This is a genomic window from Ralstonia flaminis (genome assembly GCF_958415495.1).
Classification (GTDB): domain Bacteria; phylum Pseudomonadota; class Gammaproteobacteria; order Burkholderiales; family Burkholderiaceae; genus Ralstonia; species Ralstonia flaminis.
Genome location: NZ_CATZLL010000021.1, coordinates 1 through 56188 on the forward strand (window position 1 = coordinate 1; position 56188 = coordinate 56188).

54 protein-coding genes are annotated in these 56188 nt (G+C 63.4%); 31 read left to right on the forward strand and 23 right to left on the reverse strand.

All coding sequences use genetic code 11. The features are described from left to right. Positions 1-1357, reverse strand: a 1357-nt coding sequence (locus tag R2N11_RS24430) for a putative Ig domain-containing protein (protein ID WP_316682699.1), incomplete at its 3' end; no start/stop codon positions are given. A gap of 486 nt (positions 1358-1843) precedes the next feature. Between R2N11_RS24430 and R2N11_RS24435 the strand changes: the two genes are divergently transcribed. The 5 genes from R2N11_RS24435 to R2N11_RS24455 all read left to right on the forward strand — a co-directional run bounded on the left by R2N11_RS24435 (position 1844) and on the right by R2N11_RS24455 (position 4378). Next, positions 1844-2392, forward strand: coding sequence for a phage tail protein (locus tag R2N11_RS24435; protein ID WP_316682700.1), 549 nt, complete (start codon positions 1844-1846; stop codon positions 2390-2392). A 10-nt stretch (positions 2393-2402) separates the two neighbouring features. After that, on the forward strand, positions 2403-2939 hold the full coding sequence (locus R2N11_RS24440) for a phage tail protein (protein ID WP_199026846.1): 537 nt from the start codon (positions 2403-2405) through the stop codon (positions 2937-2939). 14 nt (positions 2940-2953) lie between these two features. Further along, positions 2954-3469, forward strand: a complete 516-nt coding sequence (locus R2N11_RS24445; protein ID WP_199026849.1) for a phage tail protein — start codon at positions 2954-2956, stop codon at positions 3467-3469. An 88-nt stretch (positions 3470-3557) separates the two neighbouring features. After that, positions 3558-3860 carry a DUF6916 family protein gene (locus tag R2N11_RS24450; RefSeq protein WP_199026852.1) on the forward strand — a complete coding sequence of 101 codons (303 nt, stop codon included), beginning with the start codon at positions 3558-3560 and terminating at the stop codon, positions 3858-3860. Positions 3861-3868: 8 nt separating this feature from the next. Beyond that, the gene (locus R2N11_RS24455; protein WP_316682701.1) at positions 3869-4378 is read left to right on the forward strand and encodes a GNAT family N-acetyltransferase; all 510 of its coding nucleotides are present in this window, start codon (positions 3869-3871) and stop codon (positions 4376-4378) included. A 119-nt stretch (positions 4379-4497) separates the two neighbouring features. Here the strand turns inward: R2N11_RS24455 and R2N11_RS24460 are convergent, their stop codons facing one another. After that, the gene (locus R2N11_RS24460) at positions 4498-5457 is read right to left on the reverse strand and encodes a GlxA family transcriptional regulator (protein WP_316682702.1); all 960 of its coding nucleotides are present in this window, start codon (positions 5455-5457) and stop codon (positions 4498-4500) included. Positions 5458-5566: 109 nt separating this feature from the next. On the opposite strand from R2N11_RS24460, the gene R2N11_RS24465 reads away from it, so the two are divergent. Then, entirely contained in the window at positions 5567-5875 is a 309-nt protein-coding gene (locus R2N11_RS24465; RefSeq protein WP_316682703.1) for a putative quinol monooxygenase, read from the forward strand. Between the two features lie 77 nt (positions 5876-5952). On the opposite strand, the gene prpF is transcribed toward R2N11_RS24465, so the two are convergent. The 4 genes from prpF to prpB form a co-directional block, all read right to left on the reverse strand. Beyond that, a complete protein-coding gene (gene prpF, locus R2N11_RS24470) occupies positions 5953-7137 on the reverse strand; it encodes a 2-methylaconitate cis-trans isomerase PrpF (protein WP_316682704.1) in 1185 nt (394 codons plus the stop codon). Further along, positions 7134-9731 (reverse strand): Fe/S-dependent 2-methylisocitrate dehydratase AcnD, encoded by a 2598-nt coding sequence (gene acnD, locus R2N11_RS24475; protein WP_316682705.1) that lies wholly within the window; start codon positions 9729-9731, stop codon positions 7134-7136. Before acnD ends, prpF begins: the two co-directional genes overlap by 4 nt. Positions 9732-10004: 273 nt before the next feature. Continuing rightward, positions 10005-11174, reverse strand: a complete 1170-nt coding sequence (gene prpC / locus R2N11_RS24480) for a bifunctional 2-methylcitrate synthase/citrate synthase (protein ID WP_199026871.1) — start codon at positions 11172-11174, stop codon at positions 10005-10007. A gap of 37 nt (positions 11175-11211) precedes the next feature. Then, positions 11212-12108 (reverse strand): methylisocitrate lyase, encoded by an 897-nt coding sequence (gene prpB / locus R2N11_RS24485; RefSeq protein WP_199026874.1) that lies wholly within the window; start codon positions 12106-12108, stop codon positions 11212-11214. A gap of 194 nt (positions 12109-12302) precedes the next feature. Here prpB and prpR point away from each other — a divergent pair, with 194 nt between their 5' ends. After that, entirely contained in the window at positions 12303-14255 is a 1953-nt protein-coding gene (gene prpR, locus R2N11_RS24490) for a propionate catabolism operon regulatory protein PrpR (protein ID WP_316682706.1), read from the forward strand. A 26-nt stretch (positions 14256-14281) separates the two neighbouring features. On the opposite strand, the gene R2N11_RS24495 is transcribed toward prpR, so the two are convergent. Continuing rightward, the gene (locus R2N11_RS24495; protein ID WP_316682707.1) at positions 14282-14851 is read right to left on the reverse strand and encodes a cysteine hydrolase family protein; all 570 of its coding nucleotides are present in this window, start codon (positions 14849-14851) and stop codon (positions 14282-14284) included. Positions 14852-15080: 229 nt separating this feature from the next. Between R2N11_RS24495 and R2N11_RS24500 the strand changes: the two genes are divergently transcribed. The 6 genes from R2N11_RS24500 to R2N11_RS24525 all read left to right on the forward strand — a co-directional run bounded on the left by R2N11_RS24500 (position 15081) and on the right by R2N11_RS24525 (position 21084). Further along, positions 15081-15512, forward strand: coding sequence for a hypothetical protein (locus R2N11_RS24500; RefSeq protein WP_199026883.1), 432 nt, complete (start codon positions 15081-15083; stop codon positions 15510-15512). Between the two features lie 264 nt (positions 15513-15776). Beyond that, positions 15777-17309 (forward strand): FAD-dependent monooxygenase, encoded by a 1533-nt coding sequence (locus R2N11_RS24505; protein WP_316682708.1) that lies wholly within the window; start codon positions 15777-15779, stop codon positions 17307-17309. Positions 17310-17591: 282 nt separating this feature from the next. Next, positions 17592-18254: a response regulator gene (locus R2N11_RS24510; RefSeq protein ID WP_199026889.1), complete on the forward strand. Its 663-nt coding sequence runs from the start codon at positions 17592-17594 to the stop codon at positions 18252-18254. Next, the gene (locus tag R2N11_RS24515) at positions 18251-19636 is read left to right on the forward strand and encodes an ATP-binding protein (RefSeq protein ID WP_316682709.1); all 1386 of its coding nucleotides are present in this window, start codon (positions 18251-18253) and stop codon (positions 19634-19636) included. The genes R2N11_RS24510 and R2N11_RS24515 overlap by 4 nt, the downstream gene beginning before the upstream one ends. Before the next feature lie 101 nt (positions 19637-19737). Then, entirely contained in the window at positions 19738-20442 is a 705-nt protein-coding gene (locus tag R2N11_RS24520; protein WP_316682710.1) for a hypothetical protein, read from the forward strand. Positions 20443-20484: 42 nt separating this feature from the next. Continuing rightward, entirely contained in the window at positions 20485-21084 is a 600-nt protein-coding gene (locus R2N11_RS24525; RefSeq protein WP_316682711.1) for a GNAT family N-acetyltransferase, read from the forward strand. A 150-nt stretch (positions 21085-21234) separates the two neighbouring features. Here R2N11_RS24525 and R2N11_RS24530 read toward each other — a convergent pair whose 3' ends face one another. From R2N11_RS24530 to R2N11_RS24550, 5 genes are all read right to left on the reverse strand, one after another. Further along, positions 21235-22131 carry a DUF2242 domain-containing protein gene (locus tag R2N11_RS24530; protein WP_316682712.1) on the reverse strand — a complete coding sequence of 299 codons (897 nt, stop codon included), beginning with the start codon at positions 22129-22131 and terminating at the stop codon, positions 21235-21237. A gap of 272 nt (positions 22132-22403) precedes the next feature. Then, a complete protein-coding gene (locus R2N11_RS24535; RefSeq protein ID WP_316682713.1) occupies positions 22404-23456 on the reverse strand; it encodes a surface-adhesin E family protein in 1053 nt (350 codons plus the stop codon). A 447-nt stretch (positions 23457-23903) separates the two neighbouring features. Beyond that, a complete protein-coding gene (locus tag R2N11_RS24540) occupies positions 23904-24722 on the reverse strand; it encodes a hypothetical protein (RefSeq protein ID WP_316682714.1) in 819 nt (272 codons plus the stop codon). Between the two features lie 16 nt (positions 24723-24738). Then, positions 24739-25149: a hypothetical protein gene (locus tag R2N11_RS24545; RefSeq protein ID WP_316682715.1), complete on the reverse strand. Its 411-nt coding sequence runs from the start codon at positions 25147-25149 to the stop codon at positions 24739-24741. Further along, a complete protein-coding gene (locus tag R2N11_RS24550; protein ID WP_316682716.1) occupies positions 25150-25578 on the reverse strand; it encodes an Imm63 family immunity protein in 429 nt (142 codons plus the stop codon). A gap of 344 nt (positions 25579-25922) precedes the next feature. On the opposite strand from R2N11_RS24550, the gene R2N11_RS24555 reads away from it, so the two are divergent. From R2N11_RS24555 to R2N11_RS24565, 3 genes are all read left to right on the forward strand, one after another. Beyond that, on the forward strand, positions 25923-26846 hold the full coding sequence (locus R2N11_RS24555) for a restriction endonuclease (protein ID WP_430715473.1): 924 nt from the start codon (positions 25923-25925) through the stop codon (positions 26844-26846). A 79-nt stretch (positions 26847-26925) separates the two neighbouring features. After that, positions 26926-28131 (forward strand): hypothetical protein, encoded by a 1206-nt coding sequence (locus R2N11_RS24560; protein ID WP_316682718.1) that lies wholly within the window; start codon positions 26926-26928, stop codon positions 28129-28131. Positions 28132-28689: 558 nt separating this feature from the next. Next, complete coding sequence (locus R2N11_RS24565; protein ID WP_169341309.1) at positions 28690-28968, forward strand: hypothetical protein; 279 nt, start codon at positions 28690-28692, stop codon at positions 28966-28968. Between the two features lie 228 nt (positions 28969-29196). On the opposite strand, the gene R2N11_RS24570 is transcribed toward R2N11_RS24565, so the two are convergent. From R2N11_RS24570 to R2N11_RS24585, 4 genes are all read right to left on the reverse strand, one after another. Then, a complete protein-coding gene (locus R2N11_RS24570) occupies positions 29197-29961 on the reverse strand; it encodes an SDR family oxidoreductase (RefSeq protein ID WP_316682719.1) in 765 nt (254 codons plus the stop codon). 548 nt (positions 29962-30509) lie between these two features. Then, positions 30510-31067 carry a hypothetical protein gene (locus R2N11_RS24575; RefSeq protein ID WP_316682720.1) on the reverse strand — a complete coding sequence of 186 codons (558 nt, stop codon included), beginning with the start codon at positions 31065-31067 and terminating at the stop codon, positions 30510-30512. 80 nt (positions 31068-31147) lie between these two features. Next, the gene (locus tag R2N11_RS24580) at positions 31148-32155 is read right to left on the reverse strand and encodes a serine hydrolase domain-containing protein (protein WP_316682721.1); all 1008 of its coding nucleotides are present in this window, start codon (positions 32153-32155) and stop codon (positions 31148-31150) included. Positions 32156-32196: 41 nt separating this feature from the next. Further along, complete coding sequence (locus tag R2N11_RS24585; protein ID WP_316682722.1) at positions 32197-32958, reverse strand: alpha/beta hydrolase family protein; 762 nt, start codon at positions 32956-32958, stop codon at positions 32197-32199. 307 nt (positions 32959-33265) lie between these two features. Between R2N11_RS24585 and R2N11_RS24590 the strand changes: the two genes are divergently transcribed. The 4 genes from R2N11_RS24590 to R2N11_RS24605 are packed head-to-tail and all read left to right on the forward strand — an operon-like array spanning position 33266 to position 36844. After that, positions 33266-33868 carry a tetratricopeptide repeat protein gene (locus tag R2N11_RS24590; RefSeq protein ID WP_316682723.1) on the forward strand — a complete coding sequence of 201 codons (603 nt, stop codon included), beginning with the start codon at positions 33266-33268 and terminating at the stop codon, positions 33866-33868. Positions 33869-33904: 36 nt separating this feature from the next. Further along, complete coding sequence (locus R2N11_RS24595) at positions 33905-34753, forward strand: hypothetical protein (RefSeq protein ID WP_316682724.1); 849 nt, start codon at positions 33905-33907, stop codon at positions 34751-34753. A 55-nt stretch (positions 34754-34808) separates the two neighbouring features. Beyond that, on the forward strand, positions 34809-36359 hold the full coding sequence (locus tag R2N11_RS24600; RefSeq protein ID WP_316682725.1) for a tetratricopeptide repeat protein: 1551 nt from the start codon (positions 34809-34811) through the stop codon (positions 36357-36359). 8 nt (positions 36360-36367) lie between these two features. After that, entirely contained in the window at positions 36368-36844 is a 477-nt protein-coding gene (locus tag R2N11_RS24605) for a hypothetical protein (RefSeq protein ID WP_316682726.1), read from the forward strand. A 48-nt stretch (positions 36845-36892) separates the two neighbouring features. Here the strand turns inward: R2N11_RS24605 and R2N11_RS24610 are convergent, their stop codons facing one another. Next, complete coding sequence (locus R2N11_RS24610; protein WP_316682727.1) at positions 36893-38296, reverse strand: sensor domain-containing diguanylate cyclase; 1404 nt, start codon at positions 38294-38296, stop codon at positions 36893-36895. A gap of 272 nt (positions 38297-38568) precedes the next feature. Here R2N11_RS24610 and R2N11_RS24615 point away from each other — a divergent pair, with 272 nt between their 5' ends. The 3 genes from R2N11_RS24615 (at position 38569) to R2N11_RS24625 (ending at position 41491) form a co-directional block, all read left to right on the forward strand. Then, positions 38569-39471 (forward strand): DMT family transporter, encoded by a 903-nt coding sequence (locus tag R2N11_RS24615; RefSeq protein ID WP_316682728.1) that lies wholly within the window; start codon positions 38569-38571, stop codon positions 39469-39471. 185 nt (positions 39472-39656) lie between these two features. After that, a complete protein-coding gene (locus R2N11_RS24620; RefSeq protein ID WP_233176737.1) occupies positions 39657-40508 on the forward strand; it encodes an amino acid ABC transporter substrate-binding protein in 852 nt (283 codons plus the stop codon). Between the two features lie 5 nt (positions 40509-40513). Further along, complete coding sequence (locus R2N11_RS24625; RefSeq protein ID WP_430715474.1) at positions 40514-41491, forward strand: pyridoxal-phosphate dependent enzyme; 978 nt, start codon at positions 40514-40516, stop codon at positions 41489-41491. Positions 41492-41505: 14 nt separating this feature from the next. On the opposite strand, the gene R2N11_RS24630 is transcribed toward R2N11_RS24625, so the two are convergent. Continuing rightward, positions 41506-43329: a bifunctional helix-turn-helix transcriptional regulator/alpha/beta hydrolase gene (locus R2N11_RS24630; RefSeq protein WP_316682730.1), complete on the reverse strand. Its 1824-nt coding sequence runs from the start codon at positions 43327-43329 to the stop codon at positions 41506-41508. 170 nt (positions 43330-43499) lie between these two features. Between R2N11_RS24630 and R2N11_RS24635 the strand changes: the two genes are divergently transcribed. Then, the gene (locus tag R2N11_RS24635) at positions 43500-44162 is read left to right on the forward strand and encodes a helix-turn-helix transcriptional regulator (protein WP_316682731.1); all 663 of its coding nucleotides are present in this window, start codon (positions 43500-43502) and stop codon (positions 44160-44162) included. Positions 44163-44185: 23 nt separating this feature from the next. On the opposite strand, the gene R2N11_RS24640 is transcribed toward R2N11_RS24635, so the two are convergent. Next, positions 44186-45418: a GGDEF domain-containing protein gene (locus R2N11_RS24640; protein WP_199026938.1), complete on the reverse strand. Its 1233-nt coding sequence runs from the start codon at positions 45416-45418 to the stop codon at positions 44186-44188. A gap of 199 nt (positions 45419-45617) precedes the next feature. After that, positions 45618-46553: a GlxA family transcriptional regulator gene (locus R2N11_RS24645; RefSeq protein ID WP_199026941.1), complete on the reverse strand. Its 936-nt coding sequence runs from the start codon at positions 46551-46553 to the stop codon at positions 45618-45620. Positions 46554-46663: 110 nt separating this feature from the next. On the opposite strand from R2N11_RS24645, the gene R2N11_RS24650 reads away from it, so the two are divergent. Together R2N11_RS24650 and R2N11_RS24655 are read left to right on the forward strand one after the other, a co-directional pair. Then, complete coding sequence (locus R2N11_RS24650) at positions 46664-47350, forward strand: DJ-1/PfpI family protein (RefSeq protein ID WP_199026944.1); 687 nt, start codon at positions 46664-46666, stop codon at positions 47348-47350. 88 nt (positions 47351-47438) lie between these two features. After that, a complete protein-coding gene (locus R2N11_RS24655) occupies positions 47439-48242 on the forward strand; it encodes a 5'-methylthioadenosine/adenosylhomocysteine nucleosidase (RefSeq protein ID WP_316682732.1) in 804 nt (267 codons plus the stop codon). Here R2N11_RS24655 and R2N11_RS24660 read toward each other — a convergent pair whose 3' ends face one another. Then, a complete protein-coding gene (locus R2N11_RS24660; RefSeq protein ID WP_316682733.1) occupies positions 48243-48845 on the reverse strand; it encodes a DJ-1/PfpI family protein in 603 nt (200 codons plus the stop codon). It lies immediately after the preceding gene. A gap of 119 nt (positions 48846-48964) precedes the next feature. Between R2N11_RS24660 and R2N11_RS24665 the strand changes: the two genes are divergently transcribed. Both R2N11_RS24665 and R2N11_RS24670 read left to right on the forward strand, forming a co-directional pair. Continuing rightward, positions 48965-50302, forward strand: coding sequence for an aminotransferase-like domain-containing protein (locus tag R2N11_RS24665; protein WP_316682734.1), 1338 nt, complete (start codon positions 48965-48967; stop codon positions 50300-50302). Positions 50303-50386: 84 nt separating this feature from the next. After that, a complete protein-coding gene (locus R2N11_RS24670; protein WP_199026956.1) occupies positions 50387-51238 on the forward strand; it encodes a c-type cytochrome in 852 nt (283 codons plus the stop codon). A gap of 12 nt (positions 51239-51250) precedes the next feature. Here the strand turns inward: R2N11_RS24670 and R2N11_RS24675 are convergent, their stop codons facing one another. After that, positions 51251-52252, reverse strand: a complete 1002-nt coding sequence (locus tag R2N11_RS24675) for a GlxA family transcriptional regulator (protein WP_316682735.1) — start codon at positions 52250-52252, stop codon at positions 51251-51253. A gap of 200 nt (positions 52253-52452) precedes the next feature. Between R2N11_RS24675 and R2N11_RS24680 the strand changes: the two genes are divergently transcribed. Both R2N11_RS24680 and R2N11_RS24685 read left to right on the forward strand, forming a co-directional pair. Beyond that, the gene (locus tag R2N11_RS24680) at positions 52453-53589 is read left to right on the forward strand and encodes a DJ-1/PfpI family protein (protein ID WP_316682736.1); all 1137 of its coding nucleotides are present in this window, start codon (positions 52453-52455) and stop codon (positions 53587-53589) included. 245 nt (positions 53590-53834) lie between these two features. Further along, positions 53835-54968: a helix-turn-helix transcriptional regulator gene (locus R2N11_RS24685; protein WP_199026961.1), complete on the forward strand. Its 1134-nt coding sequence runs from the start codon at positions 53835-53837 to the stop codon at positions 54966-54968. A gap of 1 nt (position 54969) precedes the next feature. Here the strand turns inward: R2N11_RS24685 and R2N11_RS24690 are convergent, their stop codons facing one another. After that, positions 54970-55479, reverse strand: a complete 510-nt coding sequence (locus R2N11_RS24690; RefSeq protein ID WP_199026964.1) for a DUF1697 domain-containing protein — start codon at positions 55477-55479, stop codon at positions 54970-54972. Positions 55480-55682: 203 nt separating this feature from the next. On the opposite strand from R2N11_RS24690, the gene R2N11_RS24695 reads away from it, so the two are divergent. Continuing rightward, positions 55683-56111 carry a hypothetical protein gene (locus R2N11_RS24695; protein WP_199026967.1) on the forward strand — a complete coding sequence of 143 codons (429 nt, stop codon included), beginning with the start codon at positions 55683-55685 and terminating at the stop codon, positions 56109-56111. The last annotated feature ends 77 nt before the right edge of the window (positions 56112-56188 follow it).

The following is a 56188-nucleotide window of genomic DNA, read 5'->3' on the forward strand; positions in this document are numbered from 1 at the left end:
ACACGCTGATCGTGGGCGCATTGATGGTCAGCGTGAGTGGGCCGCTGGTGGCCGAGAACGGACCGGTGCCGGTGCTGCTGTCGGTGGCGGTCACGGTGAAGTTAAAGCTGCCACCAGTGGTGGGGGTGCCAGATAAGGTGCCATTACTGGCGAGCGACAGACCCGACGGCAAGCTACCGGACGCCAGCGTGTAGGTATAGGGCGCGGTGCCACCGTTGGCGCTGGCCAGCGACTGGCTATAGGCCGTGCCCACCGTGCCGGCGGCGGGCGACGACGGTGCATAGGTAACCGTCGCATTCGATACGGTGACAGTGATCGTGGCCGGCGACGACGTGCCGCCCGCGTTGGTGGCCGTATAGGCAAACGTATCGGTGCCCGAAAACGATGGGTTGGGCGTGTAGGTGAGGCTCAAGCCCGATGCGGTGGCCGTGCCGTGGGTTGCTGGTGTAGAGACAGTCACGCTGGTCGGCGCGCCGCCGGTAATGCTCAGCGGAATCGCGTTGTTGGTACTGCCGTGCGCCACGGTGGCGCTGGTTGCACCAGTAATTGGCGGGGCAACGTAGGTGAACTGGTCGGCCGCGCTGGTAGCGCTGGTGCCACCAGTGGCGGTCACGGTCACGTCGACAACGCCGGCCGAGCCAGCGGGCGACGTCGCCGTGATCGATGTAGCGCTGTTGACGGTGAAGCCGGTGGCGTTGGTTGCGCCGAACTTGACGGACGTGACGCCCGTGAAGTTGGTGCCGGTGATGGTGACGGAGGTGCTGCCTGCGGTTGGGCCGGTGGTGGGCGAAATGCCGGTCACAGTGGGAGATTGCTGAGGCAGCGAGACGTTGATTGTCACGTTGCTCGTATAGGGGCCGATACACCCAGGTTGCGCGGCAGGGCACCCATAGAACGGGAACGTCCATGGCCCGGTCTTGCCGGCTGCCTGGATGAACACCAGAATGTCCTTCGGATAGTTGTTCAAGTTGACCGACATCGACGAGCCGTCTGCTGCGTTAACCTGACCCGTGTTACCACCCGAGTCTGAGTAGATACCGGCCTTCCCCGAGTCACAGCTAGCGTATTCGGCAGGAGTCAGTTCCCGCGTGTAGGTGTTACCCGACTGTTCCGACGCCTGCACAGTCCAGTTGATGGTGCAATCAGCCCATGCGGCAGATGCGACCGTCCACAGCACCATCGCCAGCATCAGTGCACGCAGCCAGCGCCACCAAGCAAGACGGTGCGAGTGGCCATGCTGCCGACTGGATTCACTGGCACTCAGCCATGCGCTCCCGTCTGCCCCCAGACGCTGGGCCATCGACCATCCGGCGACCCCATGCCGGCCATACGGGCTGCTTTGTGTCAGCACGCGCATTCTCCCTCGTCCCGCCCGCTGTATTGCAGGCTTTTCTCTTTAGCGTTCTGGGTAATCAGGCCTGACTGCCATCAGGCACCCTTCGTAATGGGGGAATGGCGTGCGAATTCAAATATCTACAACCAATTGCATAATGCATAACTATGCAAATGATTAGGCATTAACCCTTAGAAATTCCCCGCGGATCAGCGAGGCCTTTTCTTTAATTTGACAGCCACACCGATGCCGACGCGATGCTAGGAAAAATCTCCCGTGCCGTCAATACCAACTTTCGGCTTAATCGTTATCCGACAATGGTTTGGGCGGACTCATCTGCCTTGACATGGGAGCTTCATCGTATCGTTTGAAAATACTTTGCGGCATGTCTTGTTAGTACAACATACCCGTGTCGTAAATCAAATTGCAGTGTCGAGCCGGACAATGATAAAAATACCGGCCATCAAAAATTCAAAATCGTGGCAGTGCCACATCACGAGGGAGGGGGTTGTGGATCAATTTCTTGGCGAGATTCGCCTCTGCGCATTTTCTTTTCCACCAAGAGGATGGGCGCTCTGTAGCGGCGCGCTATTGCCGGTACAGCAGAACACTGCACTGTTCTCGCTGCTCGGCACCATGTACGGCGGTGATGGCATCCGCACCTTCGCACTACCGGACCTGCGCGGCCGTACCCCGCTGCACCGCGACCTTCAGAGCTACGTGCAGGGCGAGGAAGCCGGCTCGGAAACGGTCACGCTGAATGGGCAGCAACTGCCGGTGCACAACCACCAGTTCGTCGTATCGGCTACATCAGCCACGTCGGTCAATGTCAGCTCGACGCAGGATCACTTGCTCGCCGCCAGCAACCTCTACAGCGCGACCGACCCGAATATCAAAGGCCCCGGCACGGTGCTGTACGGCACCCCCGGCACCCTGACCGCAATGTCGGGCGAAGCCTGCGGCTCCATCGGCGGCTCGCAGTCGCACGAAAACATGCAGCCCTCGCTGGTGCTGAACTACATCATCGCGCTGACCGGCATCTACCCGTCGCGCAGCTAGGAGTCCATTCATGGCAACACCATACATTGGCGAAATCCGTCTGTTCGCCGGCAACTTCGCGCCGGCAGGCTGGCTGCTGTGTCAGGGGCAGATCATCAGCATTGCTGACAACGAAACACTGTTCATGCTGCTGGGCACGACCTACGGCGGCAACGGCCAGACCACCTTCGGCCTGCCCAACATGCAGGGTAGGCTACCGATTGGCCAGGGTCAGGGCCCCAATCTGACCAACCGTGTGATCGGCCAGTCGATCGGCGTCGACAGCGTAACGTTGACGATCAACCAGATTCCTGCCCACACCCACACCATCAGCGCCACCAGCGCGGCGGCTTCGACCGTCACGCCGGGTCCCGGCGTGCTTCTTGCGACGACACCCGACACGAAGGCCTTCTACGACGACGGCACGCCCAATCCGCCAGGCAAGGCCGCAATGGCCCCGCAAACGATCGGCACCGCAGGCAACAGCCAGCCGCACGCGAACCACATGCCGACAGCGTCCATCAACTACATCATCGCCACGGTGGGTATCTACCCGTCGCAGAGCTAAGCAAGGGGCACTCCATGTCTGATGCATTTACTGGCGAAATTCGCGTCTTCGGCTTCAACTTCCCACCCGCGAATTGGGCCGCCTGCGATGGCACGATCCTCCCGATTTCGCAGAACCCCAACCTGTTCTCGATCCTGGGTGCCACCTATGGTGGTGACGGCAGAACTACGTTCGCCTTGCCCGATCTGCGTGGTCGTGCCGCGATGGGGCCGGTTGGCGGAGCGTTAAACGCCCCACAGGGCTTCCCCACGGTGACACTGACGACCGCTGAAATGCCCATGCATACGCACACAGCGTATGCCGATGGCGGCCGCCCAGCCTCAACCACGGCGGCGGGCCATTTGGCCGCCCGTTTCCTGGTCGCCAACAATCAGGCGTACATCGTGAACAACCCGCTGCCAACGCTCACAATGCTGGCACCGCAAGCCGTCGGTTCCGCCGGTGGCAGTCTGCCGCACGACAACATGCAGCCGTACCTAGTGGCCAACTACTGCATCTGCCTGTCCGGCGTGTATCCGCCGCGCCCGTAAGCCGCGCTGCAATTGCGGACCGGCAGCGCACACCGTGCCGGTCCGTTTTTAGGTTCCCGATTTCCGCCTCTGTTTCTTCGCAGCCTCCATGACGATTTCCGCCGAGCTGTTCCAGCCGCATGTCGGCACCGCGTTCTCCGTGCTCCAGGAGCCGGGTCAAACGCCCAACCCCCAATTCACGCTGCGCCTGGACGAAGTGACCGCCGCACCCGCGGCGCGCCCCGGCCAGCAAGCGTTCTCCCTGTTCTTCGCGGGCGATAGCTCGTTCACGCTGCAGCAGGGCACGTACTTCCTGCAGCACGACTCGCTGCCCGAACAGGCCATCTTCCTGGTGCCTATCGAGCGCAACGCGGAAGGCTTCCGCTACCAGGCTTGCTTCAACCTCGGCTGAGCCACCGCATGCCCGTCTTCCCTATCGAACGGCCCGGCACCACGCTGCGCCCGCTGACCAACGCAGACCAACCCTTCCTGCTGCACCTGTACGGCACCACGCGCGAAGCGGAACTGCAGGCGACCGGCTGGACGGATGCGCAAAAAGCGCACTTCGTGCAGATGCAGTTCGATGCGCAGCAACGCGCGTACTTTGCTTACCCCGATGCGGAGTTCTTCGTGATCGAGCAGGACGGCGCACTTGTGGGGCGCCTCTACCTGCAGCAGCGGGAAGAGGCGTTGCTGATCATCGATATTTCACTGGTGCCCCAACGCTGCGGTTTGGGGATCGGTAGCGCGGTGCTTTCTGCCGTGTTTGCGCAGGCACTTGCCGTGGGCAAACGGGTGCAGTTGCACGTGGAGCGCTTCAACCCTGCGTTGCGGCTGTATCAGCGGATGGGGTTTCGGCCGGTGGAGGACAAGGGCGTGTACCTGTTTCTGGAGTGGGGCGGGGCAACCGCTCCAGCAACGCCTGTATAGAATTCCCTTGTAAATGAACTGTTGTTCCGGATGTTCCGCTATCAGATGCAGTGCATCTGCACAGGACCGAGCCCACACGCAGATTGCAGGGCGCAGAGGCACCGGCCGTGCTGAGACCCTTACGCCGCACGCAGCTCGCGAATGCCTTTGCCCAAGCGCTTGCGCAACAGCGTGCGCAACGTCACGCCATCGGCATAGCCGACCTGCTCGGCAATCTGGTCGACGCTGTGCTTGCTGGTCTTGAGCAGATGCACCGCGCGCTCGACGCGCAAATCCTGGATGTAGGCGATGGGCGTCTTGCCGAGCACCTCGTTCAGCCGCCGCGATAGCGTGCGCTTGCTGGTGGCCAGCGCATCCGCCGCCGCGTCGAGCGTGATGGCGGTGTCGAGCCGCTCGCGCACCCAGCGGTCAAAGCGCTCGACCAGCGGATCAGCATGCGTGAGGTGGTCGGCAATCACATAGGCTGATTGCGATGGCCGCGTGTCGAACACGAGGTAGCGCGCGACCAGCGCGGCCAGCTCCGGGCTGCTCTGGCGGATCACCCACAACGCCATGTCGATATGACTGAGTGCGGCGCCGGCCGTCAGCATCGTGCCGCTGGGCACGATGATGCGATGCGCGTCGAGCCGCACCTGCGGATAGCGCTGGCGGAACAGCGGCGTGAGCCACCATGTGGTGGTGGCGTCATGGCCGTCCAGCAGGCCGCTTTCTGCCAGCACGAATGTGCCAATGCATGCAGCCGCCATGCGCGCACCGCCCGCCGACCACGCGCGCAAAACGGGCAGCGCGTTCGTCACATCTTCACGGCCCAGCGCAGGCACCAGCACTTCGGGCATCTTGGCGCTGATGGCCGGCACGATCACCCAGTTTGGGGTGGCCGCATCGCCCACGCTGCACACGGGCACCTGCAGGCCCAGTCCGCTATGCACCTGCGGCCGCATGCCGACCACCGCAACCTCAAACGCAGGCACATCAATGCCGGCCACCCGCGCCAGTTCATTGGCCGTGGCAAAGGCATCGAGCACCGTGGCCAGCCCCGTATCGAACACACCTTCCAGCGCGAGCACCGCGATCCGCATGGCAGTATCGATATCAAAGTTGTCAATCGGGACAGTATTTTCCGTCACGACGGCTTTGTAAAGTCGGTCTGTCCGTGCAGACCCCCTGCGCGGCATCTGGAGACCCAAGATGATCAAGTACGCGTTGTTCGCCCGGCTGACTGCCAAGCCGGGCAAGGAGCAGGCTTTGGCTGACTTTCTGCAGGCCGGCCTGGAGATGGCCAATCAGGAAGCCACCACCCCGATCTGGTTTGCGTTGCGCATTGCGCCCAACGTGTTCGGTATTTTCGATGCCTTTACCAGCGAGCAGAACCGCCAGGCCCACCTGGACGGCCCGATTGCCAAGGCGCTCATGGCCAACGCAGCCGAGCTGCTGGCCTCGCCGCCCGAGATTGCACCGATTGAAGTGCTGGGCATGAAGAACACCGGCGCAAACTGAACGCCAGAAACGACAAAACCGCCGCTGCCGGTTTGTGCCCGGATGCGGCGGTTTGGGTTCGCGAAGCGTACGTACCCTTAGCCCGGCACGCGCACCCAGCCTTCCATCAACACGCGCGCGCTGCGGCTCATGATGGCCTTGGTGACGGTCCATTCGCCGTCGACCAGCTTGGCCTCGGCGCCTACGCGCAGCGTGCCGGACGGATGCCCGAAGCGCACCGCACCACGTTCGCCGCCACCGGCTGCCAGGTTGACCAGCGTGCCCGGAATGGCCGCAGCCGTGCCGATGGCCACTGCAGCCGTACCCATCATGGCGTGGTGCAGCTTGCCCATCGACATGGCACGCACCAGCAGGTCCACATCGCCCGTACCGACCTTCTTGCCGCTCGACGCCACGTAGTCCTTCGGCGGCGCCACAAACGCCACCTTGGGCGTGTGCTGGCGCGTGGCCGCCTCGTCGATGCGCTTGATGAGGCCCATGCGCATTGCGCCGTGCGCGCGGATGGTCTCGAACATCGCCAGCGCCTTTGCGTCGCTGTTGATGGCGTCCTGCAGCTCGGTGCCGGTGTAGCCGATGGACTCGGCGTTCACGAAGATGGTCGGGATACCGGCGTTGATCATCGTCGCCTTGAGCGTGCCCACGCCGGGCACGTCCAGGTCGTCGACGAGGTTGCCGGTGGGGAACATCGCGCCGCCGCCGTCGGCGTCTTCATCTGCTGCGGGGTCGAGGAATTCGAGCTGCACTTCCGCGGCCGGGAAGGTCACGCCATCCAGTTCAAAGTCGCCCGTCTCCTGCACCGCGCCGTTGGTGATGGGCACGTGCGCAATGATGGTCTTGCCGATGTTGGCCTGCCAGATGCGCACGATGGCGGTGCCGTTCTGCGGCACACGGCTCGCGTCGACCAGGCCGTTGCTGATGGCGAACGGGCCGACAGCGGCGGACAGGTTGCCGCAGTTGCCCGACCAGTCCACAAACGGCTTGTCGATGGAGACCTGACCGAACAGGTAATCCACGTCATGGTCCGGCCGCGTGCTTTTGGCGAGGATCACCGTCTTGCTGGTGCTCGACGTGGCGCCGCCCATGCCGTCGATCTGCTTGCCGTACGGATCGGGGCTGCCGATCACGCGCATCAGCAGGGCATCGCGCGCCGGGCCGGGCTCCTGCGCGGCCAGCGGCAGGTCTTGCAGACGGAAGAACACGCCCTTGCTGGTGCCGCCACGCATATACGTGGCGGGAATCTTCACTTGGGCTGGATGGCTCATGCTGCCTCCTTGTTCGATTCCAGGAAGTCCTGCGCAAAGCGCTGCAGCACACCGCCGGCTTCGTAGATCGAGACTTCCTCATCGCTGTCCAGGCGGCACGTGACGGGCACTTCCACGCGTTCGCCGTTCTTGCGGTGGATCACGAGCGTGAGATCCGCACGCGGCTGGCGCGCCCCGATCACGTCAAAGGTTTCGGTGCCGTCGATGCTCAGCGTCAGGCGCGTGGTACCCGGCTTGAACTCCAACGGCAGCACGCCCATGCCGATCAGGTTGGTGCGGTGAATGCGCTCGAAGCCCTCGGCCACAATGGCCTCCACGCCGGCCAGTCGCACGCCTTTGGCGGCCCAGTCGCGCGAACTGCCCTGGCCGTAGTCGGCGCCGGCAATCACAATCAGCGGCTGCTTGCGGTCCATGTAGGTCTCGATCGCTTCCCACATGCGCGTGACCTTGCCTTCGGGCTCGATGCGCGCCAGCGACCCCTTCTTCACCGCGCCGTCCACCACAGCCATCTCGTTGATGAGCGTGGGGTTGGCAAACGTGGCGCGCTGCGCGGTCAGGTGGTCGCCGCGGTGCGTGGCGTACGAGTTGAAGTCTTCTTCCGGCAGCCCCATCTTGGCGAGGTATTCGCCGGCGGCGCTGCTCGCCAGAATGGCGTTGGACGGCGACAGGTGGTCGGTCGTGATGTTGTCGCCCAGAACAGCCAATGGGCGCAGGCTCTTGAGCGTGCGCTCGCCCGCCAGCGCGCCTTCCCAATAGGGAGGACGGCGGATGTAGGTGCTCTGTGCGCGCCAGTCGTACAGCGGGCTCACCTTGGTGGTGTTTTCGCTGCGCTGTTCGAACATCGGGATGTACACCTGGCGGAACTGCTCCGGCTTGACCGAGGCACGCACGATGGCGTCGATCTCTTCATCGCTCGGCCACAGGTCTTTCAGCAGGATGGGCTTGCCGTTGGCATCCGTGCCGAAGCTGTCGCGCTCAATGTCAAAGCGCACCGTGCCGGCAATCGCATAGGCCACCACCAGCGGCGGCGAGGCGAGAAACGCCTGCTTGGCATACGGGTGGATACGGCCGTCAAAGTTGCGGTTGCCCGAGAGCACGGCGGTGGCGTACAGGTCGCGGTCGATGATCTCTTGCTGGATCTTCGGGTCCAGCGCGCCGCTCATGCCGTTGCACGTGGTGCAGGCAAACGCGACGATGCCGAAGCCGAGTTTCTCCAGCTCGGCCTTCAGCCCAGCCTCGTCCAGGTACAGCTCAACCGCCTTGGAGCCGGGCGCGAGCGAGCTTTTCACCCACGGCTTGCGCGTTAGGCCCAGGCGGTTGGCATTGCGCGCCAGCAGCGCGGCGGCAATCACGTTGCGCGGGTTGCTGGTGTTGGTGCAGCTCGTGATGGCGGCGATGATGACCGCGCCATCCGGCATCTGGCCTGGGGTTTCTTCCCACTTGCCGGCGATGCCCTTGGCGGCCAGGTCGGTCGTGGCCACACGTGCGTGCGGGTTGGACGGGCCGGCCATGTTGCGCACCACGCTCGACAGGTCAAAGCGCAGCACGCGTTCGTATTCAGCATGCTTGAGCGTGTCGGACCACAGGCCTGCCGTCTTGGCGTAGGTCTCGACCAGTTTGATTTGCTCGTCGGTGCGGCCGGTCAGGCGCAGGTAGTCGAGCGTGTTCTCGTCGATCGAGAACATCGCGGCCGTGGCGCCATACTCAGGGGCCATGTTGGAGATGGTGGCGCGGTCGCCCAGTGTCAGGCGGGAAGCGCCTTCCCCGTAGAACTCCAGATACGCGCCCACCACCTTCTGCTTGCGCAGGAACTCAGTGAGGGCCAGCACGATGTCGGTGGCGGTGATGCCGGGCTGGCGTTGGCCCGTCAGCTCCACGCCGACGATGTCCGGCAGGCGCATCCACGACGCACGGCCGAGCATCACGTTCTCGGCTTCCAGGCCGCCCACGCCGATGGCGATCACGCCCAGCGCATCCACGTGCGGCGTGTGGCTGTCGGTGCCCACGCAGGTGTCAGGGTAGGCCACGCCGTCGTGTGCCTGGATGACGGGTGACATTTTCTCCAGATTGATCTGGTGCATGATGCCGTTGCCCGCCGGGATCACGTCGACATTCTTGAACGCGAGCTTGGTCCAGTCGATGAAGTGAAAGCGGTCTTCGTTGCGGCGGTCTTCAATGGCGCGGTTCTTGGCGAAGGCGTCGGGGTCGAAACCGCCGCATTCCACGGCCAGCGAGTGGTCGACGATCAGCTGCACCGGCACGACCGGGTTGACCTTGGCGGGGTCGCCGCCCTGGTCGGCAATGGCGTCGCGCAGGCCGGCGAGGTCCACCAGTGCAGTCTGGCCCAGGATGTCGTGGCAGACCACGCGAGCGGGGAACCACGGGAAGTCCAGGTCGCGCTTGCGTTCGATCAGTTGCTTGAGGGAATCGGTGAGCGTGGCCGGGTCGCAGCGGCGAACCAGATTCTCGGCCAGCACGCGGGAGGTGTAGGGGAGCTTGTCGTAGGCGCCCGGTTGAATGGCTTCTACGGCTTCTCTAGCGTCGAAGTAGTCGAGCTTTGTGCCGGGGAGGGGCTTTCGGTGTTCTGTATTCATGGTGTGGGTGCATCCCTTGTTTCATCCCCTGCCGGGGCTGACTCACTTTCTTTGTCTTGCCAAAGAAAGTAAGCAAAGAAAGGCGCGCCCGAGATGGCGAAAGCCTCCTTGAATTTTCATAACCGAGCGGAGACGGGGAAAACTCGCTTCGCTCAGACAGTTCCCCGTCTTGTTTCCGCTCGCTTACAAAAATTCAAGGCGCCATCTAGGGCAGGAACGTCAACGGCCAAACCGTCTTGGGGGCTGGCGTTGACGCTCCTTTCGCAGGCGCGTTTACGGGCGCTTGCTGATCGGCACGAACTTCAGGTCGTCCGGGCCGGTGTAGTTGGCGCTCGGGCGGATGATCTTGTTGTCGATGCGTTGCTCGATGATGTGCGCTGCCCAGCCCGACGTACGTGCGATCACGAACAGCGGTGTGAACATGGCCGTCGGCACGCCCATCATGTGATACGACACGGCGCTGAACCAGTCCAGGTTCGGGAACATCTTCTTGATGTCCCACATGACCGTTTCCAGGCGTTCGGCAATGTCGAACATCTTGGTGTTGGACGCTTCCTTCGACAGCTTGCGCGCGACTTCCTTGATGACCTTGTTGCGCGGGTCGGACACGGTGTACACCGGGTGGCCGAAGCCGATCACCACTTCCTTGGCTTCCACGCGGCGGCGGATGTCGGCTTCGGCTTCGTCCGGGGTGTCGTAGCGTTTCTGGATCTCGAAGGCGACTTCATTGGCGCCACCATGCTTCGGGCCACGCAGCGCACCGATGGCGCCGGTGATGGCCGAGTAGATGTCCGAGCCCGTGCCGGCAATCACGCGGCCGGTGAAGGTGGAGGCGTTGAATTCGTGCTCCGCATACAGGTTGAGCGACACGTGCATCGCGTCGACCCACGACTTGGACGGCTCCACGCCGTGCAGCAGATGGAGGAAGTGGCCGCCGATGGAGTCATCATCGGTTTCGACTTCAATGCGCTTGCCGTTGTGGCTGTAGTGGTACCAGTACAGCAGCATCGAGCCGAGACTCGCCATCAGGCGGTCGGCGATGTCGCGTGCACCGGGGGTGTTGTGGTCGTCCTTCTCGGGCAGCACGGTGCCGAGCACCGACACGCCGGTGCGCATCACGTCCATCGGGTGAGCGGAGGCGGGCACCCATTCCAGAGCAGCCTTCACGTTGGCGGGCAGGCCGCGCAGGGCCTTCAGCTTGGCCTTGTACGCAGCCAGTTCGGCCTTGTTGGGCAGCTTGCCGTGCACCAGCAGGTGCGCGACTTCTTCAAACTCGCACGCGCCGGCCAGGTCGAGGATGTCGTAGCCACGGTAGTGCAGGTCATTGCCGGTGCGGCCGACGGTACATAGCGCGGTGTTGCCGGCGGTCACGCCCGACAGGGCCACGGATTTCTTCGGCTTGAAGGCGCCAGCGTTCGGGGTGCTGTTGTCTGCTTCGCTCATGGTGAGGTCTCCTTGGATGCGTTGAATCTTGTGGGCGTTACTTTTGGGCGGCAAACAGCGCGTCGAGCTTGTCTTCGTACGCGTGATAGCCGAGATATTGGTACAGGTCGGCGCGCGATTGCATGGTCTCCACCGCCGCCTTTTGCGTGCCGTCGCGCAGCACGGTTTGATAGAAGTTGAGTGCCGCGGCGTTCATGGCGCGGTACGCGCCGCAGCAGTAGAGCGCGATGTCCACGTTGGCGCTGCGCAACTCGTCGAGGGTGAACAGCGGCGTGCTGCCGAATTCGGTCAGGTTGGCCAGGATGGGCACCTTGACGGCGGCCTTGAAGCGGCGGTAGTCGTCCAGCGTCTTCATCGCCTCGGGGAAGATCATGTCCGCGCCGGCTTCGACGTACGCCACGGCGCGCTCGATGGCAGCGTCCACACCCTCGGAGGCAGCCGCATCCGTGCGGGCCATGATGACGAAGTTGTCGTCGGTGCGCGCATCCACGGCGGCCTTCACGCGGTCGACCATCTCTTCGGTGGGCACGACCTCTTTGCCGGGGCGATGGCCGCAGCGTTTCTGGCCGACCTGGTCTTCCATGTGCACGGCCGCCACGCCTGCCTTGATGAACGAGCGAACGGTGCGAGCGATGTTGAAGGCACCGCCCCAGCCGGTGTCGATGTCGACCATCAGCGGCACCTGCACGGCATCGGTAATGCGGCGGGCGTCGATCAGCACGTCTTCCATCGTGCTGATGCCCAGGTCCGGAATGCCGAGCGAGTTGGCGGCGACGCCACCGCCCGACAGGTACACGGCCTTGAAGCCGGTTTGTTCGGCCATCTTGGCGGCGTAGGCGGTAATGGCACCCACCACCTGCAGCGGCTGGGACTCAGCCACCGCCTGGCGGAATTTGGCGCCGGCGCTGATGGGGTGTCGTTGGGTTGTGCTCATGTGGGCTCCAAAAAGAATGGCCCCTTACTGCAGGAAGTGGGCCATCCCGTTTGTCCTGCGTAACCCGTTGATTTTTATAGAAGTGACGTTGCCGCCCACGCGCACATCATTTCAAAAATGAAATTTCCAATTTCAATGTGGAAATGCGCAGCGCATAATGACCGGACCGCCGTTTCTGCACCTCGCACTGCACCATGAACCCCATCCCCGCTGATCTTGCCGACCGCCCGCGCATCTGGGCCTGCGGCATCAGCCGCCTGAGCGACCTGTTCCTCGACATTGCTGCCGAGTACAACGACCGCGCCGAGCTGCGCGTCATCACGCGCGGCTTTGAAGACATCGTGCGCGAGATCGACGCTGCCGGTGCCGACCGCCCTGACGTGGTGGTCGCGGGTGGGTCCAATGGCGCCTATCTAAAGCCGCGTCTGTCGTTGCCCGTGGTCGTCATCAACCCCACCGGCTTTGACGTGATGCACGCGTTGGCCCGTGCGCGGCGTGATGCAGCGTCGGTCGCACTCGTCACCCACGGCGACACGCCGGATGAAGTGCGCCGCTTCGTCGCTGCCTATGGCATGGACGTGGTATTTGCCTCGTACACCTCGCGCCAGGGGGCAGAAAGCTGCGTGCTGGATCTGCGTGACCGGGGGGTGGGCGCGGTGGTCGGCCCTGGCTTGGTGACGGACCTGGCGGCGCAGGCGGGCATGAACGCGGTGTTCCTGTATTCGCGTGACTCCGTGCGCGCGGCGTTCGACACCGCGCTGGAAGTCGTGCAGGCCACCCGGCGCGAAGCGCAGCGCCGCCAGCGGCTCGACAACCTGCTGCAGCACTTGCGCGACGGCGTGGTCGCGCTGGACGCGCAAGGCCGTGTGGAGGCCATCAACCAGCGTCTTGCCACGGCGCTGGGCATTGATGCCAAGCAGGCTGTCGGCCAGCCGCTGCTCAACATCGCACCTAATCTGTTGGGGCTGCTGCCCGATACCGAGGGGGACACGCTGGGTACCGTGCAGGGCGTGAACTACGTCATCCATCGCGGCCCGCTTGCAAGTACAGGCGCGGGTGCCTCGGAAGGCACCGTGTTCACGTTCCAGGAGTCCCGCGCGGTGGAGCGGCTGGACCGTACGCTGCGTTCACGTCAGCGCCCGCAGCAGTTCAGCGCGCGCTACCGGCTGGATGATCTGGTGGGTGAATCCGCGCCCATCGAGCGCGTGCGCACGCTCGTGCAGCGTTACGCCAAGTCGGATGCCACCGTGCTCGTGCTGGGCGAATCCGGCACCGGCAAAGAGATGGTGGCGCAGGGCATGCATCAGCTCAGCGCGCGGCGCGACTTTCCGTTTGTAGCCATCAACTGCGGCGCCTTTCCTGAGGCACTTCTGGAGAGCGAACTGTTTGGCTATGAAGAGGGTGCCTTCACCGGTGCGCGCAAGGGCGGCAAGACTGGCCTGATCGAAGCCGCGCATCGCGGCACGCTGTTCCTCGATGAGATTGGCGAGATGCCGCTACCGCTGCAAAGCCGCCTGTTGCGTGTGCTGCAAGAGCGCGAGGTGGTGCGGCTGGGCTCTACCGAACCCACGCGTGTGGACATCCGCGTCGTGGCGGCCACGCACCGCGCGCTGACGGATGCGGTGGAGGCCGGTACCTTCCGCGCCGATCTTTACTACCGCCTGAACATTCTCAGCATCGCATTGCCCCCGCTGCGAGAGCGGCCTGACGACGTGATGCCCCTGGCCGCCGAGTTGCTGGTGCAAGCCGCACGCCGCGAGCCGCGCCTGCTGCTGCGCATTCCCGATACCGAAGTGGCCGCGCATGTGCTGGCCGACGTGGCTGAGCCGCTGCGGCACTACCCTTGGGCGGGCAATGTGCGTGAGCTGCAGAGCGTGGTCGAGCGCATTGCGGTGGAGCTGGCCCATGCTGATGCCCCCGATGCCGGCACCATCACGCAAGACGTGTTGCGCCTGATTGCGCCGGAAGTGTTTGCCCACGGCGCGCGCGGCAAGCAGCCCGCGTTGACACTGCGTGAGCGCAGCCGGGGTGTGGAAGCGGAAGAGATTCGTGCCGCGCTGGCGGCGCATGGCGGAGACCGCGACGCCGTGTGCGCCGCGCTGGGCATCAGCAAGACAACGTTGTGGCGGCGGTTGCAGGCGGGGTAACTGAGTACCCCATCAGGATCGTTGCACTAGTCCAGCAAACGCAACGCATCCTCAAGCGACAGCACCGTGGTGCGCGACTCGAACGCCGTTGCAAAGAGATGGTCGTGCACGACCTGATCCGGGTCGTAACAGCAATCTTTGACGGTGAACAGACGGAAGTCTGCGTCGCTCGCGTGCGCAATGGACGACAGCATCACACCCGTCGACGCCACGCCCACCATGAGCAAGGTATTGACGCCCTGCGCGGAAAGCCGCACCTGCAGATCGGTGCCAAAGAACACACTTGCGCGATGCGCGATGACGAGCGGTTCATCGGCTTGCTGGCCAAGCTCCGGCGAGATCCGGTCGTGGACGAACAGGCCAAGCTGCTTGACTCCCTGGCCGTTCTTGTTCAACGGACTGATTTCCGGATAGCCGGGGCTGAAGTGGAACTTGGCGAAATAGATGTGGATGCCCTTGGCCCGTGCCGCGTCACACAGCGTGCGCGTGTTGGAGAGCAGCATGGGCGCGACCGATGGAAACAACCCCATGATGTCGGTCTGGTAGTGCATGACCAACAGCGCGGTTTGCGACGCAATGAGTGTCGAGGTCTGCATGGTCTCGGTGCCCAGGTTGGCGGTGGAGAGCGATGGCGGACTCTATCACGGCCATCGGACGCAGACTTCAGGAAGCCAAACGCGGTGTCTTGCGTTGAATCAGTCAGCCCATACGCTGCCTGAGCGCGACACGGGGCCCTATGGTACGGTTGAGAAGTCTCGCCCATGCCTACCTGTCAACGGTGGTGCCTGGGTCACATGAATGGGCTGTCGAGGAGAGTGACGCACCGTGAGTGATGCGAAACAGGACGCGCGGCGCACGCTTCAAACGGACAAAGCCGCCGTCAGCCGGGCTTTACGCCTGAGCGTGCCGCCAGAAGCCAGACCCGCGCCGGTGAGCCGGAAAGAGTGGCTGAAGCAAAGGAAAGCGCAGTTGCAGGCCGCCCGTGCGGCTGCCAAGCAACGGCGCGATCAACTCAAGGCAGAAATCCTGTCGGCCGCGCAGGATGTTGCCCGAGAAGAACGCGTGGCTGCCAAGCTGGAAGCCGATCGCTTGAAGGCAGAAGCCAAGGCTGCAAGCATTCACGCAAAGGAAGACGCCCGCGCCGCAGCCAAGTTCGAGCGCAGCAAGCCCGCCCGTTCCGCGTCAAAGCGCAAGACGCTGAGTGCTGGCAAACGGAAACTCGTTTCGTACGCCGATCTGCTGCGCATGCGCGGGTGATCGGGAGGATCGTCAGAAAAAACGATCCGCCCAGCATTGCAGGCTACGGGTTCCGACGTTACATTCACGCCAGTCGAAAAAGGCAGACTTGGTGTGGTCCAGCCCAAGTCCTTCCCTGAGCAAGATCCAGCGGAAGCTCTGTCCATGCCTCGTGCATGAGTCCCACGACGAACACTGACGCCACTCAGGCGTTGTTTTCTGTTCGTCCGCGTGGTTCTCAAGACATCGAACTGCTCCGGTCGAACGACCATCACGGTGTCGCTCATGCACGATCTACCCATCTACGACGTTGTCATTGCCGGCGCAGGGCCGGTTGGCCTGTTCCTCGCCTGCGAGCTGCGCCTCGCCCACCTTTCGGTGCTGGTGCTGGAGCAAGCCGAAGATCCCCATGCGCCCTTGAAGCAGTTGCCGTTTGGCATGCGCGGGTTGTCTTCTCCCACGCTCGACGCCTTCCACCGCCGCGGCTTGCTGGATGACGTTGCCGCGCCGCAACGCGCAGCGGTGCCTCCCACGCATTGGATGCAGCAACCCTTGCGCGCTGGCGGCGCCGGCGGCCACTTTGCAGGCATCCAGTTTTTCCATGACAGGATCGACGCGTCGACATGGCTGTACCGCTTGCCAAGCCCGGCCGGCACCCACATGGCCAGCAACATGGCGCATATCGAATCCGTTCTGGCCGCGCGAGCCAACGTGCTGGGTGCGGAGATCCGTCGCGGCATAGGCGTGGATGACGTCGAGCAATCGGACGCAGGCGTGAGCGTTCGCGCCCGTGACCAGACCTTCCGTGGGCGTTGGCTTGTCGGGTGCGATGGTGGGCGCAGCACAGTGCGCAAGGCCGGCGGTTTTGAATTCGTTGGCACCGAACCCGAGTTCACCGGCTATTCCGTTGAGGTGGAACTGGCGCAACCGCACGCGGTCGTCCCAGGGCGGCAGTACACGCCCACGGGCATGTTCACGTATCAACCGCCGGGCACCATTGCCATGGTGGACTTTGACGGCGGCGCCTTCCATCGCACCCAGCCGATCACGCTGGAGCATGTGCAGCGCGTGCTGCGCCATGTATCCGGCACCGCTGTCACCGTGACGGCGCTCAAGCAGGCAACGACCTGGACAGACCGCGCTTTCCAGGCAACGACGTATCGCAACGGGCGTGTGCTGCTCGCAGGGGATGCTGCGCACATTCACTCCCCGTTGGGCGGCCAGGGGCTGAACCTCGGGCTGGGCGACGCCATGAATCTCGGATGGAAGCTTGCGGCAACCCTTCGCGGCGACGCGCCGGATGGTCTGCTCGACAGCTATGGTGCGGAACGGCATCCGGTGGGCGCGCAGATCCTGGATTGGTCGCGCGCGCAGGTCGCGCTCATGCGGCCGAGCCACAGTACGCGCGCGCTTGCAGCCATCATTCGCGATCTCATCGAGACGCGCGATGGTGCAACCTACTTTGCCGAGCGCGTCTGGGGGCTGTCGCTGCGCTATGAGATGGGCGGCAGCGGTTGTGAGCATCCGTTGGTTGGCCGCAGCGCGCCCGACTTCGTACTCGCTGACGGCACCCGGCTCGGCGAGCGCCTGCGCAATGGCAAGGGGCTTCTGCTGGACTTTGACGCGCGCGCACCACTGCAAGCGCTGGCTGGCCGCTGGCACGGCCGCTTCGCCTATGTCGCGAGCGATGCCCACAACAAGCTCGGCCTTGCCGCCGTGCTGGTGCGCCCGGACGGCATCGTTGCCTGGGCGGGAGTGGACACAGCCGACCAGGCGGCGTTGAAGCAAGCCGCATTGCAATGGTTTGGCGCGGCCTGACAACGCCAGGCTGCGAGGTGCCCGAGGCGGCCGTTGCCAGTGTTGCTTCCGGTGTCAACAGCTTCCTTACGGAAGCCCCATACCGGGCGAGTTTTTAAGTTTTCCTTAACGAACCAACTGTTACGCTTTATTACGGGGTGGGCTCTGGACGCCTGATGTGACGGCTTCCAAGGGCGAACAAATCAAAAAATGGGCCAGATCCATACGTGGGCTGGCCAACTCACCGCAATGCAGTGCGCGACAGAGCCGTCGCAACTGCATTCGGTTTTGGGGAGAGGCGCAATGCGATTGCTGGTGGTCGAGGACGATCCGATGATCGGAGAGGACCTCGAAGAGGGGCTGCGCCAAGAAAACTATGCGGTGGATTGGGTGCGTGACGGCGACGCAGCGGCGCTTGCCTTGCGCCAGCAGGTGTATGACCTGTTGCTGCTCGACCTGGGCTTGCCGGGCCGTTCCGGACGCGAAGTCCTAAAGGCCTACCGCGATCAGGGCGGCGACATTCCGGCGCTGATCATCTCCGCACGGGACACGCCCGCCGACCGCGTGATGACGCTGGATGCCGGTGCGGACGACTACCTCATCAAGCCATTCGATTTTGCTGAGCTCATGGCGCGCATACGCGCCTTGCTCCGGCGGCGTTCCGGCCGGCGCTCCGCCACGATTGTGTATGGCGGCCTCAGCCTGAACCCCGGTACGCACGAAGCCCTCTTTTGCGATCAGCCGCTCAATCTGTCCAAGCGCGAATTCGCGCTGCTGCTCGTGCTGATGGACGCGCGCGGCGAAGTCGTGTCGCGTGGGCTTCTGAAAGAGAAGCTCTACGACTGGGATGCCGACATCGAGAGCAATACCGTTGAGGTGTACATCCATGCGCTGCGCCGCAAGCTCGGGCGCGACTTCATCAAGAACGTACGGGGCGTGGGCTACAAGCTGACGCAGACGCCATGAAGACGATCCGCGGGTACCTCCTGGCCTGGCTGATTGGCGGCATGCTGCTCTGCACGTTCATCGCAGGCGTCTTGCTGTACAACGTTGTGCGGGCAGAAAACCGCCAGCTGTTCAACAACCAGCTCAAGCACATCGCAGGGTCGCTGTTGATCCATCTGCCGCCATTGGCGGCTGAGCCCGGCAAACCAGGCACCGACGAAGGCGACACCCCGGACGACGGCATCGTGGTGCAGGTCTGGGACACCAGCGGCAAGCTGATCTACACATCGCGTCCGGCGCTCATCTTTCCGCGCTACCCCGACGACGGACTGAAGACGGTTCCGTTTCGCGGCGAGCGGTGGCGGGTGTACGGCGAGGCCCGCTCGGGGCAGTTCGTTCAGGTGGCGCAACCGATCGGTTTGCGCAAGGCGCTGGGCTTGCGGTTGATCTGGCTGGCCCTGGCACCATTTTTGGTGCTGGTCCCGATGCTGGCGGCCATCATCTGGTTTGCCGTCCACCGCGGCCTGAGCCCGTTGCGCCGCACCGCTGAGTCCATCGAACAACGCGGGCCCAATGCGCTGGAGCCGGTGGAGACGTTCGCACTGCCGCGCGAACTGCGCCCAATGGTCGATGCGCTGAACAGCCTGATGAAGCGCCTGGAGCGCGAGCTGACCTGGCGCCAGGAGTTCACGGCGGAAGTCGCGCACGAACTGCGTTCACCGTTGACCACGTTGAAGCTGCAATTGCAGTTGGCCGAGCGCGTGCAAACCGATGAGCAGCGCGTCAAAGCCTTTGCCAAGCTGCATGCCCGTCTTGACCGGGCGACCCATCTGGTTCTCCAGTTGCTGACCCTGGCACGTCACGAGCGTGGCTTGCAGGAAGACGACATGCGTCCTGTCGACCTGGCAAAGCTCGCGCATCAGGTGGTGGCCGATTTCGTGCCGCAGGCAGAGAGCAAGGACATTGCGCTGACGTTGGACACAACGGCTGATGTGCCCGCCAACGTTCAAGGAGACGAAGACGGCCTGCGCACGCTGCTCGCCAATGTTGTCGACAACGCCGTGCGCTACACCGCGCCGGGCGGCCGCGTGGAAGTGGCCGCGCTGTGGCAGGACGAAGCACCGGCATGGCGCGTTGTGGATACCGGCCCCGGCATTCCGTGGCAGGAGCGCTTGCGCGTGTTTGACCGCTTCTATCGATTGGTCGACGCCACGACGGTCGGCAGCGGTCTGGGCCTTGCCATCGTCAAGAACATTGCCGAGCGCCACCAGGCCACCGTTACGTTGAGCGACAACCCAGCGGGGCATGGTCTTGTTGTCACCGTTGCGTTTTCACCGGTAGACCGGAAGGCCGCCGAGCTTCCGTTTGCAGACACCGCAGCGCGTCGGCACGGTCAGGATTAAGCAAGCGCGTTCTCGGTATCTGCACACGCGGTTGCGGCACTGTCCACATTGGTCACGCCGTCGCGCCGTGTTGCCTCTCTTTCAGTTACGTCGATCAGTCCATGCAAGCCACATCCTCTTCCGCACCCGTACTGCCTGTGCCGGTGCCGCCCGTCTTGCGGTCGCTGATCGACGAGGCCATCAACGCGATTCTTGAAGACGCAGCGTCGCGCTCGGGGCTTGAGGCCGGGCCCATCGGACGATGCGGCGATTACGCAATCGTTGGCGCGCGGGTGCTGACCTTACTCACTGGGCACAGCTATGTTGCCGTTGCCGGCGGCGAGCTGATCGACTGCGGCAGCGGCCGCTACGTGGTGCTGAACCCGTCCAGAGCGGCGCGGCGCACGGTACGCAAACTGTCAGAGCTCCGGGAGTACCACTGCTGGATTCAATCGCTGCACGACGACGCGCCCAACCGGCCCCGCCTGGAGATCGTCGACTTTACCGCCAGGCATGACGAACAGGTGGCGAATCTGCGCGGCGTGCCATTTACCCGAACGGGCGCACCCAGCTACCTGTGGGAGTGGGAGGATGCCCTGGGTGACGTGCCGGATGACGCCCGCGCGCAGATGAACACGACGCGCAAGAAGCTCGGTTGGCTATGGGAAGACGCCAACTGCACGCAGCTGCTGCACAAGTATGAGAAGGACTATGACCCGCTGTTCGGGCGGCTGACCGCACAGGCCATCCTGCGCCTGGCCGACAGCTTTCAGACGGCACTGGCCGCACCCAAAACCGCCGCGCTTTCCGACGCCGGTATCGGATAGGCGATCATGTCGTGTCTGCAAGCACACGCCACCTGAAGAACCATGACCACCGCAACGCCCGACAACCCGCAACCCACGCTGGTTGGCGCCAATGTTGAACTGCGCCCTCTGCAGGCAGATCACGCCGCGGCACTCGTTGCCGCTGCTGCCGATGGCGAGCTTTGGAATCTGAAGGTGACGGTGGTGCCAGGCCCAGACACGGTGGGCGGCTACATAGCGACTGCGCTGCAAGGGCGCCAGGCTGGCACTGTCATGCCGTTTGTGATCGTCCGGCGTGACACCAACCAGATCGTCGGCAGCACACGCTTCTGGAAGATCGACCGCGCCAACCGGAAGCTCGAAATCGGGCATACGTGGCTGAGCCAGTCGGCCCAACGCTCGAGCATCAACACCGAGGCCAAGCTGCTGCTTCTGAAGTTTGCGTTTGAAGCCATGCAGTGCGTGCGTGTGCAGTTCACCACCGACGAGCTGAACGAAAAATCCCGCGCTGCGATCCTGCGCATCGGCGCCAAGCAAGAGGGCATCGTCCGCCACGAGCGCATCATGCCCGATGGCCGAAAGCGCAACTCGGTGCGCTTCAGCATCATTGATACCGAATGGCCGGAGGTGAAGGCCATGCTGGAAGCGCGGCTTGCGCGATAGCCGCGGTGGCGTAGCCGGCCACTACCCCAGGTAGGGCAGCAACATCAGCGCGCGGCGGCGCTATCGTTTTTCAGCAAGACCGGTTTGACCGACATCCAAGACGTCGTGCCCTTCATCCGCCGTCTTGTGAGCGGTGTCTGTCGAGCCAGCTCAGCTCGCCCCGCCCGTTGAATTGGCCGCCGGCGCGGATGCAGGTGCCGGGGTAGCAGCTGGCACTGTTGCCTCAGGTGCAGACGCCGGCGCGGGTTCAACATGCGGCTTGGCTTCCGGCGCAGGCGGCGTAACTGCCGGTGCAGATGCCGGTGAGGGAGCCGGTGCAGGTGTTGCTGCAGGTGCTGCCGCAGCAGGCGCAGCCGCCGGCACAGGCGGCGCCGGCGGTGTCGGCACCACGGGTGTCGTCATCTTCATCGGCTCGCCTTGCGCCGTGGGGGCGGGTTCGGGCAGCGGGGCCACGTGTTCCTTCGCAGCCGCCTCGGCCACTTTCACTGCCGCGCGGTCACGGCGCACCGGGTCGATCTTCAGGAAGTGATCCACCAGGTTGAAGTAGCGCTCGTAAAACACGCCGGCCGGAATCGTCTCGCTGGCTACCTTCACCATCGAATCGTCACCCGAGCCGATCGGCAGCGACACCGAGCCCAGGATGCTCAACCCAACGCTGGCCGACGTGCTCGTCTTCTTGAGCGAGTAGCGGTCTTGCACCGCGTTCACATAGGCCGTGCTGGATGTGCCGTCTGCATTGGCATCCGCACACACCACGTGGAACGAGATCACCACATGCGAATCATTGCTCGGCTGGAAATTCTTGCTGCCGTCGATGGTGTCTGCGCGTGGTGATGTCGACACATACCCCTGGCTCAGCAGCGCCCGGCGCGCGGCTTCACACGTGGCATCCGCCTTGGCGTGGAACGTGCGCGAGTACGGGCTGGCCGCCGCGTCAAACTGCTCTTGCTGATAGAGCGGCGTGGGCGCAGAGCTGCAGCCAGCCACAGCGGCAGCAATGCCGGTAGCGGCGCACAAAACGGACAACGGACGGAAGCGGTAGGGCATGGCGTTGGGCAAAGGGCTCGGCCGGGTGATGTGCCCGACGTGTCATCAGGCAGCGGCCCGGCGGCGCCACTGCGGGTGCGGCGCAAGTTTTGTGCGCGGCAGGCGGTGGCGGCGTGGGCGGGTGGCCGGGCGACATTATAAGTTTGTCGGGTGACGGGGGCACAGCCAAGCCATGTGCGCGGACGTTCGCTGTGGCAGATTTGCCGAGGAAAGGGCGGGGCGAGAACGATCCCAAGCTTCCCGTACAGCGACAGTCAGCGGCCCCAAGTTGATTAGCGCTGTATCGACACGTCGCTGACGGTGTAATCCCACGTACCGTAGTCCTTCGACTCGGCGTGTATTACAAGGTCATAGCGAAGCTCTTCGATGTAGTAGCTGACGCCCCTGTCGCCTTTCTGGTTCAGACAGTCCATTGGCCACGCCAGTCCGCTGAATGCCGAATGGATTCGACTTGCCTCAATGGGTTGGCCGATTGTGCAATTTTGACTGAGCTTGCTGGGAGTCTCGTCGGTGGGGATTGTGCGCACTTCGGAGTGGTATGACAGCCGTGCCTCTGGCGCCCATTTTGGCGCATCCACTTCCAGGGACTGCGTAAGGGTGACATCTCTGCTGTTAGAGAGGTCGGAGCGCATCTTCGATTTCAACTGAACGATGCCCATCATTTCGCGATCGACGGTGAAGGTTGTGTAGATCTCGCGTACTCGTGTGGTGCCATCTTTCTTGGGTTCAACCACGTAGACAGTGCTCTTTTCAGGTTGTCCACCGTGCGTGGTCGCAACCGTGATCCTTGCAAGCGACACGGCTTGCGAGGAAGGCATGACCGCCGTTAGCTTTGCCGCTGTCGCCAGCACGGCGGGTGGACTCGCGACATCGCCCATATCAAGATCGCCAGGTATGGGCGCTTTCACCCGGAGCGTTTCTCCCCCGATCCCCGCGAAGGTTGCTGGATTGATCGGTTTGCCGCAGGCCACCTCATTGATGGCAATTGCGTAGTCGTCGGTGGAATCAAAAGGTGTTTCAGGATCGTTCTGCTCGATGATTCCGTCGGTTACGGCCCCTTCCGGAGTGAAGTCGTAGCCAACAGTGAGGCGATACGTTTTCTTGGCGCAGTTCACTTGGACGAATTCACGCTTTGAATCGTAGGGAGCGTCGTACGGTGGGTCGAAGGTGATTTTCGGATAGTCGTACCGTGTCCAGAACGAGGCCGTTGTGCCAGTTTTAGAGAAGCTGCTGGCGTCCATTTGAATGAGAATGCCGTTACCCGCTCGACGAAGATTGACGAGACGTTCTGGCTTAACTGGCAGTTGGCACGCCCAGTTCAGCATCGATTCCGCAGCAGGCATGCCTCGGGTCGGCACGAACCCCGTGGGGGTGTAGCGGCCGGATGCTCGGCCGGGTGTCCCATAGGCTCGCGGAAGGCGCTTCCCGTCCAGCGTCCCATCCGTCCATGCGGAGCGGAACGTGCGAGCGCCGCAATTGAACTCGATTGGAGCCTCATACTTCATCACGCCCTGAACCAAGGTAGACGTCCCTCTGTGCATCAGGTAGACGTGCTCCCCGATCCGATGCGCGGAGTCTGCGAGGTACTCGAGATCGGGTTTGTCAGGTACTGGTGCCCATCCTACGGAAGGGGCTGCAACGCTAGGCAGGCAGCAGCTCAGAGCGAAAAATCCGATGGCGAGGTGTTTGAACATTCAGGGAACGTGTGAGTTGAATGATGGCGACGCGGCGTAGGGCCTCAAGCAACACGGGAGAGCCGGACCGCGCTCCAGCTATTGCACAGATGGATCGACAGACGTTTGGCCGGCGTCTCCAGGACTGACCGGGCGCGCAACCAACGCTCGCCGCCGCAACAAAAACACAATCGCCCCAACCGGAATGCTGAAGCTCAAGATGAGCGGCGCGTACGGACCAGCGCTAAAAGCGCTGACACCCGGTACGGCAACGCTGAAGAACTGGACGTTGAGGCTACCGGTGGTCCAGTTGAAGAGGAATCGCACCACGCCGAGCGCCACGAACACCAGCCAGAGCCACTTGCGCTTGGCAATCGGCGTGCGGAAGCAGAGCACCAGCACGTAAATCACAAACAGAGCGATGCCAATCGTCAACCCGAGCACGAAGTAGTGCAGGAAGCCCTTGCCCGCAAATGTGAAGGCATTGGTTTCACGCAATGATTGCTTTTCGGGATAGGCGTGCATGCCGACAATCCGGAGTTGCCCATCCTTCCGTTGCAGCGTGACGTTGGTGAGCACCCAAGCGTTGGGGTACTCGTATTCGTACGTAAGGTTGTAAGTCGTGACGCTGTTGAGCGTGCGGGTTTCCGTGCCCACGATGTTGACGCTTTTGGGCTGGGCCGACGGAAACGCGTTGGCCATTTTTTCGAATGTGTCTCGGGTATCCGGCGTTTTGAGGGCTGGATCAAGCTGGCTATCGAGCGCGCTGAAGTTTCTGGCGACCAGGTCTGACAGCGCGCGTTGGGCGACAGCGGATTCAGCTTTTGGGGTGAACTTCTCGAGCATGGCCTGCTGGTCGCAGCCTGCAAGCAGCGCCAGAACACCGAGCACGAGAAGGAATCTTTGGTAGATGCGCATATTGGGTTTGTAAGAGCTAGTAGGCGTGCCAGTTCTCTGCGCCATTGAACTCGTAGTAACGACCTTCGGGCGATGGTTCTACACCCTCCAAACGTGGCCACTGAAAACGAAAATTGCCCATATAGAACGGCAGCACGAAATACCGCCTTTCCTCCAGATCGAACACCGCGGTCTTCCGCTCAATGCGTTTTTCCATCCAACTCATTGCGAGGAAGCGCGAGTTTGCCGTACACGCAAAGTGGCACCCCCACGCGTAGCCAGGAGCACGCACGCCGTCGATCTGGATCAAGTGATTAGAGTCGCCGTGTGGTGGCTCGCCGCAATAGTGCAAAGCGATGTGGTGGCGGTAATCTGGCGTGACCAGCTCTATATCTGACATCCCTGCCCAAAGGGAGGCCCCGTCCGCCGGAAGCTGGAGTGTTTCCACTCAATATCCCCTTACTTGGCCGAGCTGGCCGTCACTGAACGGCGCGTTGCGCAATGTCTCGGCAATCTCTTCGCTGCCACGGCGGCCCATTTCGGGATCAATACTCGCCAGCAGTTCTACTTGCTTGCTGAACATCAGTCGCCGGAAGTCTTGCCCGGGGACGCGATGCACTAGTTCGTAGGCGCACGCCATGGAGAACGTCACGCCATCAAATACCCAGTACAGCAGTTCGTGCAGGTCTGACGTCGATTTGCGGAGTACTTCGGCGCCCCGTTCGACGACAACGTAGTGATATTGCCCAGCCCCAACCTCTATATGAGGGTGGGCGAAATCGGCGGTAGATCCGAACGTCGGATAGGCGTTGCTGGGCGCGGCAACCCGTTCAGCCAGACGCGCGACTTCGACCTCAATTTCTGCAAGCGTTTTCATGACGATGGTCTAGACGATCGCAACCAAAGCTGCACACCCTGCGGCGCTTGGTGCCCCGAGCGACGTGCTGGGCCGAGATGCTAACGCAGCAAGGCTGCGCCTGTCTGTGCGAGAAAGGAGGGGTATTACCACGCCAAAACCTCAGAAACCCCCACCGCCGAGGGCTTCCCAACCCCAAAACCTGGGCTATTCTATTTCCCAACAAAATCCGAACACGATTACCTAATTCGGATTATTAAAAACCGCCTAATCCTAAATATCTAAAAAGGCGGTTCCCAAGAAAGAGAACCTTCAAGGGTCAGGCAATGGGGCGTAGGAGAAAGAAACAACCCTCCACGAGCGATGTGCTGCTGGCACTGCCGTGGTGGATGCTGGCGATTGGCTCTGCGGCCAGTTACCTGATCTTCCACAACATCCTCCCGGCGACGTTTGCGGCCAATCCGTTTCTGGGCATCGTCGTGATGATGATTCGCGGGCTGGCGTGGGTGCCCGCGCTGCTGCTCGCCTTCTTCGCGGTGCTGTCGTACCTGCGAGAGCGCAGCCAGCAGGCCGATGCCCGGCTTGGCCCCGCGCGCAACGAACCCGCCATGCGGCCCCGACCAGTGAAAGCGCCGTCCCAGTCCGCACGCAGCACGGCGGGTAGCGATGCACCCAACGCAACGCCTGACGCCACCACGCCCCACCAAGCACCCACGCAGGCAGAAGCCACCCCACCCCAGAGCTGGACCTTGGAGGCCATCAAGTCGCTTGAGTGGAAGCGGTTCGAGCTGCTGTGCGTGCAGTACTACGAGCACATGGGGTTCACAGTGAAGACGGTGCCGCACGGCCCGGACGGCGGCATTGACGCCACGCTGTACAAGGCCGGCGTCGACGCGCCCGTGGCGGTGGTCCAGTGCAAGGCGTGGGGTAAGCCCGTCAAGGTGGAACAGGTGCGGGCGCTGGGCGGCTCCATGCTGGCGCACAAGGTCAAGCGGGGCGTGTTCTGGTCTTTGTCCGGCTATGTCGGGAATCCGGTGCAGGAGTTTTCGGAGAGCGCAGGTATCCAGCTGTTGGATGGTCCGGCCATTCTTGAGCGTATTCGCACGCTGGACGCAGAGAAGCAGGCCGCACTGCTGGCGAAGGTGTTTGAGGGGGATTACCGGACGCCTTCGTGCCCGGCTTGTGGGGTGAAGCTGGTGGCGCGGAATGGGAAGAGTGGGCCGTTTTGGGGGTGTACTAATTTTCGGGCGGGGTGTCGGTATACGTTGCAGATGGGGCGATCCGCATAACCGTTGCTGTCATCAATCGGAAGGGTGGTTTGTGTAGGTCGGTTTAACCACCGCGGCTGTTCTATTAAAAGGAAGAATTATGGCAACAAAACGTACCGCGACAGCAAAGAAAGGCACGCGTGCCGCAACCGGAAAGCAATCGAGGAAGAAATCTGCGAGTCAGAACACACCAAAATCCGTTCGCACTCAAGCCATATCACGCGTTCCAAAAGATTCACTACCGCGCCGCACGCTATTACAAGCTCTCCGAGTGCCAGAGGTAATTCATAAAGTCTATGCGGGAAAATCGGCATCCACGGCTGATATTTGCTCTGCACTGGAGATAGGTGAGAGGTCGCCGAACACTTTCTATCTCTTTTCTGCCGCGGTGGCCTACGGCCTCGTTTCTAAAGAGGAGAACAACTATTCTCTAACAGAAACAGGGCGAAAAATACTGGCGCCTACGTATGATGGAGAGGATAGAGAGGCTATGCTTAAGGCGCTTCTGACACCAACTATATTAAGCCAATTCTATACGGACTATAACGGACACGCTGTGCCTTCTAGTGTTCACTTTCCCAATGTCCTCGAGAATCGATTCTCTGTTCCTCGCGATCGAATCGACGAGACAATTAAGCTAATTCTAGAAAACGCTCGAGATGTCGGAATAATTGTCAACGCACCGGATTCAACGGAGCCTATTGTCAAGCTGCCGGGTACTCCAGCAAGCGTCGGTGCCACCGCAGGCTGGACAGAAGGCATCGCATCAGTCAGTGCGGCTACAGAAGCTCAGCAAGAGGATTGGGATAAGGTCTGCTTTTACATTACCCCAATCGGCGAAGAGGGCACTGAAGTGCGTAGACATGCGGACATGCTTTTGCGCCATCTCGTCGAGCCGGTGATTTCTACCGCAGGTTTAAAGGTAGTCCGTGCGGACAAAATCGAGAAAGCAGGTTTAATCACTCAGCAAATCTACGTGAACTTGGTCAGGGCTCGCCTGTGCATTGCTGACTTATCCTTCAGCAACCCAAATGCGTTCTATGAATTAGGCATACGCCATATGTCAAAGCGTCCAACAGTCCAGATTATTCGTAAAGGTGATCGTATTCCATTTGATGTCTCTCAGGGCAGAACCATCATGGTTGATACTAGTGACGTGTACACGGTGATGGAGCGCATAGAGTCTGCTCGCCGTGAATTGGGGGAGCATGTAAAGCACATTCTTGCTGCCCCTAACGACAGGCCGTCTGAAGACAATCCCGTCGAAACATACTTGCCTGGTCTGAAGGTAAGTTTACCCGCATAGCGGGATGGCGGCACCATGTCTTCCGGAGACTGCGTACGTCATCGCAGTGATTGAACTATTGATATAAGAAGGGCAGTAGACATCGCAATCGCCTATTTTTTAGCTTTGGTCTTGATTCGATACGTCTACAAAACAGTCGGGGACCAGTCGAACCCGTGGCAGGTAGATAAATGCGGGAAAGGAAAGTGTTCAGCTTGGAACTTGCCTCGTAAATGTGGTTCCCGCTAAACTCCTCCCGCTGCGCAAACAACCGCAGCCGAGACTGCAATCTCGACCGAAATGACCGGAAGAAATTCAAGTTTCTACCGCTGCTGTCGTTCGCCCCTACGGGCGGGCCCGGCAGGGAGGGCTTCGGCCCTGCCGTCTTTGTCATTTCGTCGGTATTGCAGACCTTGTCGTGTGCCCGCCCACCCTCACCGGTGGGTGGCTCCCCACTCAATCAGCAGAGGGCAAGACAATGGATCAACCGACCCAAGCCGTACCCACCGCACGCGGGCATCGCCCCGCACGTTCTCTTCTCACCCGCATCGCGCAACACCCTCCCTCCGGAGGCGCCCGATGAGCCTTGAAACCAAGCGCGACTATTTGCAAGGCGCCCTGAGCGGCCGAGATTTTCTGCGCCGCACGCAGGCGGGCCTGAAACTGCATCGCCAGTTCGAGCCCAAGACGCTGCGCTGGGAATACCAACTCCACATCCAAGACAAGCCCGCCGAATATCAGGCCGGGTTTCTGGATGCGATTGGCGCGTACATGCTGACCACGCTGGAGGGCGTGCTGGTCGATCTGTACCGGTGGGAAATCCTGCGCGTGCTGGAACGCGCAAATCAGCAGAAATAAAAGAACAGCAGTGAAGGCGACCCCGAGGACGGGCGGGGTAGCAAGCGCAGTCTCGCGTGCGCCAAGAATCGGTGCGGCCGATAACCGATAACCGATAACCCATAGCTGATAGCCCGGCGTACCCCCGGCCCTTCACAGTGCGGCCCAGCTGGCTTGCCGGGCCGATGCGTTCACGTTGACGTGGCTGAACGCGTTTCCGGGCTGTTTCAAGCGGCCCAAGCCCAAACATCAGGTGCGGTTGATCGACACCCCTCCGTCAACCAGCAGCGCTCCGCCGGTCATGAATGAAGAGGCGCTGGAAGCCATGTAGAGAACCGACTGCGCAAGTTCTTCCGGCGTAGCAATGCGCTTGAGCGCATGCAGCCCCGCCACATGCGCCATTGCTTCGGGCGACGCACTCATGGTGCGCCCCATCGGGGTGTCGACTCCACCAGGGAGGATTGCGTTGACGCGAATGGCCTTGGGCCCAAACTCCGCGGCAAGTGACTGGGTCAACCCGATCAATCCTGACTTGCTGGCAGCGTAGGCGGCCACGCCAGGAAAGCCGACGGTGTACCCAACAAAAGTCGAAGTGAAGATGAGGCTTCCGGCGCCACGAAGCATCATCGCCGGGATCTGATGCTTGGCGCCGAGGAAAGCGCTTGTGAGATTGGTGGCAATCGTGTCGCTCCAACCCGACTCGGAAATTTCTGGCGTGGGCCCCATTTCACCAAGCGTGCCCGCGTTGTTGAAGGCAATGTCCAGACCGCCAAAGCGGTCAACGGCCGTCTGAACAAGGGTCTGCGCATATGTCTCATCTCTGACATCGCCCGCCACGTATGTCGCCGTTCCGCCATGTGCGGTGATGTCGTCCACAAGGCTTTCCAGCTCAGCCTTGCGACGGGCGGCAACTACCACCGCCGCACCCTCGCGTGCGAAAAGCAATGCCGTCGCGCGTCCAATTCCGGAACTGGCACCGGTGATGATGGCGACCTTGTTTGCAAGCACGTTCATTGTCGTTTCTCATGTTCGGATTGATCAGCGGCCAGTCTGATCGCACCTTGACGCGCGGGCATTCCGTTTCTTGCTATTGAATTTGGGCAGGAATTTTCATGGCTAGCGGCTGGCCAGGATTGGCACGTGGTCTTGATGCCCGCCGCTGTTCCGGTGCGGCCGGCCATCTTGTCGAGCGCAGAGGTCCGCCCGTCGAGCAAAAAGCTTCAAGCGCCGAGCTCCAACACGCAAGCACCGAGCAAAAAGACGCGACTGCCGAGCGCAAAGCGCCAAGCGCCGAGTTCGGAGCCTCGATGTGTCCGCGCTAAAAGCCTCAACCGCTGGGCGTTGAGCCCGGAGCGCGGAGCAACAAGCGCCGAACGTCGAGATCAAAGGTCGAACGTCGGAGCGCAGAGCCCCAAGGTTTGAGCAAAAAAGAGTCGAACGCCGGGTTCAGAACCCCAAACGCGACGTTCCGCACACCGTTGGCGTGTCGTGAAGCACGGCACGTGTCGCCAAACAGCCAAAGGTGCGCGGTCAATGCGTCGCGTGCCCCACGCAACACCCGGTCAACCCCGGTACTTGCCGACAAAGTGCTCGCACTTGCCAACGCGCCTCAGGTTGGCCGCCCATTGGTACAGCGCTTCGACAAGGCCTTTGTTCACCGTCACTGGCTGATCATCCACGCGACCAAGCAGTGCCGCTTGCTCCGGATAGGGCTTCTCAAGCAGGAGCCGAATCTGGCCGCCGCCACTCAACGTCAGATAGACCGCTTCCCGTGGCTCGAACTGCGGCGCGAACGTGGCGTGGCGCAAGCCGGCGCCATCCACGGCCTCCGCAAGCTTGGCAATGAGCCCCGCATCTTCGGTGGTGTATTCGCAGCCAGCCTGCTTCAGGCGGTCTTCGTCCATGGTCCTGAGCGGTAACAGGGCGGGGTCGGTCAGGTACAGCGTGGCGGCCGTCGCCTTGTGCATCCGCGTGCTCAGGCCGTCGAGCGCCCAGTAGTCGTGGTTGGCGTTGGCCTTGATAACAGGCTCCGTGCTGGCCAGCTCCGTTGTGGCTTGCGCGAATGCGGCTTGGCTGATGGCGCAAGCGCAGGCCAAGGCCAAAGAGATGATCGTGCGCATCAAGTTTCGCCCCCTCGAAACATGCAATGTTGTTGTGCCGTGGATCTTAGACCGGCGGCGTGGCGGATTGGGTTACGGACTCACAACTTCCCGATCTGCAACCACTGCACGGAGGGGTGTTCTCCGGGCACCGTCTCCGGAAGCACGGTATGCGCCAGTCGCAAACCGCGTGCGGAATTGGCAAGCCACACCACCGCATCCCGAGTCGTGCGGTTGCCGACCACGTAAGCGCGAAACCCAGGGCTGTGCCCCCAATGGAAGAAGCACTGCTGCGCGGGCTCCAGCCCCCAGCCCAGTCCCCACGCAACGTTTGGGTTGGGTGGATTGGTGCCTGACAAGTCCTCCGCGTTGTCACCCTGGCGCACCTGCACCGCGGGCGCAAACCACTGCGCGTAAGAACGGCTGGAGAGTCCCTCCGCATGCAGCACAGCGCGGACAAAGCGCAGGTAGTCCGATGCGGTGGTCAGAAGCGACCACGATGCCTGCGCCGCTTCCACGCGGCGCTTGGGCACGGGTTCGCCCTCCCACTCGTGCCCTTGGGCGTGATTGGCGGCAAAGCGGTCTTGCCATTCCAGGCTTGAGTGCGCCATGCCAAGCGGCGCGAAAACCCGCTCACGGGCAAGCGTCTCCAGCGGGCGCCCTGCTACAGCCTGCATCGCACGCTGTAGCCAGGCGAGTGCGCTGCTGCCATAGCTGAAGCGCTCACCCGGCGCGAAGTAGGTCTGCAAAGGCGCGGCTTCCCGCACGATGTTGGGCAGTCCGCTGGTGTGCGTCAGCACGTGCCGACTGGTGATGTGGTGCGCGCGCGGGTCGTTGGGCACGTACTCGCCGCAGAGGTCCAGCAGCGGTACGTCCAGGTCCAGCAACCCTTCGTCAACCAACTGCAGGGCAATGAAGGAGACCAGTGGCTTGGTAAGTGAGGCGGCCTCGAACACGGTCTGCGCGTCGACTGGGCTAGGGTCGTGCGTGCCTCGAATCCCGAAGCAACGTTCCGTGATGACGTTGCCCGATCGCAGGGTTGCGATCGACACGCCGGGGATGCTGCCGGCAGTCGTCGTTGCTTCAAGCCATGCTTCCAGGGTGGTCATTGCTGAGCCGGGGTTCGTGGGGGTAGGGGCGTTCATTGTCGTTACGCCAGATGTTCTGCAAAGAACGCCGACAGCCGCGCATCGCGAACCATCGTGGCCTCTGCAGACAAGATATGGTCCTCTCCGGGGAATGCCAACAGCTCGGCAACGCGGCCCCCGGTGGCATACCGGTCGGCAAGTCGCCAGCTCATGGCAGAAGACCACATGGTGTCGTTCTCGCCGGCACTGATGAGCAGCGGGCCGGGGTACCGTTCAATCTCAATGGGCTGCGTTGGAAGCAGGGTTTCCGATGTGCCTTTCCAGGTCCAGGCGCGTTGTGCAGGGTCCCACGCTTGCCAGCCTGGATCACCGGGGTCTCGCCATTCTTTAGCGTTGAACGCACCACAGATGACGTCGGGCGCGGCATGCACTGCAACCGCGTCGGGCGGGCGCATCGTGCCGTCGGTGGCCATCAACACCGCGAGCAAGAGTGCATGCTCGGCGCCGCGTGATGCGCCATAGACCCCGACCTTGCCGGTCGTTCTCGGGCGGCTGCGTAATGCATCCAACGCGGCGGCGGTCTTGTCGATGGGCACGTTCTCGATCTGGCCCGCGTTCCAGCCATTGCCTCCCACGCTGTACCCGAACGGCAGTGCCGCAACCCCCCTGGCAGCAAAACCGGCCGCTTGCAGGTGTGCAAAGCCAGACCACGCGCCTTCCGACCCGTGCAGCACCAGCACATGGGGCACGCGGGTATTCCCAGGGGGCTCATAGAGGCGACCAAGCCCGGGGAGGTCCACGATCATGAACGGCTGCGTCACCATGAGATCGCCGGCGTTGTTGGGCGGTTGCAAGTGGGCCTCCCTATCTATTTATTGGATTGAATGAATCGTGACCAATACGCTCGCGCGATTCTGCTGCCAGCTTGTGTCGATGTCATGCCCATCCGGCAGAGCCGGGGGCGTTGGTGCGGTTGTGGCGGGGGGTAAGGGGGCAGGGCTAGGCGCGACTGCAGTGATGCATGCGGACGCGTTGTGAATCCAACGCATCGGGGGGTGACGCTGGGCGCGCGCCCGTGCTAAAAGCGTTGCCATTTCTCACACCGTGTTCCGCACAGGATCAACAAACAGGATGAAGTCAGTCAGCGCATTGTTCGTGGTCGTATTGTTGGCCGGATGCGCCTCCGCTGTCGAGGAGCGCATATCGAACAACTACATGGTGCAAGGGGCCGCAGCTCAAGCACGTGGTGACTGGGATACCGCACGCCGCGCCTATGCCCGCGCAACCGTCAATGCCGATCAGGCTAGGTTGCCTGCCGGCCGCAGAGCGATCCTGCACTACGAGTACGGACGTTCACTCGGCGTGACGTGCTTCTTTGATCAGTCTGAGCATGAACTCAATGCCGCCTATGAGTTCGACAAGCAGGCAGGTCAACCGCTGTATCTGACCTTGGTTGAACTGGCCAGGTTGAGCCTGGATCAGAAGAAGTTCGCGCAGTCTGTGGCGTACTTTGAGCGCGCGTTGCCTGAGCTCGACAAGGACGGGGCTGCCTCCAGCGCACCGGCTGGCTATGCCGATGTTCTGGATGAGTACGCTAAAGCCCTGGCGGGTGCAGGAAATGCCGTCGAATCGAAGATTCAGGTGAATCGCGCGGCAACGCTCCGGGTGGAGAGGCCAAGCAAGCGATCCGTCACAGATCGCACGCCGTACGGCAAGTTTTGTACGCCGGCGTAAGCCGATGATTGAAGCCATGCAACAAGAGAAACACCCATGCGGCGCCACACCACAGTCCTGATTGCCATCTATGCGCTGACCTTGTCGGCGGCGCTTTCCCTGGTTTCGATTGCGACCTACCTCATCGGGTACCAAGGCGAATGGGGCGAGGTGTTTGCCGCCTATCCGGTTCGGCAGCGTTGGCTGTGGCTGGTTGCGTTGCTGTGGTCGCTTGCCGCGTTGGTCTCTGGCGCTGCATTGCTGCGCAGGCGTGCATGGGGGCGCACGCTCTATGTATCGGCCGCGGCTGTTGCCGTGATTGCGTACTTCGTGCTCCAGCCTTGGGTGTTGGCGCTGAGCGCCGTGCCCGTGCTCGCGGGGACAAGTGCAATCTTGCTGAGTCGCTTGGGTACCCGCTATCTGACGGACGTGCCGGATGTGTCTGCGGTGTCTCCCAAGCGCACGCTCCTTGCCATCGCCATCCTGGCGGTATCCGCCATCGTGTTCACCATCAGCTACCAGGGCGTCACGCTGCGGCTTGGGTGGATGCTTGTGGTGTTCCACCGGCCAGGGGCGTCGTTTCTTGCCGCGCTGCTCGGGCTAGTGGTGGGGGCGATCTTGATGCCCAAGGGCAAACGGGCCTGGGCCTTCGGCATGGGGTTGATGGTGTCCGTTGTGATCATGGCTGCCGCTGCCCTGGGGTACCTGCCGTATGCGTCGCCGTTTGTCCGCCTCCTCGGGCCGGGCTACCGCGAGTACGTCATCGACCTCAAGATGATCAACACGATGCAGGTTCTGTTCGGTCTGCTTGGTGTGTGGATGCTCCGCAATAACCGGGTCATCGAACCAAAACAGCCGAAGCCGCCGGAGCCGCCGGAGCCGCTTTCCTGGCCTGACTACCGTTGAGCCCAGCACACGTGTGCTGGCGACATCGTCCATCTGCGGATCACCAACCGAATCTATGCTGAAGCCTCGTTCTTCCTTCATTGTGTCGGGCACGGGCGTGGTTGCTGCCGCCGTGCTGTGCGGTTTGGCCCTGTCTGCCAATGCCGATATGGAAAGCGCCGAGCAGGCGATGCGGCAACAACGCTATGGCCAAGCCGTGGCGGAACTCAAGCCGCTGGCCGAGCACGGAGACGCACGTGCCCAGGCAAGCCTGGGTACGCTGATGATGTATGGCCTGGGCATGCCGCGAGACGACAAGGCCGCGCTTGAGACGTTCACCAAACTGGCGAAAACGAACCCCGTGCTGGGCGACAACGGGCTCGCCGGGTTCTACGTCATGCGCCAACCCGGCCCGGAGGGGTACGCAAAGGCGCTGGCGTTGTACCGCAAGCACGCGCAGGAGGGTGATGCACAGGCGCAGTACGGTCTCGGCACGATGTACTTGTACGGCTATGGTGTGCCGGCGGATTACGGGCAGGCCGCGCGTTGGTACCAGTTGTCTGCAGAGCAGCACAACCCCTGTGCGCTGAACGCGCTCGCTTACCTGTACGACGTTGGGCGGGGGGTACGACCCGATGGGGCCAAGGCCTTGCGCCTGTACCAACAGGCAGCCGATGGTGGGCTCGCTTACGCCACATACAACTTGGGGGCACTCTACGAGACCGGCCGTCACGTGCCAGTCGATCTGCAACGCGCATTCTTGCTGTATCAGAAGGCTGCCGAGCAGGGTGTCGTGTACGCGCAGACCCGCTTGGGCACCATCTACGGAGAAGGGCTTGGCGGTGTCAAGGTGGATGGTGCGAAAGCGTTCGAGTTGCTGCGTAAGGCTGGCGATCTTGGGGACCCAACCGCGTATGCTGAACTCGGCTATCTGACCTACAAGGGCATCGACGGCAAGCCGGATTTCCAAGCGTCAATGCAGTGGTACACCAAGGCAGCGGAAGCCGGCGCACCGGCCGGTGAAGCCGGTATTGGGTTCCTGTATGCAGAAGGCAAAGGGGTTGAAAAAGATGACGCCAAGGCTTTCGCGTGGCACAAGAAGGCGGCCGAACATGGCGACGCGCAAGGGCAGCGGGAGCTGGGACGGTACTACCTGATCGGGCGTGGCGTTGAGAAGGACAGTGCCACCGGCATGCGCTGGCTGCTGAGCGCAGCGGAGCAGGGTGACCTTGATGCGCAGGCAGCGGCCGGTGGTGTGTACCTCGGGGGCAAGTACGCGCCGGCCGACTATGTGGCCGCCATCAAATGGCTGCGTCTGGCGGCGATTGCCGGCCACGCCAAGGCGCAGTACAGCCTTGGTTCAGCGTACTACGACGGTAAAGGCGTCAGGCGCGATCCGTTCCGTGGCTTCTTATGGCAGGCCATCTCGGCTGAACGCGGGTACGAGTTCGCCAAGCAGCATTACCTGGACGGTGAGCTCGGCCTCTCGTACGACCAGCGTATGCGGGTCAGCCACATCACACGGACATGGCAAGTGGGGCAGGACCTGCCGGTCGAGGCAGAACCGCCGGGCTATGTCGGGCTAGGTGTCTTTAATCTGAATGCCCCATTTGCACCAGGGATGTGAGTCAAATCATGTACTCGATTGATCTGGGCACGCTGAAGCTCGAATTTGAGTCGGCATTGATCATGGTGCCGCGTGATGGCGTTACTTATGATTGGCTGAACAATGACTGGGTCGATACACAACAACAGATCGAGATCGAGCAAAGCGATGGCTCAGCGACGGTCACTGGCTTGACGAAGAGCTTTCCGCCGAGGGACCCCTATCTGGTCAGGATTGTGACGCCGCTGATCAACACGGAGCAGGGTGTCATCGAGTATTTGCAGAGCCAGCCGATCAGGTCGGAGTTGGTGACGAGCGATGCTCTGCGGTCGGCGACTAAATCGCAGGACTTTCAATGGGGCAAACTGCTTTCATTGGATTGGACCGCGTTGGGCTATGCGCCGGGTGGTACTGAGTACTGTCTGCTGCCCGCCGGTGGACCCGCAATTTCGGTCGGCCTCTTGCGGTTGGATTGGGCGACGGTGCGTGTGATCGCGGCGCATTGATGGAGTGCGGTGCACTTCGGCAGGCCCTGTGAGGCGGGCTCGACGGCCCTACACCGCCACCACCCCCCGCCCCAACTGCGCAGGCACCGGCACCACAACCACCCGGTTGCCTCCATCCGCCTTGGCCATCTGCAGCGCGCTCTCTGCCACCTTGGTGAACGCTTGCGGCGCCACGCCTTCCTGCGCCCATCCGCTCGCCACCCCCACGCTCACGGTCACGTGGTCTGCCACGCTGGAGCTTGCGTGCGGTATGGCCAGCGCGGCCACGGCGTCGCACAGGCGCTGCGCAATCTTGGCTGCCGTGGCCATGTCGATGTTCGGCAGCAGCACGGCAAACGCATCGCCGTTGTAGCGGGTGACCACGTTGCTGTCGCGCTGCATCTGTTTGGTCAGGCATTGCGCAACGGCGGTCAGGCACTGGTCGCCCAGGATCGGGCCGTAGCACTCGTTGTAGTCTTTGAAGAGGTCGATATCGACAGCCAGCAATGACAGCGGTGCCTCCCAATGCGCACCGTGCCGCCAGGCTTCGTTCATGGCAGTCTCAAAGGCCCGGCGGTTGGGGATACCGGTCATCGGGTCGGTGGCGGCCAGGCGTTTGAGTTCTGCGCGGGCGGCAGCCAGGCGCGAGTGCAGGACGCTGTTTTCGATCAGCAGCAGCAAGAGGACAAAGCTTGCGCCCAGTAGCCCGAATGCGCGCCCGACATAGAAGCCGAGGTCGTAGCGCCCGGCGTTGAACACGGCGCTGAGGGCGACATCGCAAATCCAGACGCACAGCACCACCAGCAGCCAGATGTCGAGGGTCAGGTGTGGCTTGCTACGCCACAGCACGATCAGGGCCACCATGCAGCACAGCCACGTTGTGCCGGCCACCACGGTTTGTGCGGGTCCATAACGATTGCCCACCATAAAGGCCGGTAGCAGATGTTCGCCCGCCGTGGCCAACGCCACGCATGCGGCGGATGCCCCCAGCACAGCAGCTACGACGAGCAACACTGTGCCGCGCGCGAGCGGGGCTTCGATATACCGATCAGGCTCCCGGTCTTCACGCACCTTCAGCACGGCATACACCATCACAAACAACGGAAAGCCCACATGCCAGAACATGTAGATCCAGGCGGTGCTTTGCGGCCCCGCGCCCAGCAGCCCGTCGTGCGAAAACAGCCCGGGGAACGACAGCAGGTGCCCGATGGCAGTGGTTGCCGTGAATAGATAGCCGCTGGCCAGCGCCAGCATGGCGCGTGAACGTGTGATGGCAAATTGCCCGAACAGCAGGGCGGCCGTAATCAGGTCATTGAGAATGAGTGCTGATTCGTACGTGGGGATGAACGAGGGGAGCGGTGCCAATTGCACCTTGGCAAATGGCAATGCCGAGATGAGGACCACCAGTGACAGCAACGCCACCGCCTGTGCCGCCAGATAGGTCCTGCGCCCCGGAGACAGGCTCAGCAACAAGCCCGGCTGCACTTCAAGATGTCCCGATCTCAAAATGGCCCCCTTGTAGCGGTGACTGCGTCACTCGTCTTATTGCATCGCGCGGCTGTTGTCGTGCGGGGTGTCTGTGTCCGCCAAAGGCCTTGCGTGCCATCGATGCCTACCCATCGTTGATAGTCACGAGGGGGGCCGATGTCAAAGCCCAATGATGCGCACCCGCCCAGCGCACGCGGCGGGGGTAAGATGCGTCGCACCCGCGCCACACATGCCCAGCCCGCCCGGAGTCGCCCATCTTGAGCCGCGCCCAACACCCTCTGCAGGGGATTGCTTTTCTGATTGCAGCGGTCGCGTTCTTTGCCGCGTTTGACACGCTCACTAAATATGTCAGCACCACCGTGCCGGTGGCCATGGCGCTCTGGTTCCGCTACCTGTTCCAAACGGTCACGACAGGCGTGACGCTGTTGCCCAGCCGCGGGCGCGCATTGCTGCGTACACGCCGGCCATGGCTGCAGGTGCTGCGCGGGGTGCTGTTGCTGTCGGTCAGCCTGTTTGCGTTTTTGAGCCTGCGGCAGATGCCGGTGGGCGAGGTGACGGCCATCGTGATGCTGACGCCGCTGGTGATTACCCTGGTGGCGGCCATGCTGCTGGGCGAGCAGGTCTCCGCCATGCGCTGGGTGTTCATGGCGGGTGGGTTTCTCGGCGCGATGATGGTGCTCCGGCCCGGCGGCGGCACCTTTGGCTGGAGCCTGCTGCTGCCCCTGGGGTTGGTGGCTGCCAATGCCGCCTTCCAGATTGTCACCAGCCGGTTGGCCAACGTGGACGAGGCAGGCACCACCCACTTCTATACGGGCGCCGTCGGTACGCTGTTCCTGACCTTTGCGCTGCCCTTCGGCTGGCAGGCGCTGGAGTGGACGTGGTGGCTGCTGCTGATCCTGATGGGCGTTGTCAGCTCGGCAGGCCATGCCTTGCTCATCCTGGCGTACACCCGCGCGCCGGTGGCAATGCTCACGCCTTACCTGTACATGCAGATCGGCTTTGCCATGATTGGCGGCTGGCTGGTCTTCTCGCACGTGCCGGATGGCTGGTCGGTGGCAGGCATTCTGGCCATTGCGATGTGCGGGGCGGCGGGCACATGGGCGGCGGCACGCGAGCGGCGCCTGGCGATGGTGCTGTCGCCATCCGCGTCGCGCGGCTAGTGCCCGCGCATATGCGAATGACGCATATGCACATGCACGGTCACGGGATGCCCATATAGCCAATTGATTGTTCGCGCCCACGGGGCACGTGACTATCCTTGCCGCTTTCGTCAAGGATCACCATGTTGTCTCACGCATTGCCGATCGTTCCGCGCGCGCTTGCCGCGCTGCTATTGCCCTTGTCGATGGCGGTGGCTACACCGGCACTGGCCCAGAGCCCGACGCCCGTTCTCGACCAGATCCGCCAGTCCGGCACCATCACCCTGGGTTACCGCGAAGGCGCGGTGCCGTTCTCGTTTTCTGACGCCAAGGGCCAGCCCGCCGGCTATGCGGTGGACCTGTGCCTGCGCGTGGCCGAAGCGGCGCAGCGCCGCCTCAATCTGCCGGAACTCAAAGTACGCTGGTTGCCGCTGACCGCGCAGAGCCGCGTGCCGGCAGTGGTCAATGGCCTGGTCGCCATTGATTGCGCGCCCAACACCATTACGGCCGAGCGCAAGAAGCAGGTGGATTTCAGCCTGGCGTACTACGTTTCGGCAGTGCGCATGCTGGTGCGTACGGATTCGGGCATCCAGTCGTTTGACGACATGCGCGGCAAGACCGTGGTGACCAGTGCCGGCTCCACCAGTGATCGCCACGTGCGTCGTCTCAAGGATCAGTACGGCTATCGCGAGGTCTACGCCAAGGACCACGTTGAATCGTTCCTGATGCTCGACACGGGGCGTGCGCAGGCGTTCGTGCTCGACGATGTGGTGCTCTACGGCCTGCGCGCCAACGCAAAGACGCCGGCGCAGTACGAGGTGGTCGGCCCCACCCTGTCGGTGGAGCGGAACGCGCTGATGCTGTCCAGGGCCGATGCGCAATGGAAGGCACTGGTCGACCAGACGCTGGCCGCGCTGTTCGCGGGCCTGGACGTGCTTGCACTGCAGAAGCGCTGGTTCCAGCAGCCGATTGGTGCGCGCGGCATTGTTCTGGGTCTGACGCCGTCGCCGGAGGTGCTGGCGGCCTGGAAGCATCCGTCGGACGAGGCCGTTGAGTGACCACGATTGCCGCAACAGCCTCCGTGTTGCCGGATTGGAGCGATGTGCAAGTCGCCAGCGCCCGCCTGGCGGGTCAGGCGCTGCGCACGCCGGTGCTGCGCTCCCCCGAGATGGATGCCTGGGTCGGGGCGCAGGTCTACTTCAAGTGCGAGAACCTGCAGCGCACCGGGGCGTTCAAGTTTCGTGGCGCGTTCAACGCGCTGGCGCGCTTTGATGCCGGGCAGCGCAAGCGTGGCGCGGTGGCGTTTTCAGGTGGCAACCATGCGCTGGGCATGGCCCTGGCCGGGCAGATTCTCGGCATTCCGGTCACCGTGGTCATGCCGCACGATGCCCAGGCCAGCAAGGTGGATGCAGCACGGCGTTGCGGCGCGCACATCGTTTTCTACGACCGGCGGACCGATGATCGCGAAGCCATCACGCGCGAATTGTCAGAAGCGCATGGTCTGACGCTCATTCCGCCCTATGACCATGCGGACGTCATTGCTGGCCAGGCAACCGTCACGCGCGAGCTGATCGAAGAGGTCGGGCCGCTGGATGCCATCTTTGCCAGCCAGGGCGGTGGTGGGCTGCTTGGCGGCGCAACGCTGGTGACCGCAGCGCTGGCGCCGGGCTGCAAGGTGTATGGGGCGGAACCGGTTACGGGCAACCACGGCCGGCAGTCATTGCAAGCCGGCCGCATCGTGCATATCGACCCGCCAGAGACGATTGCGGACGGTGCGCGCGCACAGCATCTGGGCGCGCTGACGTTCGCGCTGTTGCAGCGCGGTGTGACAGAGATCGTTCCGGTGGAAGACGCGATGCTGGTGGCGTGCATGCGCCGCTTTGCGCAGGCCATGAAGCTGGTGGTGGAGCCGACAGCCTGCCTTGGCCTGGCCGCCGCACGCTACGGCGGATTGCCCATCAAGGGGGCGCGCATCGGCGTGATCGTGACGGGCGGCAACATTGATTTGCCGCGTTACCTCGGTCTGCTGCAGGAAACTTAGGCACTGCAGCTACGTCAGGCGATGCAGGACAGCCGCTCCCGCATGGTGTGCAGGATGTTCCGCCAATGTGAGTAGATCAAGAAGTGGCCGCCATCCTCCACTTCGTGCAGCTGTGCCCCCGGAATGCGCCGGACCAGCGCGCGTGCTGCGTTGATGGACACGTGCCAATCCAGTGCGCCGTGAAAGAACTCAACCGGCATCGCAAAGCGGTGGCCGTCGACCTGCCAGCCATGCACGTTCAGTAGCGTCTCGATCACGAAGTGCTGGCCGCCGTGTTTGACGCCGGCCAGCAGCTCCTGCGCGTAGTTCTCGCGAAACGCGGCTTGCCGAAAGACTTGCTGGTCCACTTCCGGCATGGCTTTCAGGATGGATTCGATATAGCGGTAGACATCCTTGCGAATGCTGCGCACCACCACATGCAGCAGCGGCGGCAGCAGGTTCGGCATGTAGCGCGCCACCATGAGCGCCATGCGAAAGTGCGCCGAGTAGGCCTTGATGTCGTCCACGCGTTCGATTGGGGGCGTGGCCGCCACAATGAACATGGCGCTCACGCGTTCAGGCATCGCCTGTGCGGTGGCAAATGCGTAGGGCATGCCGGCGGAGTACCCCAGCACGGCAAAGCGATCAAGCTTGAGGTGATTGGCCAGCGCCCGTACGTCAGCCGGCCAGTCGGCCACCTTGCGCCCGGGCATCGGGTCGGAGTCGCCGGTGCCCGGGCGCTCGGGAATGATGAGGCGGATCGATGCCTCCCGCAGCAACGCATCGTCCGGATGCCGCAAGTGCCGCGAGCAAGACAAGCCGTGCATCTGGATCACGGGCAGCCCATCCGGGTCCCCGCTGTCTGACCACGCCAGCGCGCGGCCATCGGGCAGGACCATGCGGCCGTCTCCTGCAGAGGTGCGGGGCGCGGGTGTGGCGTGTTTGCCCAGCGGCAAGCGGTTGGGTTGGCCGCCGCCCTGGTCGAGCCACAGCGGTGTTGACCAGATCGCCTGCACCAACTCCGGCTGGCGGCGTACACCCACCTTGGCAAAGATGGCCTTCAGCTGCGTCTTTGCGGTGTTGGTGGTGGTGCCCAGATCCTGCGCGGATTCCTCCAGCGTCAGCCCGCGCACCAGCCGCTGGGCAAGCCGCGCTTCTGCGGCGGTCAGGCCGAACAGTTCGCGCAGGCCACCCTCCGGCACCAGCGGCACATCGGCGCTTGCCACCCACAGCATCGCCAGCGGGGTGGTCTCGTTGGTCGGCTGCAGCTTGCTTACGAGTACAGACAGCGGCCCAGCAGCCTGCTCCAGGCGGAACGCCGTGCGGGTGCCTGGGTGCGCAGTGGCCGAGGTCACTTCGCGCAGCGCATCTTCCAGCAGTTTTCTTGGGCGGGATTCCATGCGCCCGGCAACGAGCACCAGACCGTCGTTGTTGTCCAGGATGAGCCGCAGCGCGCGGTTCATGCTGACCACGGCGCCGGTGTTTTCCACCAGCGCCACACCCACCGGCAGGCGGTCCAATACGGAGTCACTGATCTGGCGATGCGTTTCTGCGTCGGCCTGGGTCTGGCGCATGTCCCACGCGCGCACGAAATGCGGCGCGAGCAGTTGGAACACCTGCTGTTCCGCCGCGCTGGCAGTGCTTGGCAGCGGGCTGCTGGTGTCGCCAAACCAGCTGGCGACGATGGCGTCGGTCTCTGCGGTCGAGACCAGCCGTGCGTCCTGCGCGCCGGCCTGCATCAGGAAGTCGGCCATGGCCTGCAGCAGGCTGGGCCATAGGTCGTCGTCGCTGGCGGCGCCGTAGATCAGGCCAATGAGCCTGGAGAGCGTTTCCGCCGGAATGTCCACTGTCTCGCGCATCGGCGCCTCCTGCGTGGCATGACCTGAACCGAGCAATACCGGGGCCGATCATGACACGGCCCAGGCAGGCAACGCATACCCCGAACGGGTGATGCATCTCGATCGCGCACCATCCACCATGAGCCTCGACGGAATGCACAGGAATGCACGACTGGGTCTGGGGAGGCCACATGACGGATCTGCTGAGGGGCGGTGCCACGCCCAGCTCTCACGCGCTGCCGCGCAGTGGTTGGCCGATGCCCGCGGCGTGGGGCGATTCGCCCGTCACGCACATGCTCCGTCTGCTGGAAGACGCGTTTTCTGCGATGGATGAGGCGGTGCTGCTGTTGTCGGAAGGCGGCGCGGTCGTGCATGCATCCGCATTGGCCAGGGCACTGCTCGACAACCGGTGTGGCCTGCGGGTTCGGCACGACAGGCTCTGGCACCCGAGCCAATCCGTGCTGGATCACCTGGCCAAGGTGATGGCGACCACCTTGCACACCGGATGTCGCGCAAAGATGACGGTTTCGCTTGCCTGGGGCGAGACCCTGAGCCTGGACATGGCCCCCGCCAATCCGCAACTGTTTCCGTCGGACGCGGCGCTCGTGTTCGTGCGGATGCGCCGCAACAGCGCGCGCAAGCAGGCCGATGCCGACAACCTGATCACCGCGTTCCAGATCACGAAAACCGAGGCGAAGGTGCTGGCAGGGCTGGTGGCGGGTTTGGCACCGTCAGAATTTGCTGCACAGAACGGCGTGTCGGAGCACACCGTGCGATCACACATCACCAGCATGAAGGGGAAGATGCACTGCAACCGGATCGTGGATCTGGTGAAGCTGGCGGTGCTGGCGTAGCGCAGAGGTTGGCTGGCGTGCCGTCAGGCGGGGGGCGCTGCTGCGTAAGCTGGTTCCGCAGTTGCCAGCGCTTGCGGCACCGGCTGAGGTTTGTACTCGCCCACCTGCGCAGTCTTCACGCGGTTGCGCCCGTCTTTTTTGGCGGCGTACAGCGCTTTGTCCGCAACAAGCATCAAGGCATCGAGCGTACAGTCTGCGCCGCCGGTGCCGGCCACACCAATGCTGCACGTGTACGGCGGGATGCCCGGGCCGACGTGGTGCAGGATCGCGCAGCGCACCGCTTCGGCCTGTGCATGGGCGCTGGCCATATCGACACCCGTCAGCAGGATCGCAAACTCTTCACCGCCAATGCGGGCCAGCGGCGTGTCGGGTGGAATGGCGTTGGCCGCGCTGCGGCAGAAGTCGAGCAGCACCTGGTCGCCCACGCTGTGCCCGTAGTGGTCGTTGATTGATTTGAATTGGTCCAGATCGACCAACAGCAGGGCGATTGGCAGGCCAGAGCGCGCGGCGGCCGCGCGTTGCCGCTCATGAACGCAGGCAAATGCGCGGCGATTGAGCAGGCCGGTCAGTGGGTCGATGGAAGAGCGTTGTTCCAGCTCGGTTTGCAGGCGGCACGTGGCCGCCATGATAAAACCGACGGTCAGGATCAATGCCGTCATGCTGTAGCTGGCCAGATAGGCGATCTGAAACGGCGTGACGGCGTAGAGATCCGTCTCGGCCACCCGGTCGGGCAACAGCGCAGTCACGCAGCGGACCGCGACGATCAGAAGCTGGATCACCAGCGCCACCGCCAGGAACCACGTATTGAAATGGCGCTGGCCATGGCGTACGACCAGCACCAGCTGCGCGCCATAGAACACGCTCAGGACGAACGTGATGCAAGCCAGCCGCGCCATGTAATCGGGCTGCACGAGCGACCACCAGGCAATGCCCGCAGAGCCGGCCACCACCAGGGCACACAGCAGGCGCCAGCGCAGCGGGCGGCCATAGAACGCCTGGATGCCGAACAGCCACAGGCAGAAGCCCACCAGCAGCATGGCGTTGCCACCCACCAGTGATGCCCACTCCGGCAGATAGCTGCGCAGCATCAGCAGGCAGCCCGCCACAAACAGCACCGCTGAACCCAGTGCCCACGCACCCAACCCGCGGATGAAGCGTGGAAAACCGCGATAGACCGAGAACTGGACGACCGCCATCAACCCGACCGTGATGACGGCGATGAGGGTGACAGTGCGGAGGTCGATCGGGATCGGCATGCGGGCGCTCGTACGGGTTCCCGTGCGGGCTGGGGCGGATGAGTGAGAGGGCCACAGCCGGTTAAGTTGACTGGTACCGGATCGTAGGGAGCGGCATGCATCGCGCACACCCTGCCGTCAGGGGGAGTTTGCGATTGTTTTCAATTTAAAATTACTTAAATCTGATGTTTGATTTACTTTCTTCTCGCTTCAGACGGGGCTACCGCGCTCGCAGCACCGACGGCGGCATGCCCAGCAAACGCTGAAAGCTGCGGCGCATCCGTTCCGTATCGCCAAATCCGCATTCGGTCGCCACGCGCTGCATGGACGTGGCGCCGCTCTCCAGCGCGGCGCGGGCAGCCTCCACGCGCAGCTTCTCGACGGCCTTGGCAGGTGTGAGACCGATCTCGGCCTGGAAGGCGCGTGCGAAGTGGCGCGGGCTCATGCAGGCGTGTTCGGCCAGGTCGCCCACGCGGTGGGGCGCACCCAGGTTGCGGCGCACGTGATCCAGCAGGGGTTTGAAGCGGCCGCGCGCGGAGTCCATTTCGTTGAGCGCTGAGAACTGCGATTGCCCGCCGGGGCGACGGTAATAGACGACCAACTGCCGTGCCACCGCGCGCGCCACGCGCTCGCCCAAGTCATCGGCAATCACCGCGAGTGCGAGGTCGATGCCGGCGCTGATGCCCGCGCTGGTCCAGAAGCGGCCGTCGTTCACGTAGATGTGGTCGGCCTCCAGCTGCACCTGCGGGAAGTCTCGTGCGAACTGCTCGCTACGGCACCAGTGCGTGGTAGCGCGCCGCCCGTTCAGTACACCTGTGGAGGCCAGCAGCAGGCTGCCCGAGCACACGCTGGCCACGCGCGCGCCACGCGCCGTGCAGCGCTGCACGAAACGGCGCGTGCGAGCATCCAGCATGGCGGCGTCCACCCCATCGCCGCCGACCACGAGCAGGGTGTCGACCTGGCTGGCGGGCGGTAGGGCCTCGGCCGCCCAGAGTGCACCGGATGAACTGCGCACCAGGCCGGGCTGTGCGGCCACGACCCGCAGCGCGTAGTGGCCATCGCGGTAGCGGCTGGCCACCTCAAATGCGGCCACTGGCCCGGCGGCATCGAGCACCTGGAAGTCAGGAAACACAAGAACGGCAATGCGATGGGACATGGCGGTGGGTAGGCGCGGATGGCAGTAAATGCGGGAAGCATGACATTGCTGCCAACACGATAGAGCGCGATGCTACGCAACGTCAACCTACCCAACAGGAGATTCGTGCCATGAGTGCTTCCCCCTTCATCGTTGTGTTTGCCTTGTTCGACCGCGTGACCCAGCTGGATTTCACCGGCCCCAACGAGGTGTTCTGGCGCCTGCCCGGCGCGCAGTGCGTGATGGCTTCGGCGCGTGGCGGAGAGATCCGCGCAGATGGCGGCCTCACCATCACGAACGTGCAGCGTCTGGCTGACATTGAACGTGCCGATCTCATTTGCGTACCCGGCGGCTTTGGCGTGATCGAAGCCATGGCCGATGCCGACTTCGTGCGTGAAGTGCGCCGGCTGGCGGACGGCGCGCGTTATGTCACCTCGGTGTGCAGCGGGTCGCTCGTGCTTGGTGCCGCCGGCTTGCTGCGCGGCAAGCGTGCGGGCTGCCATTGGGCGTGGCGTGATCTGCTGCCGCCCTTCGGCGCCATCGTTGACGAGCACCGCGTGGTGCGTGACGGCAACCTCATCACCGGCGGCGGCGTAACGGCGGGCATCGACATGGCGCTCACCGTCATGGCCGACATTGCGGGTGCTGAGTATGCGCAATCGGTGCAGCTCGGCATCGAGTACGCACCGGCGCCGCCGTTCGAGTGCGGGCGCCCCGAGCTGGCTGCGCCGCAAGTCCTCACGGCCGTGAAGGCACGGCTGGACAACCTGCGCGCGGATCGCCACGCTGCGGTGCAGAAGGCGGCACAACTGCTTTGAATGTGCGCGGTGCGCGCGCAGAGATTACGGCGACAATGGCGTCCTTTCCCGATGTCATTGCCGCCAGGATCGGCGCACCGAACCGCACATGAACACTCCGTCCCCCAATCAGAACGCCAGCAGCTCCGGTGGCCCCATCGGCATCGTGGCCGCCCTGCATGAAGAGATCAACGAGCTGCTGACGCTGCTGTCCGGTGCGCGCGCCGTGCACATCGGCAGCCGCGATTTCTGGACGGGCGAGCTGGATGGCCAGGCGGTTGTTGTGGTGCTGTCGCGCGTTGGCAAGGTGGCCGCGGCGTCCACGGCAACCCTGTTGGTCGCGCAGTTTGGTGTGCGGGCTGTGGTGTTTGCTGGCGTGGCCGGTGCGTTGGCGCCGGGGGTGGCGGTGGGCGATGTGGTGGTGTCGTCCGAACTGCTGCAGCACGATGTGGATGCCTCGCCGCTGTTCCCGCGCTGGGAGATTCCGCTGACGGGCGTCGCGCGCTTTCAGGCCGATGCGGCGCTGGCGCAGGGGCTGCTCGAAAGCGCCCGGGCTGTGCTGGCCGATCCGCTTGGGCTGCTGGGGCAGCCGGTCATGGAGGCGTTCGGTATTGCCGCGCCGCAGGCCCACGCCGGTCTCATCATCAGTGGAGACCGTTTCGTTTCCACCTCGGCCGAAAGCGCGACGCTGCGGGCAGCATTGCCTGACGCGCTAGCCGTTGAAATGGAAGGCGCCGCAGTGGCGCAGATCTGCCACGAGTGGGGCGTACCGTTTGCCGCCATCCGCACGATCTCTGACCGCGCAGACGATGCGGCCAGCGTGGACTTCGCACAGTTCATTGCGGAAGTGGATTCGCGCTACAGCGTGGCCATTCTGCGCCAATGGCTGTCAGGGGCAGCACAGGCTGCTTGATTACCCCTGCAGGTACGGTACGAGGTGCTTCAGGGCGTTTTCCACATACGCCTCTTTCTCACCCACAGGTGCCACGTAGTGCAGCGCTTCGGTGGCGGCTTCCAGGCCTTCGGTGCGTGCAATGACCCACGCCGCCAGGTACGGTGAAGCAAAACACCCGCCTGCCGTCGCCACATTGCCATTCGCATAGAACGGCTGGTTCAGCACTTCTACCCCTGCTTCCTGCACCCAGGGTTTGGTGGTCAGATCCGTGCATGCCGGCACGTTGCCGACCAGCCCCAGCTTGGCGAGGACCAACGTGCCGGAACACTGTGCGCCGATCAGCTGACGCGCGGGGTCGAGCGCCAGGCGCGCCATCAGCGCCGTATCAGCGACGACCTCACGCGTGCGCACGCCGCTGCCGACGAGGACAGCGTCCGCAGTACGCGCCGCTTCCAGCAACGATTGCGCATGGATCGTCACACCGTTCATTGACGTGACCTCCGCTTGCGGGCAGCACAGCGTCACACGCCAATTGGGCTTCTTGATGCGGTTGAGCACGCCCAGGGCGATGAGCGAGTCCAGCTCGTTGAATCCGTCAAAGGTGAGGATGGCGATGTGCATGGCAGTCCTGGATGTGCTGGTCGGAGCCCAGTTGGGTGGGGATGTGGGGCATGCTAGGGTGCAATGGCAATACAATCAAAAAATTGTCATTAATACATCCGTACGCCCGGTCCCCCGCAATGACGCAAGCCCGCTATCAGCCATTGGTCGATGCACTGGCCGCGCAGATCCGCTCTGGTGAGCTGCCGCCCGGCACGCGCTTGCCTACGCACCGTCGGCTGGCCGCGCACCACGGCATTGCGCTGGTCACGGCCACGCGCGTATATGCGGAACTTGAAGCGATGGGACTGGTGAGCGGCGAGGTGGGCCGCGGCACCTTCGTGCGCGAAGCCGCACTGCCGCGTGGCCTGGGGGTCGACCAGCAGGCCGTGGCGGCGGGGGTGGTGGATCTGAACTTCAACTACCCGTCACTGCCGGGGCAGGCCCAGTTGCTGAGCCGTGCGCTGCGGCAGCTTGCAGCCCAGGGCGATCTTGAAGCACTGCTGCGTTATGCCCCGCATGGTGGTCGGCCGCACGAGCGTTCCTGTGTTGTGCGGCACTTGGCGCTCCGTGGCCTGACGGTTGCGCCCGACAATGTGCTGGTCGTTGATGGTGCGCAGCACGGGCTGGCCGTGACAGCCGCAGCATTGTTGAAACCGGGTGACGTGGTGGCCGTGGACGCGTTGACGTACCCCGGCTTCAAGGTGCTGGCCGAGATGCTGCATCTGGAGCTGGCGCCGGTTCCCGCAGCAGGGCAGGGCATGGATCTGGACGTGTTGGAGCGCTTGTGCACGCGCCGCCGTGTTCGCGCCGTCTATATCATGCCCACGCTGCACAATCCGCTCGGCTGGGTCAGCGGTATCGCCTGGCGGCGCCGGCTGGTCGCCATCGTGCGTCGACACGGGTTGATTGCGATTGAGGATGCCGCCTACGCATTCCTCGCAGACGATGCGCCCACGCCATTGGCAGCGCTTGCGCCGGAGGCGACGGTCTATGTGTCGGGCCTCTCCAAGAACGTGGCGACAGGCCTGCGCTTTGGTTTTGTTGCGGCGCCGGCGGCCTGGGTGCACAAGCTCGAACGCGCCATTCGCGCCACCACCTGGAACACGCCTGCCATCATCACGGCCCTGGCGTGTGCGTGGCTGGGCGACGGCACGGTCACCCGCCTGGAAGCCGAGAAGCGGCGCGACGCAATCGAACGTCAGGCCATCGCACGCAAGGCCTTGGCCGGGCTGACGCTCATCAGCCATCCGGTGTCGTATTTCGTCTGGCTTGTCTTGCCGCCGGAAGTGCGGGCAGACCACGTGGCAGCAGTCTTACAGGCAGACGGGATCTCCGTATCCACGGCGGAGCCCTTCGCAACATCGAAGCAGGTGCCGCACGCGTTGCGCCTGGCGCTGGGCTCTGTGGCGCTTGACCGGTTGCCGGCCGTGCTGCAGGTCGTCCGGCAGCGCGTTGAGGAACAGGTCGACCGATGAAGGTGGCTCCCCCTAACGTCTGTCAGCTTGAATACACTCACACCCCAACAACGACATCCGACCGCTTTACCGATGGGAGAACGTATGAAGCACTGGCTTGTGACACTGGCAGGATGGGCAATCTGCGCCTGCGCAACGCTGAGCGGCACGGCGCACGCTGCCGAGTTTGCTACGTTGACGGTTGCCGTTGGCGGGCAGCCGCGCATGTGGACGCGCGAGGCACTGCTGCACAACCCGCGCCTGATCGACGTCACCGTGGAAGACGAAAACCTGAAGCGCCGCCTGACCTTCAAGGCCGTTCCCGTGACTGAATTCTTCAAAGGCCAGCCGACCAGCCCAGACGCCAGTGCCACCACCGTCGCCAGCGACGGCTATGTATCGCATCTGCCGATGCGTCTGCTGCTGGCTGACCGCGCCGACGGGCCGCGCGCCTGGCTCGCCGTGGAAGACCCGGACACTCCCTGGCCAACGCTCAAGGGCCAGGACATTGGGCCGTTCCGCCTGATCTGGACGGCGCCGCCGGCCAAGGCCTCCGTGGTGAACGAAAGCCTGTGGACGTACAACATCGTGCGCATTGACGTGGCTGCGCAGCCGCAGGAGCGCTTTGCGGCCATCCGGCCCGCAGCCGGGCTGCCTGCCGATGGCCCTGTCATGCGTGGCTTCGCCACTTTTCAGCGCGTTTGCTTCTCTTGCCACACGCTCAACCGCGCGGGCGACGCCACGCTGGGGCCCGACCTGAACGTGCCATACAGCCCGGTCGAGTATCTCGGTGACGAGAAGCTGCGCCACCTCATTCGTGATCCGCAGTCGCTGCGCTGGTGGCCGAATGCGCGCATGTCGTCCATTGATGAGAAGACGCTGTCCGAGGCACAGCTCAATGACCTGCTGGCCTACTTCCACCATATGGCGCATCACAAGGTGGCAGCCCCGCATTGATGTGCTTTGGCGTTAGTGCCCGAACTGCGCCTGGTATTGCGATGGCGTGAGATCAAACCGGCGGCGAAACGCCTTGGCCAGATGTGCCTCCGAACCAAAGCCGGCATCGCGGGCGGCGCGCTTGACGGAGTCGCCCGCTTCCAGATGTGCGCGGGCGGCCTGCAGCCGCAGCGTTTCCAGAAAGGCGCGTGGCGTCATGCCGGTTTCGCGCGTGAAGCGGCGGTGGAAGGTGCGGGGCGCCTCACCGGCCGCCGCTGCCATCTGCTCGACGTCGATCGGTTCGCGCAGGCGCGTGCGCAGCCAGTCGACCAGCGCGGCGTACTGCCCGGACTGGGTTTCCAGCGCCAGCGAGTACTGCGACTGATTGCCCATGCGCCGCACAGCAAGAATCAACTGCTTGGCCACCCGCGCCGCCACCCAGCGGCCAAGGTCCTGCTCGACCATCGACAGGCACATGTCGATGCCCGCCGTGACACCGCCTGACGTCCACGCCTTGCCGTCCTGTACGTAAAGCGCATCGGGCTCGACCGCAACGTTGGCAAAGACCTGCGCGAGCAAGTGTGCGGATGCCCAGTGCGTGGTGGCGCGGTGTGCATCGAGCAGGCCCCAGTGCGCCAGCACGAATGCGCCGGTGCAGACCGACCCGAACCGCCGCGCCGAGGCGCACACCTCGCGCGCCCACTGCGCCAAGGCGGTATCGGCGCCTGTTGCCAGCAAGCCCTCGCGTTCGCCACCGGCAACGATCAGCGTGTCGATGGCGGTCGATGCCAGCGAGGCGGTCGATTCCGTATCGATGGCAATGCCATTCGACGCCCGCACCAGCCCGCCCTGCGACGAGACCGGCACGACGCGGTAGGCAGGCTCCACGTTGAAGGCATTCGCCATGGTAAACACATCGGCGGGGCCTGCTACGTCCAGCATCTGCACCGCTGGGTAGGCGACCAGCGCGACTACGCGCGGGCCCGTCGGGCGGCGGTTTGCATCGGACCGGGGCACAGTGGGTGCGCGTGGCATGGCTGGAGCAGTGTTGGCAGAAATCGACAAATCATTGTCATTGCTGCCAATGGGAGCGTCAAGCTACGCTGGATTTCCCCAAGACTGCGCACACGTCTGACCATGAACCTGGCTTTCTTTTCAACGTTCAACTGCCTGCTTGCCCGGGAGGGGCGTTGATCGTGCGGCGCGTTTTGCTCGCCGGCTGGAGCGTGTGCGCCATGGCTGTCGGCCTGGCTGGCTGCTTTGCATTGCAGGTGCATCAGGACCCAGGTGGTGTGCCCGCTGCCGTGCATCATGCGGATGCATCCGTCGCGCAGTCTGAGATTCCCGCCAACCATGCGCACCCGTGGCGCGCCCGGCCGCTCGTGGCCGTGGTCGGGCATAACGCCAATACGGAGCTGACCGATTTCGTGGTCCCCTATGGCGTGCTCAAGCGTGCTGAGGTGGCGGATGTGGTTGCCCTCGGCACGCAGCCGGGGCCGATCCAGATGTTTCCCGCGTTTCGTGTGGAACCCGATTCCACCATCGACGCATTCGACGCGCGTTTTCCCGATGGCGCGGACTACGTGGTGGTGCCGGCCGTGCATGAGGATGACGATCCGCGTCTGCTGGCCTGGGTGCGCCAGCAATGGGCCAAGGGCGCGACGGTGATCGGCGTATGTGACGGTGCATGGGTGCTTGCGCGTGCCGGCCTGCTGGCGGGCCGCCGCGCGACTTCTCACTGGTATGCGCGCGATGCGCTGGCCAGGCAGTTTCCGCAGACGCACTGGGTGTCCGGCCACCGTTACGTGGCCGATGGCCGTGTTGTGACGACGACTGGCGTGAGCGCCTCGGTGCCCGTCACACTGGCGTTGATCCAGACGATTGGCGGGGTAGAGCGCGCCCGTGCTGTGGCAGGTGCCATCGGTGCGCCGGATTGGTCAGCTGAACACGCAAGCGCAGGCTTCAGGTTGAGCCCACGGCACCTGTACACGGCGGCCAGCAACATGCTGTCGCTGTGGCGGCGCGAAACGCTCGGCGCTGCCCTGCAACCCGGTGGTGATGACGTTGCCCTGGCGCTGGTGGCCGATGCCCATGCCCGTATCTATTTCACGCGCGTGCTGGCAACGGCGGGCACCTCGGGCGGCGTGCGCATGGGCAGCGGCCTGGTGTTTCTTCCTGACCGGGTGGGAGCGGCAGCAAATGCGCTACCGCTGCTATCCGACACACCGCGACTGCCTCGCGCCGTGGTTGCGCTGGACATGGCACTCGATGACATCGCCCAGCACCACGGTGGCGATACCGCAGCGTTCGTTGCGCTTCAGATGGAATATCCGATGCGTAGTGCAGCGCGTCATGTACCGCCACGACCCTAGGCCCGGATTGAGGATGCCGCGTATCGGGCCGGCAATCGGACCGGGAGTCGACCTGCAAACGTTTTCCAACGCTGGTTCGTGATGCTGTCAGGCCACATCTCCCCAAATTTGGGGATAGCCCGGATGCAAGACTTCTGCCAAACATGGCGGTATGACACCGAGCGTGCAGCGTAGGGCCAGCGATTGCTGGAGCCTTGCGCAGCATCGGTGTGCGCGGCGCTGTCACGAGGAAGGGGAAGATCAGCATGGCATCCGAACGTTCGGCCGACAACGTCATTGCGGCGCTGTATTCCGCCGCAGTCGATCCGAAGGCGTGGAGTACTGCGCTGGAAGCATTGCGGCACTTGGCCGATGCGCGCGCCGCCAACTGTTTCGTGCATGACGCGGTCACGGAAGGCTTTCTCGAGTACCGCTTCGTTGGCTACAGCACCAGCTGGGCGGACGACTACGCGAAGCACTATCACAGCCTTGATCTCGCGCGCGGGGTGTTGCTGCGCCAGCCGGCCGGCAGGATGTACCCCATGCACCGCTACGTGTCGAGCAACGTCGTGGCGCGCAGCGAGTACTACCAGGATTTTTACCTCCCAGAGGGGCTCCGATACTCATGCGGCGGCACGCTGTTCGACGGCAATCGGCGCCTGATTCTGGCGGTGCATCGTCCGGTCGGCCACCGGCCGTATGAGCAGCACACCGTGCGTGAACTCCAGCGGGTTCTGCACCATTTGCCGAACGTATTTCGCGTGAAGGACGTGGCTACGCGCGGGCAAGACAGTGCAGCGCTGTCGAGCGGGGCGCTCGCTGCGCTGCCACGCGGCGTGGTGATCGTGGACGAGGGCATGAGCATCCACTACGCCAACCTTGCCGCTGAGGCCCTATTGAACCAGTCGACAGGGCTGCTTGTGAGGGGGAACCGCCTGGGCTGCACTGTTGCGGCGCTGGCAACGCTACTGGTGCGACGGGTGAGAGCGGCCTGCGATAGCGTGCCGAAGGTCGATCCTGTGCCGCTGTACATGACAGACGAGGACGGTCGGGTCGCCATCGAGATGCACGTCGTGCCCTTGCAGCCGCACCTCGCAGCCGATGTCATGCGCCCCCAGCCGATGGCCATGGTTCTGTTGCGATGCCCCTTCTACCGATCGACGTGGCCACGTTCTGCGCATCGGCCCTACGATCTGACGCATGCAGAGATGGCAACGCTGGCGGCGATGATCGAAGGCTTGACGCCTGGCGAGCATGCCGAGAGAAGCGGCGTGCGGATCAGCACCGTACGCAGCCAGATCAAGGCGATCCTGGCGAAGACGGGCTCCCGCCGCATTGCTGAGGTGGTTGCACTGTTTGCCGCGGTCGACATGCCGCGCGCGGATCGCTCGGCTTCCTGATCTATTGCGCCGCCCACGCAACCAGCGTGGCAACCGTATTCATATTGCGCGCGGTGCCCGTCTTGGCGGCGGGAATCTTCAGCTTGGAGTGCGCCATGCCGTCGCCGTAGTGCACGTAGATCTCACGTGCGCCAAGGGCGACTTCCTCTTCCTGCCGGCCGCTCATGGCGACCAGCGTATCGGCGGGCGGGGGGCCATCCAGAAAGATGGCGACTGTCCGATTGGCGGCCTGGGCCTTGAACGGATTGCCCTCCAGCACCGCGGCCAATTCCGCACCCGTGCGCACGAGCACACCCACGGGCTTGCCGGCGTAGTCCTCCAGGCAGCGCTCCAGCTTGGCCTTGACCGAGGCTTCAGAAAGCCGGCTCTGAAAGACCACATTGCCGCTTGCAATATAGGTGCGCACGTTGGTCAGGCCAACGGATTCGCACATGGCGCGAAGGTCGGCCATGGGCAGCTTGCCGGTACCGCCAACATTCACGGCCCGCAGGAAGGCGACATAAGTCGGCATGGGGGAGGTATCTCCTGATTCTGTCGGTCAACTTACCAACGCAACGGTTGCGTACATTTTGTTACTGGTGTGACGGGAATGTATAACCCGGGCCGTCGCACGCCCGGTATTCTGCGCCGCGAATCGATTGATCCAGGTGCGGCCTGCCAACGGGGGTGTGGCGCATCCTGCATTTGAGCATGTGCAAACAAGGAGAACCCAGCATGTGGAAGAAGATTGCCCCAACGTTGATCGTTGCCGCACTCGCCGGTCTGACGGCCTTGCCGGCAGCGGCCGATGATTTGCGCAATGCGCTCGGTGGCGCATTGGGCGGCGCAGGTGGCGCTGCCGTGGGCGGCGCGCTTGGCGGCCAGACGGGTTCGGTGATTGGCGGTGCGATTGGCGGCGGTGCCGGCGGTGCACTGACGGCCAACGGCCGCGAGCGCAAGGGCGCCATCGTTGGTGGCGCACTGGGCGGCGGCGTGGGTGCTGCTGCGGGCAACGCCATGGGCGGCCGCACGGGCGGCATCGTCGGCGCGGGCCTGGGTGGCGGTGCGGGCGCGGCACTGGGTGGCAACGTGCAGCGCAATTCGTACGCCGACCATGACGACCACGGCCGCCGCCGCCGCGGCAAGCATCACCATCACCACTGATGTGATGTCCACCTGGGGGTGTGCGCACTCCCGGGTGCCCAGATTTTCCTGCCTTCAATCAGCCGTTCTGGCTGACG

Excerpts from the sequence above, each read along its gene's own strand:
- R2N11_RS24440 (WP_199026846.1), top strand. The coding sequence starts at position 2,403 with ATGGCAACACCATACATTGGCGAAATCCGTCTGTTCGCCGGCAACTTC.
- R2N11_RS24445 (WP_199026849.1), top strand. The coding sequence starts at position 2,954 with ATGTCTGATGCATTTACTGGCGAAATTCGCGTCTTCGGCTTCAACTTC.
- R2N11_RS24450 (WP_199026852.1), top strand. The coding sequence starts at position 3,558 with ATGACGATTTCCGCCGAGCTGTTCCAGCCGCATGTCGGCACCGCGTTC.
- R2N11_RS24455 (WP_316682701.1), top strand. The coding sequence starts at position 3,869 with ATGCCCGTCTTCCCTATCGAACGGCCCGGCACCACGCTGCGCCCGCTG.
- R2N11_RS24460 (WP_316682702.1), bottom strand. The coding sequence starts at position 5,457 with ATGCGGATCGCGGTGCTCGCGCTGGAAGGTGTGTTCGATACGGGGCTG.
- R2N11_RS24465 (WP_316682703.1), top strand. The coding sequence starts at position 5,567 with ATGATCAAGTACGCGTTGTTCGCCCGGCTGACTGCCAAGCCGGGCAAG.
- prpF (WP_316682704.1), bottom strand. The coding sequence starts at position 7,137 with ATGAGCCATCCAGCCCAAGTGAAGATTCCCGCCACGTATATGCGTGGC.
- acnD (WP_316682705.1), bottom strand. The coding sequence starts at position 9,731 with ATGAATACAGAACACCGAAAGCCCCTCCCCGGCACAAAGCTCGACTAC.
- prpC (WP_199026871.1), bottom strand. The coding sequence starts at position 11,174 with ATGAGCGAAGCAGACAACAGCACCCCGAACGCTGGCGCCTTCAAGCCG.
- prpB (WP_199026874.1), bottom strand. The coding sequence starts at position 12,108 with ATGAGCACAACCCAACGACACCCCATCAGCGCCGGCGCCAAATTCCGC.
- prpR (WP_316682706.1), top strand. The coding sequence starts at position 12,303 with ATGAACCCCATCCCCGCTGATCTTGCCGACCGCCCGCGCATCTGGGCC.
- R2N11_RS24495 (WP_316682707.1), bottom strand. The coding sequence starts at position 14,851 with ATGCAGACCTCGACACTCATTGCGTCGCAAACCGCGCTGTTGGTCATG.
- R2N11_RS24505 (WP_316682708.1), top strand. The coding sequence starts at position 15,777 with ATGCACGATCTACCCATCTACGACGTTGTCATTGCCGGCGCAGGGCCG.
- R2N11_RS24510 (WP_199026889.1), top strand. The coding sequence starts at position 17,592 with ATGCGATTGCTGGTGGTCGAGGACGATCCGATGATCGGAGAGGACCTC.
- R2N11_RS24515 (WP_316682709.1), top strand. The coding sequence starts at position 18,251 with ATGAAGACGATCCGCGGGTACCTCCTGGCCTGGCTGATTGGCGGCATG.
- R2N11_RS24520 (WP_316682710.1), top strand. The coding sequence starts at position 19,738 with ATGCAAGCCACATCCTCTTCCGCACCCGTACTGCCTGTGCCGGTGCCG.
- R2N11_RS24525 (WP_316682711.1), top strand. The coding sequence starts at position 20,485 with ATGACCACCGCAACGCCCGACAACCCGCAACCCACGCTGGTTGGCGCC.
- R2N11_RS24530 (WP_316682712.1), bottom strand. The coding sequence starts at position 22,131 with ATGCCCTACCGCTTCCGTCCGTTGTCCGTTTTGTGCGCCGCTACCGGC.
- R2N11_RS24535 (WP_316682713.1), bottom strand. The coding sequence starts at position 23,456 with ATGCTGAACTGGGCGTGCCAACTGCCAGTTAAGCCAGAACGTCTCGTC.
- R2N11_RS24540 (WP_316682714.1), bottom strand. The coding sequence starts at position 24,722 with ATGCGCATCTACCAAAGATTCCTTCTCGTGCTCGGTGTTCTGGCGCTG.
- R2N11_RS24550 (WP_316682716.1), bottom strand. The coding sequence starts at position 25,578 with ATGAAAACGCTTGCAGAAATTGAGGTCGAAGTCGCGCGTCTGGCTGAA.
- R2N11_RS24560 (WP_316682718.1), top strand. The coding sequence starts at position 26,926 with ATGGCAACAAAACGTACCGCGACAGCAAAGAAAGGCACGCGTGCCGCA.
- R2N11_RS24565 (WP_169341309.1), top strand. The coding sequence starts at position 28,690 with ATGAGCCTTGAAACCAAGCGCGACTATTTGCAAGGCGCCCTGAGCGGC.
- R2N11_RS24570 (WP_316682719.1), bottom strand. The coding sequence starts at position 29,961 with ATGAACGTGCTTGCAAACAAGGTCGCCATCATCACCGGTGCCAGTTCC.
- R2N11_RS24575 (WP_316682720.1), bottom strand. The coding sequence starts at position 31,067 with ATGCGCACGATCATCTCTTTGGCCTTGGCCTGCGCTTGCGCCATCAGC.
- R2N11_RS24580 (WP_316682721.1), bottom strand. The coding sequence starts at position 32,155 with ATGACCACCCTGGAAGCATGGCTTGAAGCAACGACGACTGCCGGCAGC.
- R2N11_RS24585 (WP_316682722.1), bottom strand. The coding sequence starts at position 32,958 with ATGGTGACGCAGCCGTTCATGATCGTGGACCTCCCCGGGCTTGGTCGC.
- R2N11_RS24590 (WP_316682723.1), top strand. The coding sequence starts at position 33,266 with ATGAAGTCAGTCAGCGCATTGTTCGTGGTCGTATTGTTGGCCGGATGC.
- R2N11_RS24595 (WP_316682724.1), top strand. The coding sequence starts at position 33,905 with ATGCGGCGCCACACCACAGTCCTGATTGCCATCTATGCGCTGACCTTG.
- R2N11_RS24600 (WP_316682725.1), top strand. The coding sequence starts at position 34,809 with ATGCTGAAGCCTCGTTCTTCCTTCATTGTGTCGGGCACGGGCGTGGTT.
- R2N11_RS24605 (WP_316682726.1), top strand. The coding sequence starts at position 36,368 with ATGTACTCGATTGATCTGGGCACGCTGAAGCTCGAATTTGAGTCGGCA.
- R2N11_RS24620 (WP_233176737.1), top strand. The coding sequence starts at position 39,657 with ATGGCGGTGGCTACACCGGCACTGGCCCAGAGCCCGACGCCCGTTCTC.
- R2N11_RS24630 (WP_316682730.1), bottom strand. The coding sequence starts at position 43,329 with ATGCGCGAGACAGTGGACATTCCGGCGGAAACGCTCTCCAGGCTCATT.
- R2N11_RS24635 (WP_316682731.1), top strand. The coding sequence starts at position 43,500 with ATGACGGATCTGCTGAGGGGCGGTGCCACGCCCAGCTCTCACGCGCTG.
- R2N11_RS24640 (WP_199026938.1), bottom strand. The coding sequence starts at position 45,418 with ATGCCGATCCCGATCGACCTCCGCACTGTCACCCTCATCGCCGTCATC.
- R2N11_RS24645 (WP_199026941.1), bottom strand. The coding sequence starts at position 46,553 with ATGTCCCATCGCATTGCCGTTCTTGTGTTTCCTGACTTCCAGGTGCTC.
- R2N11_RS24650 (WP_199026944.1), top strand. The coding sequence starts at position 46,664 with ATGAGTGCTTCCCCCTTCATCGTTGTGTTTGCCTTGTTCGACCGCGTG.
- R2N11_RS24655 (WP_316682732.1), top strand. The coding sequence starts at position 47,439 with ATGAACACTCCGTCCCCCAATCAGAACGCCAGCAGCTCCGGTGGCCCC.
- R2N11_RS24660 (WP_316682733.1), bottom strand. The coding sequence starts at position 48,845 with ATGCACATCGCCATCCTCACCTTTGACGGATTCAACGAGCTGGACTCG.
- R2N11_RS24665 (WP_316682734.1), top strand. The coding sequence starts at position 48,965 with ATGACGCAAGCCCGCTATCAGCCATTGGTCGATGCACTGGCCGCGCAG.
- R2N11_RS24670 (WP_199026956.1), top strand. The coding sequence starts at position 50,387 with ATGAAGCACTGGCTTGTGACACTGGCAGGATGGGCAATCTGCGCCTGC.
- R2N11_RS24675 (WP_316682735.1), bottom strand. The coding sequence starts at position 52,252 with ATGCCACGCGCACCCACTGTGCCCCGGTCCGATGCAAACCGCCGCCCG.
- R2N11_RS24680 (WP_316682736.1), top strand. The coding sequence starts at position 52,453 with ATGGCTGTCGGCCTGGCTGGCTGCTTTGCATTGCAGGTGCATCAGGAC.
- R2N11_RS24685 (WP_199026961.1), top strand. The coding sequence starts at position 53,835 with ATGGCATCCGAACGTTCGGCCGACAACGTCATTGCGGCGCTGTATTCC.
- R2N11_RS24690 (WP_199026964.1), bottom strand. The coding sequence starts at position 55,479 with ATGCCGACTTATGTCGCCTTCCTGCGGGCCGTGAATGTTGGCGGTACC.
- R2N11_RS24695 (WP_199026967.1), top strand. The coding sequence starts at position 55,683 with ATGTGGAAGAAGATTGCCCCAACGTTGATCGTTGCCGCACTCGCCGGT.